We start from the raw sequence: 57,671 nt of genomic DNA, 5'->3' as shown, positions 1-57,671 counted from the left end.
CACAGACTGAATTTATTACTTTGTGGAAACCGAATATCAATGGTACCATCGATAATTCAATCTCTTTTGGCGGTACCGGAACTGATTATACCATTAGCTGGGAAGAAGTTGGATATCCTCAACACAATGGAGTGCTAAGTTCTATCACTTCTAATAGCAGCACTCCAACAATCATATCTTTTGGTCCTTCTCTGCATACAAATCCCATTCAGGCAGTTTACAAATTAAAAGTATCAAATGGTAACGGATTATTTTATGGTTTTAGAGCGAGTACAAATTATATTGATCCTAATGCTAATCCTGAACTCGTCGAAATCAGTCAATGGGGAGAAACTATTTGGCTTCAGCAATTCAATCAGGGGTTTGCAGGATGTCCTAACCTAAATGTAACGGCTACAGATGCACCTAATCTTACCCAGATAAACAATTTATCACAAATGTTTTTTAATTGTTCATCTTTAATTGGCAATAATTCATTTTCAAATTGGAATACCAGTACAATTATTACGATGAATGGTATGTTTAGCCGAGCAACTTTATTTAATCAAAATATAGGAACCTGGAATACAGCAAAGGTAAAAGATTTTAGCGGGATGTTTTCTTTTGCATCTTCATTTAATCAAAATATTTCTGGATGGAATACAGCTTCCGGAAATACATTCTCAGCTATGTTTAAAGATGCTGTGGCATTCAACCAGCCTTTGAATTCATGGAATACTTCCAATATTACTGATTTCCGTTATACATTCTCTAATGCAACATCCTTTAACCAACCTCTTAATAATTGGAATACAGGTAAAGCAACATCATTTGAATATATGTTTGAAAATGCTGCAGCATTCAATCAACCGATAGGCAACTGGAATGTAAGTAAAGTTATTAATGGTACCGGCTTTAATATGTTTAACGGTGCTTCGCATTTTGACCAAGATATTTCGACCTGGAATATTCAGCTTCAAAATTTTAATGCAGGCTATATATCTTTTGGATTTAAAAATTCTGGTTTATCATGTCTCAATTACAACAAGTTTCTGATTGCTCTTATTAATAATCCTACCTGGGCAACAACAACAATAATAGGAGGTAACATCGATGCAACAGGACTAAATTATTCTACATCACAAGCAATTATGGCTAGAGCTCAATTGATTAATAAAGGTTTTACTATTATCGGAGATACTTATAATGCCAGTTGCAATGCGAATTTATCTACAGTAGAAACTTCAAAAAAAATGAAAACCCCTGCATATCCCAATCCGACTACAGGAGTGATAACCATAGAATCCAATGAAAACGAAAATGCTTATTTATATGATATTACAGGCAAAATCGTTAAAAATATAACTTTAAATAAAGGAGACAACCGTATTGACCTTACTGAATATCCAGCAGGAAGTTATCTTTTAAAAGGGAATAATATTTTATCTAAAATAATTAAGAAATAGGTTGATTTTTTAAAAGAAGAAATATAACCAATAATAAGTCTCAAAGCTTTTGCTTTGGGACTTTTTTGTCATGAAAAACTCAATCATTAACATCATGGAAAGTCAACAATCTCTAATAGGAGAGTGCCCAATATATTTTAAATTTGAACAAAATTATCTTATAACCTTTAAAAAATTCAACAATGATAGAACCCATTATAGAATATACGGATACCGACTTTCAAGTTAATCTTCAAGATTATTACACTTGTATTTACTATAAAGGGGAACCTTTTACAGGAACATTAGTGGATGGAAACGTAATAACTCAATTTAAAAATGGCAATGCTCATGGAAGATCTGTAGAATATTATGATAATGGACAATTAGCTGTAGAAAATTATTTTGATGATGGGAACTATATAAGTTATAAAACATGGTATTTAAACGGAAAAATACAATCAGATTGGTTGGGCGGAAAAAATGATAGCCATAAATACGACATTGATGGAAATATTACTCTTACAAATAATGATTTTTTTTACAAGAATGGAAATTTCCGAAAACGGAATATTCCCTATAAAACAGAGTTTTATAATGATAAAGGAGAAATAATTGTAATTATCCAAAAAAATTTAATAGAATATGGAAGAGAGATTTTCCATATTAATAAAGAAAAATTTACTGAATGTTATGAGGATCTTTATTTTGAGCTATATCCTTATATTTCAAGTTATAAAGATAATTTAGGGAATGGTATTGTTGGATGGTTTTGGTATTTATTATCTCAGAGTGAAAATGATAAAAAGTTCGTTATAATGGCAATAAATAAATTATTAAATGATAAGAGAAACCATAGCAAGTATGATTTGGAATATATATTAGAAAGCATAGACAAAGTAGACTTAAGAAGTGAATGGAAAAAATATTACTCTGAAATCATTGAATTCAAATGAGTTAAATTGATTATCAATAAGAGAATGATAAAGAAGGACTAATTTTAATATCCTGAAACAAATTCAATTTAACATAATATAAATTATAGGAAAAATAATATTTTATCAGAATGGAGTATTAAATGTCTCATATTCCTTTATTTACCGACCTTTATTTACCGATTTTTCCTTCTAAATATTCTACAACCGTTTCTCGGAACCCTTCTTTTGTCATAAAGCGATCCAGAAACTCTTCAAAGCTTCCTTCATTTTCAAGTTCATCAAAATATACTTCATGGTCTGTACTGTAAACCCTCGGGTTAGATTGATCAGAATCATCTGTACAGATAAAAAAATGATCCGGATATCCGTAAGAATAAAATATGCAAAGAAAATCCGGCTGAGAAATCCCTACAACTTGCTGAACATTCTTTTCATCTATAAGTCCATCAAATTCATCCTGGTCTTCTGTACCTTCCTTAAATGGCGTAAAATTCCATTTTTTCACAAAATATTGTCCATAAGGCAACTCGTGGTCTGAAAAATAATGTTCTAACAGATGCTCATAAAATTTATCCTGATGATTAAAATATAGTTCTTTATTTTCCTCATAAAACTGATCAATTCCATAAACATCCCAATCCTTATCATACAAATGATGATTAAAAATGATACTTTGCCAGTTTTCAGCAAAACTTTTTCCAGCCATAACAGCATCTGTAATACCTCCTAAAGCATTGATTTTATGTATAATATTTGTATTCATTATGTGAGTTATCAATTTATACGTTTAGCTATATATTATGTTAAATTCATCTTTGGAAAAACTTTTAAATACCGTTTTATCCCCATCACTCTCCTGTTAATTGGTTTAAAAATACAAAATCTTGCCACATGACAACCTTTTATCACTTGAAAGAAACTAACTTTATTCAATCAAAATATAAAAATATGAAACCTAAAATGATCTGGGCAAATCTTGCAGTTTCTGATCTGGAACGTACACAGAAGTTTTATACAGAACTAGGATTTAAACCAAACAATCCGCACTCTTCTAACGAGTTAGTAAGCTTTTTCTTTGGAGAAAATGATTTTGTAATCCACTTTTTCCTTAAAAATATATTAGAAACCAATGTAAAAGGAGTTTCTTTCGGTGATTCCCAGACTTCGAATGAAATTATATTTACCGTTTCTGCAGAAAATAACGATCAGGTAGATCAATGGGCAGCCGAAATTAAAAAAGCTGGTGGAACCATTGTATCAGAGCCTGAAAGTTTTGGAAACAATTATTATGGTTTTGTTTTTGCTGATCCGGACGGACATAAATTTAATGTCTTTAAGATGTAGATTCTAAAATATAATAAAAATCCATTTTCGCCCATAAATCCTCTTTATTTTCAAGCAGATAGCATAGGTTGAGGATAGAAAAACATGACTAATTTGGGCTTATTTGAATTTTTCTTTATTGAAGGGATATTTCTATGATTTTGCACAAATTTTATTGAAAAATAAGCCTTTAGCCAAAACTTATTACTAACAATATGTTAAAACAAACCGGACTCTTGAGCTGGCTAAAAGTCCGGTTTGTTATAAATAGACTGTAAAAACATTACTTATTCATTTCCAAACTGTTATATAACTGCACCTGCCATATTCCCACTACCTCTTTAAGCATAATAAACGTAAAAGCAGCATTATAACTATTTGGAAATAAGGTTATTTCAGTATCAATAAAATCGGATGTCTGTGGGATTGGTTTTAATCCAAATGTCTCAAACAAAGCAACAGACCTTTTCATATGAAAACCTGAAGTCACCAGATACAGATTGTAAGTACCCATCTTGCTTAATATATCGTTAGAAAATTTTGCATTCTGATAGGTATTCATACTTTGATCTTCCTTAATGATGTCAGCATCTGCCACTCCCATCTTCTTAAAATTTTCACTGAAAAGCTCTGCTTCACTTTTATGTCCTCTTCCTTTTCCAGAGATTAATATTTTACAAGGCTGGTTATTTTTCTTAAATTCATGATACAATTGATAAGCGATCACCATTCTGGAATAAGATAGGGTATGCAATTTCTCTATATGATTAATTTCTACCACACCGCCACCCAATACTACAATAACAGGGTTCTGAACAGTTGAAGTATTTATTTCAGGAGTATGGAGATAGCTTTTTTGAAGATATCCTGAAGTTAATTTTCCCAAAAAACCATTACCTATAAAGATGATTAATACCATCACAGACACAAAAATTCCTATTCTCAGTTTTTTATATTTATTCTTCCTTCTCAGCAGAGCGATAATGACTACTGCAAGAAATATTAAAAAGTAAAGTTCTGTAAAAAGCTGAAAAACACGAAATAAAAGGTCTAGTAAAAATTTCATCTATGATACTATTGATTAATGCAAAGAAAACATTGGATTTTCAAAGATAAGGTTATTTCACCACTACTTTTTCACGATATATCTCGGAACTATTTAAGAATATACTATCATGAAATTTTACGTCTAAAATCTCCTTAAGATCACACAGATCATACGAATTTGCCACGAATGCACTAATAAAATCATTTGTGCATTCGTGGCAAAAATAAGGTGTACTCAATATCTGCTATAAAGGAGAGATATACACTTCTATTTTAGTTCCGTCATAGTTGAAAGTGCCATCGGAATTCTTTTTTCCAAGTACCCATTTCATATCTACGGGAACGGACCATGTAGAACCTAATGAAAATCCGTTAACGGATCTGATCTCGTTTCCGTTTCCTGTTGTAATCGCTGAATGAAACCATGTTTTGTCTATAAGTCTGTAGAATCCAATAGCTTTTCCTTTTGGAATTGGAGAATACCCATTCCATTTTTCTCCTGCGGGATAGTTAAATTTGTTTAACCATTTTTGTCCTGAAGATCCTGCAAGTTCATCCGGGCTGATACTGGCACCTCGCATATATAAGGCATAAGCAACAACATCGTGACAGACTCCAGTGTTGTATTTTGAAATGTTTTCTGCCCCTGAAAGAACGGCATGTGCAACCGGTGCTCTTTCAGATAGGGATAACTGAGCCTTCCTGGCTCCTTCTGGTGTTACTGACATAATATAATATTTTGTTTGGTGAATGGTAAAGATAGCTTTTTTAAAATAAATCAAATTAAATATTGAAAATGAATGATTTATCTTGTTTTTTACCAATAAATATGTCTTAAACCTGTAGTTGGAAAAGTGCCATTGTTGCATTATGATAATGATCGGGACGTCCTTCAGTATCAGTCATTTTCTTCTCCCCCAGATAAGAAAAACCACATTTTACATAATAATCAATCAGTCTTTGATTTCCGGCTGTAGTATCCATCCTTACATATAATTTATGATTGGCTTCTGCAAATTGTTTCGCCCATTCAACGATTTGTTCTACAAATTTTTGTCCGCGGAAATTTGGGTTGGTAGCAATTCTGTGAATATATATAGACGGATCTTCGTTCTGCTCACCCCAAACCTGTAGGTCTTCATAAGTAATACTCCAGACACATGCCACTTCTTCTTCCACTACGATGCTAAAATGACGGCGTTCTTCAATTTCCGCTTCTATCATGCTACGTTCAAATTCCGGCCATTGTACACCGGATACAGTTTTCTTAAAATCGGAAGCCATTTTATATAAACCAAGGACTGCTTCAATATCCTTTAGAGATGTATTCACTACCATTATTCCTGTTATGAACACAAAAATACTGAAAATTGGATAAGTAGCTTTGTTATTGTTATTCAGAATGGGTATAAATACCGTCCTATTACCATTGTCGCGTTGGGAAAAGTAAATAAAAATACTAATTTTATCGCCCGATTAAAGATAAAGACACATTATGCCGACTGATGCTTCTCACAAGCTGATTCCGATGACTACCTTTGTGCTTGAATATTATGCACATGAAGGATATGCAGATCTTCAAACACTAAGTTTGATGAATAACTATGCCAATTTTTTAAAACAGACTTTAGTTCTTGGAATGTTTGTTCCTGTAGATTCTCAAGGAAATATATTGAAAGAACCTAAAAATTATGCATCATGGAAATCGCTTGAGCATAATGACGGTGAAAGAACTGATATGACTGGTTTTGAAGAATATGGTGAATATCAGAAAGCGGAACGAAAGTGTTTGTTTGAAGGTTTCAGGGTAGATTATAACGGGTATTCTAAGGTAAGAATTGTCGCATCTTATGATCCGTCTATCGAATTATCATTTAATAAAAGTGAACTGGTACCTACAGGCTTCAATGATGTGGAATCACTGACTGTTTTTAATGATATATTTTTAACATCCAATGCTTTGAAATTCATAGGAATAAAGGACAGAAAATAGAAACTTGCTGATTTCAAAAATGAAATTCAGATTCTAAGATAAAATCCCTTTACAGAAAAATGTAAAGGGATTTCAATTTCAATGCAAATAGTGTTTATCGAACACATTCACCGGAACGGCATAAGTATCCTGAAGGACATAATCCATTAATACACGGACCTGCAACATCGGGATAACATTTTTCATCTGCACGGCAATGAGAATTTGGCGGACACAGACTAATCAGATTTCCGATACAGATTCCTACCGGAAGCGGCAGATTCAGCTCTATACCAATTTCTCCGGCAATGTTCTTTAATGTTTTTCTGTTTAACTTTTTCATAGTTTTTAGTTTTAATCAATTGTTGTTTTGAAAGTATTCACATCGGATGGTAACCAATGAACAGATCAAAGGTAATCATACTGGGAAATGAATCATTCAGTACTTTTACTTAATTTCAGATTAGTCTAAAAACATTTATGATAAAAATGATTTCACTATGGTAACCAGACTCATGATGATGACTACTACTCCAACAACGACAAACATTTTCTTTGTCGGCAACTTAGAGGTAAGCATAGCTGAAAACGGAGCTGTAAAAACACCGCCAAGTAATAATCCTAACACAATATTCCAATGATGGATGCCAATGGTAAAAATAAATGTAACGGCACTTGTGACCGTCAATAAAAATTTGGCTACGGTTGAGCTACCGACAACGTAACGGGGAATTCTTCCTTCCTTGATCAATGTTCCTGTTACCAATGGTCCCCATCCACCTCCCGCAAAAGAATCTATGAAACCTCCTACTAAGCCTAACACCCTGAGATTGGTTCTTCTCTTGGTTTTATTACGGCTTTTATTCTTATCCTTAAAGGCATTTTTCAGAATATTTAATCCCAAATATAAAGTATAGCAGGCAATGATAGGCTTTACAATATGAGCATAATGTTCGCCATAATGAGATAAGGTTAAAGCACCAATGATGGATCCTACAATTGCAAGAGGAAATAATACCCAAACCATTTTTTTATTGACATTCCCTAGCTTATAATGACTAAAACCTCCTGCTGCGGTTGTAAAAGACTCTGCAGAATGAATACTTGCACTTACTACAGGCGGCGGAACATTCAGTAATAACAGAATGGTAGTACAGATCACGCCATATCCCATTCCCATAGATCCGGCAACAATTTCAGCCATAAAGCCGGCAAACAGCATCCAGTAAAAAATATGACCGTCTTTATTAAGAAAATTCTGAATATCTTGGGTCAGATTGAATTGATGAATTACCAGCCCAAATACTCCGAAAAGAAGCATTACTCCTATGATCGCAAGATAAATATTGGCTTTTCTCTGAGCCGTTTTGGTAATATGGATCAGTTTTTCAATTTCAAGATCTGATTTCTTTTCCGGAATGGCTCCTTCAGACAGATATTGTGTCGTTATTTTGTTGAGTTCCGTTACTTTATGATTAAAATCTCCCTGTAGCTGATTGCGGATATTTTGCATGTTATCCAGCACAAGATCCATTTCGTCTGGAATCATTTCGGTGAATGTTTCTCTGAGCCTTTTCGCAATAGTTGGCGATTTTCCATTGGTTGAAATAGCAATTTTAAGGCTTCCTTTTTTGACAATGGAGCCTAAATAAAAATCACACAGATCAGGTTTGTCTGCGATATTGACCAGTACATTTTTTTGTTGTGCCTGTTTACGGATCTGCTCAGCCAAAGTAATATCATTTACAGCAATAATAGCAAGGTCCGAATTATCAAAATCATCAATATGATAGGACCTTTCATGCAATGTAATATTTGGAAAACGATTCTGCAATGTTATGACTTCGGGAATGATTTCTTTTGCAACCAATGTTATAGATGTTTCAGGTGAATTTCCCAGTACGGATTCCAGTTTCTCGAGGGCAATTTTTCCGCCTCCGATGATCAGTAATGATAATTGTTCAAGCTTTAAAAATACGGGATATAAAGAATTACTCATCTTGATTACAATTTTAAGTCATACGTAAATGCGAGATAATATAAACCTCCGATCTCAGGACCTGCTGCATATTGAAAGTAGCGTCTGTTCAGTAAATTGGTCGCTCCAATTTTTACATTAGCATGAATTTCAGGTAGTTTCCATGTCGCTTGTGCATCTACGGTATAATAGGCAGGGATTTTTCCTGATGCTAAAGGACTTTCCCACATAAAACTGTTCTGCCACCTTGCGACAAGCGTAAATCCAATATTTTTGATGATCTCTCTGTTTCCCACACTTACATTGACCATCCATTTTGGAGTGTTGAATGCTGTAATAAACAGATCTGATGCATTATTGGAAGCAAGATCATTATAAGATACGTTGGCATTGACGTTATAATTTCCGGTAATGTTATAACGAATGCCGAGTGAGGTTCCATAGCTTTTATAAGTGGTGTTGCTATTGGTGTAGACTCTGTAACGATCCTGCTTGCTTCGGTCAAGCATGGCAAGAACAGCAGTATTGCTTCCGACCTGACTGTTTTTGGGTACAGCTACTTCTACCTGTCCCAGGAATCCTTCATAGATATTATAGTAAAAATCCCAGTCAAGAACCAGTTTATTATTAAAGAACACAGATTTATAGCCTACTTCAAATGAATTGATCTTTTCAGGCTGTAGTTTTTGAAGGTTAGCAACGGCTAAGAGATGCTTGTTGTCCTGAGCAGCCTGGCTTTGGCTCTTGCCACCATCTATATCTGCGTTTACAGCAGAGGTAAACCTGTCGATAGAAGCTAAGGTGTAAGAATTTTCCAGATAACCCAATCCGTCGTTTACTTTTGAAAGACCTCCTACTCTTCTTACATTTCCGTTATTAACGAAAGAAAGTGCTTCAAATAAAGATGGAAACCGGTATCCGTTTTGAAAAGAGGCTCTGAAATTATGCTGATTTACAGGGGAATAAACAACGCTTATTCTTGGATTTAATTTAGCTTCAAATTCCGGATTTCTATCTATACGTAAAGCGGCATTAAGCTTTAGTTTGTCATTAAAGAATACTTTGGTAATCTGTGCAAATGCTCCATATTTCTGATAAATAACGTCTTTCCCGAAGGTTCCATCAGATAAAGGAATATTTCTTTCAGTGACAGGTCTGTCAAAATCTACAAAATTATTCCCGTCCGGTGTTATGCTGTATAAACGGTAATCTATTCCTGCAAGAAGATTGAATATTTTTACAAATCGGGTAAAATCATAGGTTAATTCTCCCTGATAAAAGCGGGATTTCTGTTCAAGCTTTGCGCCACCTGTTGCCGGAGCACCCACAATTCCTGCATTGGCAGAATCCCAGTTATTAATTCCGATGATGGTATTTTTCAACTGTTCAAAGGCTGCAGTTCCGGGTACTGCTCTATTTTTATCCGCTGCTTGCCTTGCCAGATTGAAAGCTTCATTAAGATTTATTCCTGCATTTAAATTATTCTGAAGTGACGTCTGAAATACATTTTTCCAGTTGTTATTAGAAAGATTGGTAAGATCTAAGTTATCTGCCAAAGGTTTTAAATTATAGGAATCTCCCGTATTTTCAATAGATACATAGGCTCTGAAAGTAAGTTCTTTACCTGTAAGTTCTACTTTATGATTCTGAACGGTGGCATTCTGAAGACGGATTTTATTTCCTCGCTGAAAAGTTCCGTCCAATAGCCCATATCGATAAACGTAGGATGCTTTCCATTGATCTCCAAAGCGGTAATATAATCCTGCATCCAATTTTATGTTATTTACCTCCGGGCTTACAAGGTCTTTTTCAAGATATCCTGTTCTCGAAACATTGAAAGTGGTTGGTTTACCATTATAATCTACCTTTACGGCTACCCTGTTGTTCCTTTCGTCGCCATATTTATTCCAAAGGTCTTCAGCAGGATTATTTGCCAAAGAAAAATTAGGATTGGCTGTAACCAAAGAACCCGGATTCTGATCTGTCTGATTATTTGAAATCCAGTCTGTTCCGGTAAAGTAAGAAGCATTCACTTTAATGGCAAGATTATTATTGAATGCTTTGGCAAATCTGATGGCACTTTCTCCCAGAGAACTTATTTTATGATTAAAATTATCTACATGATTGACACCGCCACGGAAGTAGACACTTAACCCCTGTGATGTAAACGGATCTTTGGTTTGAAGACTCGCAAGACCATTAATGGCATTCATTCCATATAAAGCTGAAGCCGCTCCCGGAGTAACTTCCATAGATTGAATATCGAGTTCTGTAGGACCAATTGCGTTGCCAAGAGGGACACCCAAAGTTGCAGACTGCACGTCTACTCCATCTACCAGCTGCATAAATCTGAAGTTATTTGGTGAATTAAAACCTCTTGAATTCGGAATTTTCAACGTAAGGCTGGAAGTAAGAAGCTGTAAGCCTTTTACATTTTCCAAAGTTTCGTAAAAAGAAGCTGCCGGACTTTCCCTGATGGTTTTGATATCAATTTTTTCAATGGCTATCGGAGATTTTAATATCTTTTCGGGAGTTCTTGATGCTGAAATAACGACTGCATCGATAATTGTATTCTGAGGATTAAGCCCGATGGTTATTTTATTGGATGATGAAAGGACTTCAACGGTTTGGCTGCTAAAGCCGTCTTTATTGATGACCAGTCGAAAAGGAATGGTAACTCTTGTTCTGATCTTAAAATTTCCGGATTCATCTGTAAATGTGTTATCTTCCGAATTTTCGATTTGTACTTTTACAGAATCAAGACCTTTGCGGGTTCCTGTATTTTTTATGGTTCCGCTTAATTCAATAAGTTGCTGCTGTGCTTCTGCCAGGTTAAAAAATAGAAAGGTGAATGCAATAATACCAGCTTTGGGCAGAAAATTTCCATGTTTTTTGTTTTTCATTTTTTCTTCATTTTTAGGGTGAGAATGAAGCTGTCTGAACTTTTACATTGATTATTTTTAACTAAAAAGACACAAGAATTGTAAACACTTAAGTTTTTTAAGAGTTAAATTTTATAAGTACACTTAAGTATTTTGAAAATCTTTGATTTTAAACTTACTTATTTGAACTAAAGTGTTTAAAAATGAAAGCTTTTGTGCCTTTTGTAGTTGTACAAAGTTCAGACAACTTTGTTTGTATTGTTATTTGAGAATCAACAACACATGCACATTCGTCTCCCTGAAAGAAGAGGTTGATTGTTTTTGGTTTTAGTCAGATCATATTGAAAATTAGTCATATATTCAATTTAAGGTTTGTAAGTAACGGTATGAAAAATCACCAAATGTTTCTTTTGTAAGTCTTTGCTGTACATAAATCCCGAACAGTTCATCCAAAGTGGTAAGAATTTCTTCTTCACCAATATTTTCTTTAAATTTTGTATTCAGTCTCAGTCCCAATCGGTCTCCTCCGATGTGCAGGTTATATTTACCATAAGCGGTTCCTACAAATCCTATTTCGGCATTGGGAGAACGTCCGCAGCCATTAGGACAACCCGTCATTCTGATGGTAATATCATCCTGTAAAAGACCATATTTTTCAAGAATGGGTTCTATTTTGGTGACTAAAGACGGTAAATATCTTTGTGCTTCTGCTAGTGCTAAAGAACATGTGTTTAAAGCAACACAGGCAACGGAGTTTTTACGCAAAGCACTTGCATTTTCTGTATATTCTGAAATACCATATTCCTGTAAAAGGTTTTCTACTAATACTTTATCCTGATCATTAATATCTGAAATAATCAGGTTTTGATTACAGGTAAATCTGAAATTAACGCTTGCTGTCTGGGCAATTTTTAATAATCCGGATTTTAAAGGATAATCTTCCGTATCCAGTACTCTTCCGTGTTCTACAAATACTGTATAGAACCATTTTCCTTCATGATTCTGTGTCCAGCCATAGCGGTCTTTTCTTTGCTCAAACTTAAATTCTCTTGCCGGCTCAAAACTGAATCCCGTTCTTTTTTCCACTTCAGTTCTGTACTGGTCTATTCCCAGTTTATCAATAGTGTATTTTAGCCTTGAAAGTTTTCTGTCACTTCTGTTTCCAAAGTCACGCTGCACCGTGATGATTTCGTAAACAGCCTTTAGAGCCTTTTCTTCTGAGTCTACAAACCCAAGCACGGAAGCAAGACGTGCGTAGGTGGCTTCATTTCCGTGTGTAGCGCCTAAGCCTCCGCCTGCTGCAATATTGTAACCTACAATCTCATTGTTCTCAATAATAGCGATAAGCGCTATATCATTGATAAAGACATCTACATCATTATTAGGAGGAACCGCAATTCCGATTTTTAATTTTCTTGGAAGGTATCTGTCCTGATACAAAGGATCTTCTTCGGTTTTTCTGTCAATTATAAGTTCATCATCAATCCAGACATCATAATAAGACTTTGTTTTCGGAAGACACATTTCACTTATTTTACCTGCCAGTTCATACGTTTGCTGATGTAAAGGCGATTCTGAAGGGTTTGCCGTACAGGTCACATTTCTGTTGACATCACCACATGCTGCAATGGAATCCAGATGATTGATATTAAAGCTTTGAATGGTGGGTTTTAAATGTGATTTTAAAATACCGTGCAACTGAAGAGTTTGTCTTGTCGTTATTTTGATGGTTCCTGTGGAATGTTCTTTAGCAATATCATTTACGCCGATCCATTGATCTGAGGTTAGAAAACCGCCGGGAAGCCTAAGTCTGATCATGTAGGAATACAGCCATTCCAGTTTTTTGGCAACACGTTCTTCCCTTCTGTCTCTGTCGTCCTGCTGGTACATTCCGTGGAATTTGATCAGCGTTTGGTCATCTTCTCTTATTGCGCCAGTAAAATCATCGGCAAGGCTTTCTTTTAATGTTCCTCTGAGCCCGTTACTTTGGGTTTTGATTCTTTCTACCGGTGAAAGATTATCTTTATTGCTCATAATTGTCTTCTTTTAATAATTGTGATTCTTTAATAAACGTCTTTTGCATATCTTCCGCTAAGCTCCATCTCTTCCAGATAGTGAAGGGCTTCTTCTTTGCTGCGTTTTCCCTGCTGCTGAATAATATTCAAAAGGGTGTCTTCCACATCCTTGCTCATAGGGTCTTTTGTACCACATACATACACTGATGCTCCTCCTTCCAGCCAGTAAAAAACTTCCTGCGCTTTTTGTTCAAGCCTGTGCTGTACATATATTTTTTCTGCGGTGTCTCTGGAAAAAGCAAGATCCAGATGGGTAAGGCTTCCGGTTTTAAGGAAATCCTGAATTTCTACCTGATAAATAAAATCTGAAACGAAATTTCGGTCTCCGAAAAACAGCCAGTTTTTACCTTCTCCTCCTATGGCATCACGCTCCCAAAGGAATGATCTGAACGGGGCAATTCCTGTTCCCGGTCCTATCATAATAATATCTTTATCCGGTTCTGGAAGCTTAAAGTGTCCTGCATCCTGAATGTAAAATTCCACTTCTTCTCCTTCATTGAATTCACTTAAGAATCCGCTGCACAATCCTTTATGTTTTTCATGGTCAATAAAGAATTCGGATTTGGCAACAGTGATATGTATTTCATTTTCACCATGTGCTTCCGGTGATGAAGATATGGAGTACAGACGCGGTGCCTGACCTGTTAATATCTGAATCACTTCTTCAAATTCCTCTGCATTTTTTACAGGATAAATTCTCAGAAGATCAAGAAGGCTCAAACGAACTTCTGGAATGGAATGTCCTGTTATCTTTGCATATTGAGCGACAACAGATTTAAGCAGATAACTGATATTTAAATGTTTGTGTAAAAGCTCTTCAATGGTATCTGTTAACTTTGGAGTCGAAATCTGTTTTTTAGGATCAATTCCTGTTAACGTAATAATTTCTTCAACAATTGCTCTTGAGTTGAATGGAAGAACGCCTAATGCTGCACCTGGCTGGTATACTAACGCTTCTTCGGTTTCTATTTCAATATGATAGGTTTCCTTTTCAGAAGTAATATCATTGAGATTAAGAATTGCCGAAACTTTTCCCCGATATTTTTTTCTTCCTGTTGAAACCTTTTGAACAGCTGTATTTTTACTACTGATTCCTGAGGTTTTATGAACGGCTTCAAATAGGTGCTCGATCCAGTTTTGGGCGTCCTGTTCGTAATCAATGTCACATTTTTTTAATGGAATAATACGTTGTCCGCCAAGGTTTTCAAAACGCGAATCTACATCTTCTCCTGTCTTACAGAACAGAGGATAGCTGATGTCTCCCAATGCCAGCACTCCAAATTTAAGATTGCTGAGATTGATTTCATTCTCGTAGATATAATCATAGAATTTCTTGGCAAGAACCGGAGGATCACCTTCTCCCTGGGTACTGATGACTACAAAAAAGAATTCCTCTTTGCTAAGGTCTTTCGCTTTGTATTGTGACAGGTCTGTTAATTTAACCTGAATACCTTTTTTCTTAATGATTCCTGCCAATGTGGTAGCAAGTTTCTTACTGTTTCCGGTTTCTGTGCCGTAAGCAAGGGTGATTTTCTTTACTGCATTCTGTATTGAATGATCAATTTGCTGTGGAGGTAAGGCGGCTGTTAATGTAGTTCCTCCGGCAAGCCCTGCTAGATATCCGCTTGCCCAAATGGCTTCATCCCGGGATAAATCTACAGATATTTGTTTTAATACGTTAAGTTTCGTTTCAGACAGCATATTCAAAGAAATTTTGATTGTTTGGGATTACACTTCCATTCTCTACCGATTTGAAATAAAGACCTTCTTTTCCGGTATTTTCCAGCCATGAAAATTCTTCATGGAGATTTACTATTTTTCCTACGATTACCAATGAAGGTGAAGCAAATACGGTATCGCCAAAAGTCTTGTTGAAATCATTAAATGATGAGGTATAGACTTTCTGGTAAGGGGTTGTAGCCTGTTCAATGACTGCAATTTTCTTCTCGTCAGAAATTTCAAGCTGCCTGAATTTATCCACAAGGCTGGTAAGATTTCCTTTAGACATATAGAAAACAAGGGTATCACTGGTCATGGCAAGCTCTTTCCAATATTCATCATTCAGAATATCTGCTTTATAATACGTCAGAAAACGTACAGATGTAGAATATCCTCTTGCTGTCAAAGGCATCCCTGCAAATGCTGCGGCTCCAAGCGCTGCTGTGATTCCCGGAATGATTTCGTAAGGAATGTAATTTTGTTTTAAAGCCTGCAATTCATCCAGAATATTAGAGAAGATAGAAACATCACCTCCTTTAAGTCTTACGATGGTTTTATTCTGACGGGCATACTCCACCATTAAGGTATTGATATGAGATTGGGGAGTAGAGGCATTTTTGCTGCATTCTTTACCTACATAAATTACTTCTGTCCCTTCATTTACGTACATTTCCAGAATTTCAGGGCTTACAAGACGGTCACATAAAATGACGTCTGCTTTTGCAATGGCATTTACAGCTTTTACAGTGATCAGTTCAGGGTTGCCGGGTCCTGCACCGATAAGGTAAACCTTTGGTGATTTTATATTTGTTTTCATTGAAGTCAGTTAATTAAGGTGTTAGAAGAGTCCTTCTACAGACAGATACCTTTCTCCGGTATCGTAATTGATGGTAAGGATTTTAGCGTTAGATTGTATTTCCGGTAAATGTTTTGCGATGGCTGCCAGCGCTGCTCCTGTAGAAACTCCTACGAAAAGACCTTCTTTTTTGGCTGCATTAATGGCATATTCATATGCTTCATCTTTGCCTACTGTAATAACTCCGTCAAGCAATGTCACATCTAAGATAGAAGGTACAAATCCTGCTCCAAGTCCCTGTAATGGATGTGGTGCCGGGCTTCCACCGCTTAATACGGGAGATAATTCCGGTTCTACGGCAATTACTTTTACATTGGGATATTTCTCTTTTACAGTTTTTGCAATTCCGGTGATATGCCCTCCGGTTCCTACTCCTGTAATGATATAATCCAGCCCATCAGGGAAGTCTTTTAAAATTTCCTGGGCAGTTGTTTCTGTATGTACTTTTACGTTCGCAGGATTATCAAACTGTCTTGGAATCCATGAATTTGGGGTTTCTTCTGCCAGTTCATTTGCTTTTTCGATGGCGCCCTTCATTCCTTTTTCTCTTGGAGTCAATACGAATTCTGCTCCGTAAGCTTCCATAATCTTGCGGCGTTCGATACTCATACTTTCAGGCATTACCAGAATAAGTTTATATCCTTTTACAGCAGCCACCAGGGCAAGTCCTATTCCTGTATTTCCGCTTGTAGGTTCTATAATTGTGCTGTCTTTGCTTAATAATCCTTTAGCTTCGGCATCTTCTATCATTGCCAATGCAATTCTGTCTTTAATGCTTCCGCCGGGGTTGCTTTTTTCCAGTTTGATCCAGATTTCGTGATCTGTATTAAAAAGATTATTGATTTTTACAACGGGTGTATTCCCTATTGTTTCTAATGCATTCTGAAATTTCATATCAATATATTTTTATTTTTTCTGTTTTTAAATTACAAAAGTTAAAGATTCCGGTAAAGAACTATTGTCTTTTATTTTGATCTCACTTTTATGGTAAACCAGAGAATGAGGTGATACGTCCTGGGTAACCCAAACATTTCCACCAATGATACTTTCTCTGCCTATGGTTGTATTTCCTCCTAAAATAGTTGCTCCGGAATAGATAATGACGTGATCTTCAATATTAGGATGTCTTTTCTGATTGGCTTTTTCTTTGGAAACATTTAATGCTCCGAGCGTTACCCCCTGATAGATTTTAACATGATCTCCTATAATTGTGGTTTCCCCGATAACAATTCCGGTCCCGTGATCTATGAAAAATGATTTGCCGATCACTGCTCCCGGATGAATATCTATTCCTGTTTTACTGTGGGCATATTCTGAAATGACACGTGGTAATATCTTTACTTCCTGACTCCACAGCTGATGCGAAATACGATAAACATACGTTGCAAAAAAGCCGGGATACGCAAGATATACTTCTTCAAGTGAATCTGCTGCAGGATCAAATTCCAGAATAGATTTTGCATCCAAAACAAGCTGATCATACAATTTCGGTAGGGTATCAAAGAACTGTTGAGTATGTACTTCTGCAATTTCTTTGTCTCCTGTTATAATGTAGATCAAATCAAAAAGCGTTTTCTGTAATTCTTCAAAACTTTTTTTCAACTGATCTTCACTATTGTCATTTTGAGGAAGGAAAAGTACTTCGTACAGGTCTTTAACCCATTTTTTTGTCTTTATCTTATCAAAGAATCCATGAATGTTATTTTGCTTGGTTTCATGAATTTTTGCAATTAAATTTGTTGGAATAGCCATTTTCTATTGAATTATACAGGCTGCAACAGTAGAATTTGAGGTTTCATCCACTAAAATTGCAGATCCTGTTGTTTTATTACTTATAAAACTATCATAGACCAAAGGTTGTGCCGTTCGAAGGGTAACTTTCACAATTTCGTTAAGTTTGATTTCGCTTTCAATATGCTCATGCTGAAGGGTATTGACATTGATCTTATAATCCACCTCCTTCACAATAGCTTTCACCACTCTGCTGTTTTGCTGAAGCAGGTATTTGTTGCCTTGTTGTAAAGGTTTTTGATCCAGCCAGCATAAAAGTATTTCAAGATCTTTTTCTACTGTGGGAAGCTCTTCTGTTGTTGCAAAAATGTCTCCTCTGCTGATATCCACATCGTGTGTAATATGAATAACAGCCGGCTGTCCTTCCACTACTTCTTCTTTTTCGATTCCATTAACTTCAATTCTGGATATTTCACTGGTTAAACCTGCCGGAAGAATATGTACGGAATCTCCTTTTTTGAATGTTCCGCTTAATATCTGCCCTGCATACCCTCTGTAATCATGCAATTCTTCAGTCTGAGGACGAATAACATATTGTACCTGAAAACGGTTTCCTTTATTCTGTTCCTCATTCAAAGTTACCTGTTCCAGATATTCTAAAAGAGAATTTCCTTTATACCAGTCAGTTCTGGGTGAAGTGGAAACAATATTATCTCCTTTCAATGCGGAAATCGGAAAATAACTAACGTCATTTAGACCCAGATTTTCTGCAATTTTTGAATAGTTTGCTTTAATGGTTTCAAAAACATCCTCCGAATAATCCACCATATCCATTTTATTAATTGCCACAGCTACTTTTTTCAGTTTTAAAAGAGAAGCAATAATGGAATGTCTTCTGGTTTGTTCAATAACACCTTTGCGGGCATCAATAAGAATAACCATCAGATCGGAATTGGAGGCTCCGGTGATCATATTACGGGTATACTGTACATGTCCCGGAGCATCAGCAATGATAAATTTCCTTTTTGGGGTTGAGAAATAGCGGTAGGCAACATCAATAGTTATTCCCTGCTCTCTTTCTGCTCTCAGCCCATCAGTTAAAAGGGCTAAGTCTACCCCGTCTTCATTTTTGTTTTTAGAATGTTTTTCAAGTACTTCCAGCTGATCTTGTAAAATACTTTTGCTATCGTAAAGCAGTCTTCCGATAAGGGTACTTTTCCCGTCATCTACACTTCCTGCTGTTATAAATCTTAATATGTCCATCCGGTTTTGATTATAAGTAATGAATAATAAGCAATGGGTAATTTTTTGAAGATGTCAATAATCAGATATTGACTTCGTTATATCTTACTCATTGTTAGTTAATTATTTAGAAATAGCCTCCTTTTTTTCTGTCTTCCATTGCTGCTTCTGTCACTCTGTCGTCTATTCTGGTTTCTCCACGTTCTGAAATTCTTGTTGCCACAATTTCTTCAATAACGGCATCAATGGTTTCTGCATGAGATTCTACAGCAGCCGTACACGTCATATCACCTACTGTTCGGTAACGAATTTTCTTTGTGGTGATAACATCTTCAGGCTCTAAAAATACATGCTCTGAATTCGCAAGCCATTGTCCGTTAAAATCTACCACTTCTCTTTCGTGCGAAAAATAAATGGAAGGTAAAGCTATTTTTTCTCTGCGGATATAGTTCCAGATATCAAGCTCTGTCCAGTTGCTGATCGGGAAAACTCTTACATTTTCACCTTTGTGAATCTTTCCGTTAAAGATATTCCAAAGCTCGGGGCGTTGAAGCTTCGGATCCCATTGCCCGAATTCATCACGTACCGAAAATATTCTTTCTTTAGCACGGGCTTTTTCTTCGTCTCTTCTGGCTCCTCCGATGCAGGCATCAAATTCAAATTCTTCAATCGTATCTAATAAAGTATAAGTCTGCAGCCAGTTTCTGCTTGGGAATTTACCTTTTGCTTCAGTAAGTTTTTTACTCTTGATGGTATCTTCTACTTTTCTGGCTACTAAATCTACGTCCAGTTTCTCAACCAGTTGATCCCGGAATTCCAGAACCTCCGGAAAATTATGTCCCGTGTCTACATGAACAAACTTGAAAGGAATTTTACCATGAAAGAATGCTTTTTTTGCCAGATGAGCCAGCACAATACTGTCTTTCCCGCCACTGAATAATAAAGCGGGACGTTCAAACTGTCCGGCAACTTCTCTTAATATGTATATAGATTCGGCTTCCAGCTGATCTAAATAGTTTAATTGTTGTATTGACATTTTTATCTTTTTTATTGATGAATATGCAGACCGCACTCTTTTTTATTGGCATCTTCCCACCACCAGCGTCCAGCTCTGAAATCTTCTCCCTCTTTTATTGCTCTGGTGCAGGGTTCACATCCGATGCTCACAAAGCCTTTTTTATGTAACTGATTATACGGTAAATGATGATTTTTCACATAATCTGTCACCTGTTCTGTTGTCCAGTGAAGGATTGGATGAAATTTGATGATTTTATTATCCGGATCCCATTCCAGTTGTGGCATGTCATGTCGGTTCGCAGAATGCTCTGCTCTTAATCCGGTGATCCAGACGCTGTATCCTTTCAAAGCTTTTTTCAGAGGATGTACTTTACGGATTGTGCAGCATGCTTTTCTTTTTTCTACAGACTGATAGAATGAATCCGGTCCGTTTTCTGAAATGAACGACTGCAGTTCTTCAGTATCAGGATAATAAGCCTTGATATTCTTTTTGAAAAAAGCTTTTGTATTCGTCCATGTTTCATAGGTCTGTTCGAAAAGCCTTCCGGTATCCAATGTTAAAATATCAACTTCCAAATTTTTTATCAGATGAGTGATTACCTGATCCTCATAGCTGAAGCTGGTGGAAAAAACCACTTCATTTGGAAATCTTTCTACCAATACCTGCAAGAAATCGCCTTGAAAAGACTCTTCTGCAAGCTCTTTATGAAGTTTTTCGAATTCGTTTTTCAGATTGTTTTCCATTTTCATTTGAAATTTATTGATGCAAATATATATAAAATTCTATAACTCCTATCAAAATAGTAGAATTTAAATTAAAAAAAATTTAATCTTTGTTTATAAACTTAGTGAGAGTAGCCTCCATCATGCTTTTTCTGGTCTTTTCACGAACGATCATCAATTCTTTTCTAAGGTAGCAAACAGCTTCATCTACACAGTCATCACAAGCTTCATAGAAGTTTAAGGAAACACAGGGTGTAAGAGCAATGGGACCATCAAAAATACGGTAAATGTCTGCTAGAGAGACATCATCAGGAGATTTCAGAATATAATATCCTCCTACTTTACCTTGCTTACTGTTTACAAGTTTAGCTCTTTTAAGCTCCAGAAGAATCTGTTCTAAGAATTTTTTTGGAATGTTTTCATCTTGTGCAATAACGGAAGTGGGCAGATAGCCTTGATTGTAATTTCTTGCTAATCTGACCATTGCTTTTAGGGCGTATTTGCAACGTTTAGACATCATAATCTACGCAAGGTATGACAAATTATCTGATAAATGAAATGTTTTAAAGCTAATACTGAATTTCTGATATAACCACAAAAGACAAAAGTTTTTAACACATAAGCAGATTTTAAGTGACAACTCGCTGTATAGGAGTTCATTTAATTTCAAAGATTTTTATACGCATTTGCTTTTGTCTGGTAAATAGGTGAGCAATATATTATGTGTAAAACCTTTGTATATCAGTAGATTACAATACAAAATAAGCAAGTTCTTCCTTATCTCTTATCAGATTTTCATTTCTTTTAAAACCAGCTTTCGTAAGAACTTTCTGTGAACCTATATTCTCAAGATCTGTTAAAGCCACAATACCCTTATTTTCAAGGGAAAGACAATAATTGGCAAGCGCTTTACAAATTTGGGTTCCGATTCCTTTTCCCCAATAATTATCTCCGATCATATACCCTATTTCTATTTGATCAGTATTTTCAGAGAATATTCTGGCGAGGCATACTCCCACGAAATCATCATTCTGAGAGTTGAATATTCCCCATCTGCTGAGTGGTCCTGTTTTATAATCAGTGAGAGCTTTTTCAAACATCTCTTTAAACTCTTCGGGAGATTTATAAGGAAGATAACGGGTAACGTTTTCATTGTTAAACAGACCAAGAAATAGATTAAGTTCCTGAGGTTTAAATTCTCTTATAATGATTGTTTCATTTTCATAGTACATAGAAATAAGTGTAATTTTAAATTAATAAATAAAAGTAAAGAAATAAATTCATAATCATGCTCAAATTCATACAGATTCTCTGGCTAAAAATTTATTGGTTCTGTAAAAAAAATATTTTGCTTTTAAATGTTTATTATTTTAATGAATAAAGGGCTTCAAATACTACAAAATCGTAACTTTAAACCTTTAAAATAAAAAATATTCATAATATATGTTTTCAGCACAAACCTATCAGGACAGACGGTCAGTATTGCAAACCAATGTAGCTGGCGGAGTCTTATTATTTTTAGGAAATATAGAAAATCCCGTAAATTTTGAGCACAATCCTTATTATTTCCGTCAGGATAGTACATATCTGTATTATTTCGGAATTCAGGAGCCTCGAATAGCAGCCATTATTGATATTGATGAAGACAAAACCATTGTTTTCGGTGATGAATTAAGCATAGATGATATTGTCTGGATGGGAAGACAGGAAACTTTGAAAGAAAAATGTCTGAAATCCGGGGTGCAGGAAACGCTGCCTTATGCTGAGCTATCTCAGTATTTGTCAAAAGTACAGGCTTCAGGCAGAAAAGTACATTATCTGCCCCCATATCAGTCTTCGAATAAAATTCTCCTGTCTGATGTTTTAGGAATTAAAATCGCAGAATTACAACATTCAGTGGAAATGATCAAAGCAATCGTAAAGCAGCGTTCTGTAAAGGAAGCGCAGGAAATTGTACAGATCGAGCAGGCTGTAAACGTATCCAATGAAATGCATTTATTAGCAATGCGTATGGCAAGACCCGGCATTAAAGAGTATGAAGTAGCCAATGCTATTCAATATCTTGCGGCAAATAAAGAGTGCCAGATGTCTTACCCGCCTATTGTTACCATAAACGGAGGAATACTTCATAATCATTACCGTCTCAATACTTTGAAGGAGGGAGATCTTTTCCTTAATGATTCAGGTGCTGAAACTTCAATGGGATATGCAGGTGATTTAACCAGAACATTCCCTGTGAGCGCAACTTTCACCACTCAGCAAAAAGAAATGTATGAAGTGGTTCTGAACGCTTTTAATAACGCACAACGTCTTCTGAAACCAGGAGTTCGCTTTAAAGATATCCACCTGAAAGCCGCCCAGCATCTTGTAGAAGGTCTTACTGATCTTGGGCTAATGAAAGGAAATCCGGAAGAAGCGGTTAAAAACCACGCCCATACCCTATTTTTCCAATGTGGACTTGGACATATGATGGGACTTGACGTACATGATATGGAAGATCTTGGCGAGCAATATATTGGATATACTGAAGAAGATCCTAAAGACACCAAAACTTTCGGGCTTAAATCCTTACGTTTAGGAAAAGCTTTAGAATCTGGATTTGTAGTGACCGTGGAACCGGGAATTTATATGATTCCTGAACTGATCGATATTTGGCAGGCTGAAAATAAAAATGCAGACTTTATTAATTATGATAAAGTAAATGAATACAGAAATTTCGGAGGAATACGTGTAGAAGATGATTTCCTGATCACAGATGACAGCTATAGGCTTCTTGGAAACGGTCTTATCAAAACAGTTGAAGAAATTGAAAATTACAGAGCTGAACATTTAGCCTAATTCAAATATTAAATATGAAGAAGATAAAAAAACTAACAATCATTGCCTTATACTTCCTGAGTCTGTCACCATTGGCTGCACAAAAAAAGATGCAATGGACACCGGACGGGAATGCATATTATTCATTTACTAAAAAAGGTGTTGAAGTCGTGGATGTATTAAATCCCGCGAAGGAGCAGACTTTTTTAGATAGTAATGAACTGATTCCTTCCGGAAGTTCTACTCCTTTAAATGTACAGAATTTTAAAGTTTCTCCTGATGGAAAAAGCTTGTTATTGTACACGAATAGCCAAAAAGTATGGCGCGATAATACCCGTGGAGATTACTGGATCTTTGATAAAAACAGTAAAAAGCTTACGCAGCTTGGAAAAGGCTTGCCGGCAGCATCTTTAATGTTTGCAAAGTTTTCACCGGATGGAAAAAAAGTTGCTTATGTATCAAAGCATAATATTTATATTGAAGATCTTGCTAACAATCAGCTTACTAAAATCACTGATGACGGTACGGATAAGATGATTAATGGAACTTTTGACTGGGCATATGAGGAAGAATTTGGTGCTCAGGATGGTTTCAGATGGTCACCGGACGGGAGCAGAATTGCTTACTGGAAGCTTGATGCGCGTGGTACGAAAGATTTTCTGATGATTAATAATACGGATAGCCTGTATTCTTTTACCGTTCCTGTAGAATATCCGAAAGTGGGCGAAAATCCCTCAGGATGCAGTATCTGGTTCTATGATCTGGCAGCTAAAACGACGAAGAAAGCTGACATAGCAGGTGATGAAGTACAACATTATATCCCAAGAATGGAATGGGTATTAGACTCTAAATCCATTATTTTGCAGCAATTAAACCGAAAACAAAATCAGAGTAAAATTATCGTTGCTGATGCCGGTTCGGGAAGCAGTAAAACCATTCATACCGAAACAGATCCTGCATGGATTGATATAAAATCCCGTTGGAGCGATAACGATCCGAGCGGTTGGGACTGGATTGATAATGGTAAAGAATTTCTATGGCTTTCTGAAAAGGATGGCTGGAGACATATCTACAAAATAGACCTGAACGGAAAGGAAACATTAATTACAAAAGATGCTTTCGATGTTATAAAACCAGAATTTTTTGATGTTCCGAATAAACAGATCTACTTTTTGGCTTCCCCGAATAATGCTACACAAAAATATCTGTATAAAGTAAGCATGAAAGGCGGAAAAGCGCAAAGAGTAACACCTGATGCCTATCCAGGATCTAATCAATATACAATTTCACCCAACGGAAAAATAGCCTTGTTTAATAATAGCAATGTCAGCGCACAATCCATCGGAGCTGTTGTATCTCTTCCCGAACATAAAGAGCTTGTAGCTGCAAAAAATGTAACAAAAGCAAGTCCTGAAAGTTCCAAAACAGAATTTTTCCAGGTTACAACGGAAGATGGTGTTACTCTTGACGGATGGATGGTGAAACCGAAAAACTTTGACCCTGCAAAAAAATATCCAGTTGTTTTCATGGTATATGGTGAACCTGCATTGCAAACTGTAACAGATGATTACTATGCAAGCTGGAGTTTATATGCAGGAGATATGGCTCAGGACGGGTATGTGTATGTATCTCTTGAAAACCGTGGAACACCCGCTCCGAAAGGACGTGAATGGAGAAAATCTATTTATCGTAAAATAGGTAAAATGAATATTCGTGATCAGGCAATGGGAGCCAAAGCTTTATTTGCAAAATCACCTTATATAGATACTTCCAGAGTCGCTGTATGGGGCTGGAGCGGCGGAGGTTCTTCCACCCTGAACCTATTAGGACAATATCCGGATATTTACCAGACAGGAATTGCCATTGCTCCGGTAGCTAACCAGTTGTTTTACGATAATATTTATCAGGAAAGATACATGGGACTTCCACAGGAGAACAGAGAAGATTTTGTAAATGGCTCTCCTTTGGCTTATGCTAAAAATCTGAAAGGAAATCTCTTATTGATACACGGAACAGGTGATGATAACGTTCATTATCAAAATACAGAAGTATATATCAATGAATTGGTAAAATACAACAAACAGTTTCAGCTGATGTCTTACCCGAACCGAACTCATTCTATCAATGAAGGCGAAGGAACATCTCTGCACCTCTCTACTCTATTTACCAACTATTTAAAAGAACACTGTCCTCCGGGAGGAAGATAAATGATAAAAGTCTCACAGGAATGTGGGACTTTTTTTGAAGCTGGACGCTGCATAAACGAGAATGCTATTTCTATTAATAAGATTTTTAAGAAGCTAAAAAATTCTTCGTTTGATATCTGACTGATAACTTCCATCCTCCAGCTCCCATCCTCCATCCTCTTATCTAACAAATTATCCTTAATTTTGAGTACAAATCACCAAACACGACCAATTTGAAGCTGCCACTCTCCTATTATTCTAACCAAGACGTCCTTTTTCTGGCGAAAGACCTTCTGGGGAATGTACTTTTCACAGAGATCAATGGAAATATCACCGCGGGAATCATTGTAGAAACAGAAGCCTATTTTGGGATTCAGGACAAAGCTTCACATGCCTACGGAGGAAGACGTACAGACAGAACCGAAACATTATACAGCCATGGCGGAATATCCTATGTTTATTTATGCTATGGAATTCATCATCTTTTCAATGTAGTGACCTCTGTGGAAAATGACCCTCATGCCGTTCTCATCAGAGCAATAGAACCTTTAATTGGAAAAGAAATCATGGAATCAAGGCGAAATATGCCTGCCTCGAAAGCTGCAATCTCTTCAGGTCCCGGTTCTGCTGCAAAAGCTTTAGGAATTGACCGTACTTTCAACCAAAAAGAACTTTCCGGAACAGAAATATGGATTGAGAATCACCACATTCAATATTCTTCAGATGAAATAGAATCCGGACCACGCGTAGGCGTTGCGTACGCAGGTGAAGATGCATTACTGCCCTGAAGATTTTGGGTGAAGGGAAATAAATATGTGAGTAAATATAAGCCTTAAGAATTAAAAGGATATATAAAATTCCTGATCATGTTGAATAAAAAAGAACAGTAAAATCAATTACTGCTCTTTTACATTAAAATATTGTTTGATGATGATCCTAATTCTGGCTTAAGCTTTTCTTTAAAAACTCTTCTAACTCCTTTTCGTGAAGATTTTTAGCGATAATGGTTCCTTCACCGTCAATGATAACGTTGAAAGGCAGTTCATCTATTTCATAAGCTTTTGCTACAGGGCTTTTCCAGAATTTTAAATCACTGATCTGTATCCAATTGATATTAAATCGGTCTATAGCTTTTTGCCAGCTTTCCTTGTTTTTATCCAAAGAAACACCAAGGATTTCAAATTTGTTATTTTTTACCTGCTCTGTATAAGTTTCATACAGCTTTTTCAATTCCGGCTGTTCACCTACGCAGGGAGCGCACCATGTTGCCCAAAAATCAATAAGGACTAATTTTCCTTTTAATGCAGAAAGCGAAAACGGGGTTCCATCAGCTTTAGACATTGTAATTTCAGGAGTTTTCTTTCCTATTTCAATTTGAGTTTGGGCAGATGTAAATCCTGAGAAAATGATTAAAAATAATATAGTAATTCCGACTCTCATATTAATCATTTGTAGGGTAATCTTTATCCAGCCAATCCGTCTTGATATTCTTCGGTAGATTTAAAAGTTTAGTATTTTTAAAGCCCATTTCCATTAATAGATTAAATGCCGGACGAATATTCGGACATTTTACAAAAGGACAGCAACCACAATAAATAACAACTTCCCTATTTTTAGGAATATCTTTAAGGTAATTTCTTAATTTTTCCAGATTCTCAGGCTCATGAGTTGGTCCGATATCTACAGAACCTTTAATAATGGCTTCAGGACCTACGGAAATGATTAATAAATCCTTGGTCTTGTTCTGTACAATTCTTGATGCCAATAATGCCGGATCCATCAACTGACTGTCTTTCCATGGATCTTTTGTCTGCTGTGCCTTTCCAAAAATGGAACAGACAAAGCATACCATAACAAATAAATACTTCATACTTCTATTTTTCACAAATATATAAATGATTTATTGAACCGGAAAAGGCTGTATAAGCCTATTTTTGAATGATTTTAAACCATGATAAAGCGGCGGATGAATTCCCTTTTTGTATATTTAACCTTTAAACAAACCATAGTCTATGATTTATGGTACTTTAAAAGTATTTTTCCTTATGAAAATCAATCTTCCTGAACATTGGTCAAACTTTATAAAAATTTTTACTAAAAAGCATAAAGAAACTGTCATTTATGAGGTGATACGTGTTTTCCGGGATGAAGAAGAGATTCAGGAACGTTATGATACCTATGAATTTGAAGAATATTTACCTGAGTATATTCCAGTTGCAGACGATTCCGGAGGGCAGGTTGCTGTGATTTCAAAAAATAATAAGGATACAAAGGTATATTTAAGTTCGTACGGAGTATTACATGAAGAAGATCTTGAAGTGTTAGACCGTGATCTATTACATTGGATGCAGCGTAAATTTCCTTTTGAGAATCAAAAAAATGTATTGTCAGAGGCTGATATTGAGAAACGAAAAAGTGAAAATATTAATTTGCTTGAGCAAATATCCTCCTTTCCGGATATTACAGAATTCTTAAAAAAAGCTATTGCGATTGAAGGCATTGCATTGCCGGAATATTACGCTCCTAGGGAACATATTTATTATTTTCAAGATGGCTATCATTATAATTCGGTGGAAAGCCAGGATCTGACAAGTGATGAACCCGGACATTTTAAATCCAGCTGGATTGTGCTGGCAACCAATTATTTTTCAGATCCTTTTTTTATAGATTTAAAAGAAGCAGAAAGTGGATTTTCTGTATATTTTGCTTATCATGGACAAGGACATTGGGAGCCTTTAAAAATTGCTGATAGCCTTGGAATCTTTCAAAAAATACTGGAGGATATTCAAAATATTAGATACGATAAGACAGCATTAATCAATTACTTTGATGAAAATATAGATCTTGAAAATCCTTTTTGGAAGGATGTTTATCTAACGATTGAGGACGAAAGTGTTTTAGACTTGGAAAATATAGAAGAGGAATGTTATAATTCAAGCGGCTCAAAAGTAAATTTATACATCACAGATACCGGACCTAATAAAATGAAGATCATTGCACTTTTGAAAAAAGAACTTGGTCTTTCCGGACCTGAAGCTCTTAAACTGAGTAAATCACCTCGTATATTTTTCAGAACTGGATATAGCAAATGGTTACAAAAAACTTCCAAAGAACTGAAAGATCTCGGAGCTGTTGTTGAATTTGAAATATTGGATTAAAATATTAACTTATTAATCTATTTCTATTAATATTGTTTATTTTCTGTTTTAAATGCTGTTTTATTGAGTTTGTTATGGATATTTTGTATTTTTATATAAAGTATTGAAATAAAAAAACGGCTTTGTTATGGATGAGAAATTCCAGCCTGATGTTATTATTATAGGAACCGGACTGGCGGGGCTTACTGCTGCGATGGAGATTACCAACGTCGGAAAAAAAGTACTCCTGCTGGATCAGGAAACTGAACAGAATATCGGAGGACAGGCATTTTGGTCTTTTGGAGGTCTTTTTCTGATCAATTCTCCCCAACAACGTAGAATGGGAATTAAAGACTCTTATGATTTGGCATTGCAAGATTGGAAAGGAACGGCAGGCTTTGATCGTGAAGAAGATTATTGGCCCAGAAAATGGGCAGAAGCCTATTTGAAATTTGCAGCAGGAGAAAAATACAACTACATTTCCAGATTAGGGATCAAGCTGATGTTTATGGTGGGATGGGCAGAGCGCGGTGATGGATCAGCTAGCGGTCATGGGAATTCTGTACCCCGCTTTCATGTAAGTTGGGGAACAGGAACCGGTGTTATAAAACCTTTTGTAGAAAAGGCATATCAAGCCAGAGACCAAGGGCTGTTACAGATGAAATTCAGACATAGAGTAACTGAATTCATCACAGAAAATGGAAAGATAACAGGTCTTAAAGGAGATGTTCTTGAGAATGATGCTAAAGAAAGAGGTGCTGCTACCAATCGAAATATCATCGCTCAGTTTGAATATTCTGCACCTCACATTATTATTGCATCAGGAGGAATAGGTGCCAATCATGAATTGGTAAGAAAAAACTGGCCCGAAAGATTAGGAAAAGCACCCGAAAATATGGTTTGCGGAGTTCCTGATTATGTAGATGGAAAAATGATCGGAATAGCTGAAAATGCAGGAGCAGACATCATCAACCGGGATCGGATGTGGCATTATACAGAAGGTATTCAAAACTGGAATCCTGTCTGGTCTAATCACGGGATTAGAATACTTCCCGGACCGTCTTCTTTATGGTTTGATGCAAAGGGTAACCGTCTACCATCCCCTTTCCTGCCGGGATTTGATACATTAGGTACTTTAAAATACATACAGGACACGGGATATTCTTATTCCTGGTTTATCCTTACTCAAAAGATCATTAAAAAAGAATTTGCTCTCTCCGGTTCAGAACAGAATCCGGATATTACCAATAAAGATTATACTCTTTTTCTGAAAAGAATCTTTGGCAAAAAAGCTCCGGGACCTGTAGAAGCCTTTAAGGAACATGGAAAAGACTTTATTGTTTCGGATAATCTGAAAGATTTGGTGGAAAAAATGAATTTGCTGTCTGGTGATCATCTGTTGAATTATGAAAAAATAAAATCCCAGATTGAAGCGAGAGACAGAGAACTGGATAATAAATTTTCAAAAGACACTCAAATCAATTATATCAGAAGCACCAGAAGCTATTTAGGAGATAAACTTGGAAGAGTGGCAGCTCCGCATAAGATCCTTTCACCGGAAAATGGACCTTTAATTGCCATACGTCTTAATATTTTAACCAGAAAAACGCTGGGCGGAATAAAAACAAATCTTAACGGACAGGTTCTAAGAAAGGATGAAACGATCATTGAAGGGCTCTATGCAGCAGGTGAAGCCGCAGGCTTTGGCGGTGGCGGAATGCACGGTTACCGTGCGCTGGAAGGAACATTTCTGGGTGGCTGCATCTTCTCCGGAATGAAAGCAGGAAAATATATTGCAGGATTAAAAAAAGAAAACACAAACATATAATTTTTGCTGATGAATAATTATTATAACGACAAAGTAGTCTGGATTACGGGAGCATCATCAGGAATCGGAGAAGCTTTGGTAAGGGAGCTGGTAAAAAACAGTAATGCTAAAATTATTCTTTCTTCAAGAAATGAGGAACAGCTATATGAAGTAGCAGAAAGTGCCGGACTTACCGTAAACCAATACGCAGTAATACCTTTAGATTTAAAAAATTATAAAGAAATGCCCGATATTGCAGCACTGGCAATAGAAAAGTTTGGGAAAATTGATATTCTTATTAATAATGCGGGATTATCACAGCGCTCACTGGCAATAGAAACAGATATAGAAGTTGATAAACGTTTAATGGATATTGATTTTATCGGAACTGTGGCATTGACAAAGGCTGTGGTTCCTTATATGATTAAAAAAGGAGGCGGACAGATTGCTGTAGTTTCAAGCCTGATGGGCGTTTTCGGAGCTCCGATGCGTAGTGGTTACGCGGCTGCTAAACATGCTCTTCACGGTTTCTTTGATGCTTTACGTGCAGAATTATATGCTCAACATATTTTGATAACAATCATCTGTCCCGGATTTATACAAACCAATGTTTCCATAAATGCTGTTGTAGGTGATGGTTCTACGCAGGGAACAATGGATGATGCCACCATGAAAGGAATGCCTGTAGAGGTTTTTGCCAGAAAAATGTTATCTGCTATTGAAAAAAAGAAATATCAAAAAGCTATTGGAGGTAAAGAAGTATTAGGTATTTATCTGAAAAGATTCTTTCCAAATCTGCTGGCAAAGATCATCCGTAAAGCAAAAGTAGTCTGAATGCATTTTATAATACAAAAAACCACACAAACAGTGTGGTTTTTTCGGTTTACTATTTTTAGTATCCTTATTCTATAATGAATTTCTTCGCTATTTTTTGTGTACCTCCAACTATATTCAGAAAATAAACCCCTTTTTCAAGGTGATTTGTATTAATCGTTGTTTTTAATCCTTCCAGTTTCTGCTGATGAACTTTTTTACCCAACATATCTGTAATGGTAGCTTCCATAGAAGGGGTGAAATAATCAAGCTTTACCATAATGTGATCTTTTGCCGGATTAGGGAAAACATTAGCTGTAACGGCAGCATCTTTTGAAACTTCGTTAGTTGCCAGATTCTCAGGGGCAAGTTTTACAACCCAAACATCATAATTTCCATGATTCCCGGTTACATCACCATTGTTAGATGTAGAACTTCCTGCAATTGCATATCCGCCATCCGTGGTTTGGATTACAGAGCTAGCCTCATCCGTTCCAGATCCTCCTAAACACTTTTGCCACTGAATATTTCCTGTAGCACTGAGTTTTACAGCCCAATAATCAAAAGAAAGAGGCGCTTCTCCAGGACCTGTAACTTCTGGAGGATGATATCCTGTTACATCACCATCAGTTGAAAGAGTATTTCCTACTACCATATACCCACCATCAGAGGATTGGATAATAGAAAATGCTTGGTCTATTTTTGTCCCACCCAACGCTTTTTGCCATTGAAGATTTCCTGCTTCATTTATTTTTACAACCCAGGCATCCGTTCCACCGTGATTTCCCGTTACATCTCCATCAGTAGAAGATGATTGACCTGCTATAATATATCCACCATCTGAAGTTGCGACCATAGAATATGCTAAATCTGGATATAATCCTCCAAAAGATTTTTTCCAAAAAACAACACCACCATCAGAATTTAATCTTAAGATCCAAAAATCTGCGTTGCCATGATTTCCTGTTATATCACCGGTATTTCCTTCAGCAAATCCGGAAACTGCATAACCACCATCGCTGGTCTGAACAATGGAAGTCGCTCTGTCATCTGCTGTTCCACCGAAAGATTTTTTCCACTGGATATTCCCATCAGAATTTATTTTTACGATCCAGTAATCGATGTAACCTTTATTTCCCCCTACATCTCCATTATTTGACTTAGAATGTCCTGCAAATACATATCCGCCATCTGTAGTGGGAACTATTTTATCGATCCAGTCATCATCTGTTCCACCGAAAGTTTTTTTCCAGTGAATAACTCCTGCGTCAGAATTTAATTTTAAAACCCATCCATCATCAAACCCATGATTTCCTGATACGTCACCGTTGTTTGAACCTGTAGCTCCTGCAACCACATATCCCCCATCTGCAGTCTGAATGATGGAACATGCAAAGTCATTTTCTGTTCCGCCTAAAGATTTTTGCCATTGAAGATTTCCTGTTGGATTTAATTTTACAAGCCAGTAGTCATAATTTCCGTGATTTCCCGTTACATTACCATTGGTTGAACTGGAACTACCAGCTATCATATAGCCACCATCAGCAGTTTGAATAATAGAATTTGCATAGTCTGTACTTGTTCCTCCTAAGGACTTTTGCCATTCTATAGCTGGAGCTTGTGCCATACTAAAGCCTGAAAAAAACAGACCTGCCAAAACAGGAATAGTTTTTTTATAATTGAATTTCATAGTTTTTAGCTTTTTAGTTTAGAACAGCAAAAATATAACTTATAATAGAATAAATATTAATATTTTATATTTTTTTCATTCATTTAGTGTATTCTATTTTATGCTTATGGAATTATATTGTCATTTAACAATTAATATTACAGTTCTTCATCAGTAAAATGTATCCGTTTTCAGGTAATATGTCTACCTCCTTTGAAAGTTGCCAACTGTACATTTGTATCATAAAATAAATAGAGTAATCAATCACTAAAAAAAGTATTATGATTCAGTCAGTAACATTTAAAAATCTTCATTGGAACGTATCAGCAGATTTATATTTGCCTCCAAATTTTGATAAAGACAAAAAATATGCAGCCATTATCAGTGCGCATCCTATAGGAAGCTGTAAAGAACAGACCTCTGGAAATATTTATGGGCAGGCGTTGGCAGATGCAGGATTTGTTGTATTAGCATTTGATGCCTCTTTTCAGGGAGCAAGCGGTGGAGATATCCGTTTCATTGAAGATCCTGCATGGAGAGTAGAAGATTTTCGTTGTGCCTGTGATTATCTTGTAACCCTTCCATATGTAGACGAAAAACGTATTGGGGTATTAGGCATTTGTGGCGGTGGCGGCTATGCCATCAATGCAGCAATGACCGAACGTCGTATTAAAGCGGTAGGAAGTGTAACAGGAGTCAATTATGGGAGACTTTGGAGAGAAGCTTTTGGAAACTGGAACCCTATTGAAACCCTAGAAAAGATTGCAGAACAACGTACTGCTGAAGCAAGAGGCACAGAACCTCAAATCAATCTTTTTTTACCTCCTTCTGTAGAAGCAGCAAAAGTTGCAGGAATTAAAGATATTGATGTATTGGAAGCTACAGAATACTACAAAACTGCAAGAGGAGAAAAGCCAAACGGAGCAACCAGCTATTTATATTCCAGAAGCAGCGCTGCTGTGGGTTGGGATGCTTTTTATTTGGCAGAAGTATTGTTAACTCAGCCATTAATGGTGATAATTGGTGATAGACCGGGAGGATTTGGAGCGTATAGAGACGGGCTGGAAATCATGAGAAGAGCCAGATCAGAGAAAAAAGAACTGGTGATTGCAGAAGGATGGTCACATTATGAACTTTATGATCAGCCAGAACCTGTAAAAATTGCTTTAGACCAACTGATTCCTTTCTATCAGGAAAACCTGTAATATCATCAAGATAAAAAAGCACCGTTCATTATTTGAACGGTGCTTTTTCATAGAATTGGTCGTAATCATTATTCATATATTTACCACTTTCAAAAACTGAGGGATAATAATATTGTATGTATGCAATTTAATTTAACGCAAAGATTTCTATGTTAATATGCAAGAATTTTTTTCTCTATTTGATAGAAATTCTTTTTGGGGTAAAAAATGTTCATTTCTGTTAATTATAGCAATAATTCGATGGACAAGTTTATTCTTAACTGCATTTAAAACGTTCATTTTATTTTTCCCTTCGCTGACTTTTCTATGGAAGTAAGCTTTTAATTCCTGATCTGATCTTATAGCAGCCATTGCAGCCATATGAAGTAATTTTTTTATTTTAGTATTGGCCATTTTTGATACTCTTTCTTTTTTTACAACCTTTCCTGACTCATTTTTAAAGGGAACCACTCCAATGTAGCATGCCAGATGCTTAGGATTTTTAAAGGATTGAAAGTTATTAGTGGTCACTATTAAATTAACAGCACATATATTACCAATCCCTGGGATAGAAGTTAAGAGTTCTTTATTACGACTTATCTCATTATCACCACTCGTTATTAATTCAATCTTTTCCTCTATTTCCTTAATAGAGGTCTCAATAATTTTCAATGTCTTTTTATAGGAGTGATTGAGAATTTTATATTCAAAAATATCATGACTCATCGCTTCTCTCAATTGATTGGTGATAGCTACCTTTTGAGCCAGCAATGTTTCTCTACACTTAATCAGGGTATTGATTTCTTTTACTCTATCTAAAGGCTCACTATAAGTAGTAATTCTATCATTATACCTTACTGCATATTCCGCAATCCGAAAGGCATCTTTACGATCACTTTTACCACGCATATCAGTACTGGCACGTTTAATCTTTAATGCATGTTCGACCCATAAACTTATATCTAATTTTATACATACCCTCTCTAAGGGACGGTTATAAATACCTGTATTTTCGCAACAAACAAGAAGATCTTCGCTGTTTATTTTGAGGGTTTGAAGCATTTCTTTCAGATAAGATCTTATGCCTTTTTCGGTATTCTCGATAACACTGTGGCTTTGGAGATTCAAACTTGTATTGATTACACTACAATCCAATTTTGATTTGGAGACATCAATTCCTATTACGTACTTTTGTTTCATATGAAAAATATTTTTTTCCACATGGAGAGTTTTGTCTAAGCCCTTGATAATAGGTCTGGAACCTTAATTTCTATTATGACCTTACTCTCTAAGAAACAGGGTTCATAATCTTTGCATAGGTCTGGGAACCTTTTTTTAGTAATGATTCACCCTGTTTCTTGTGGAAGATTAATAACTGAAAAGCTAAGAATCTTTATTGGTTTATTAATAATTACAAACTAAAGGTTTTAGCCTCTTATCTCATATTTTCAGGGGGCAAAGGATGGAATCAATTTCATTGATTCTTTCTAAGCAAATGTATATCCACTAAGCTTCTTCAGCGAGAAAGCGTACTTTTAGCTTCCTAAAATAAGAACATTTGAATCATCTTTCTTTGTGATTAGAAAATGACCTATTGGTTCAGTAAAAGGTTAGACTTTGTACTAGTTCCTAATCTTTGCTCCTGATCCTTTAAAAACTTTTTACCAACCCTATTCCAACTATTTTATTCTGATAAAAAGGCATAATCATGGTAGAAGCAGATAATTTTTTATCTTTATTTTTCCCACGCAGCATACTGTCAATTTTTGGAAAAAGCCAATACGCAAGTTCTGTAGAAAGAATCCCGAATCCTGCCCCCGCAGCTACATCTCCCAGCCAGTGTTTATCATTCAACATTCTGTAAACTCCGGTAAACACAGCAAAAGGATATCCGGAGAGGCTCAGCCAAAAATTAGTGTCTTTATACTCCCTAAACATAAACTGAGCGGAGGAAAATGCTGCTGCAGAATGCCCTGAAGGAAATGATAAGGTATTGGATTGATCAGGTCTCTCTTCTTTGACAAGATATTTCAATGGCATTGTAAAAGCTGCGACAATTAACTGAGACGAAGCATAAATGATGGTACGGTCTCTGAGGTTATGTTTTCCTTTTATTCCCATTGCATTAAGCCCATATACCATTACAGCAGGTGCATACTGGGTATAATTGTCGAGATTGATACGTGCCGGCTGATGTTCATTGATTTCCGTACGAGTAGAAACGTTGAGCTGTTTTATATTATTCATAGTTAAACCAGCCACACCATAGGCAATTAATGCTCCGGGAATGATGAGACTTTTATAATTAAGTGTATTCCTTACGATACTGATGCTATCCTGTTGAGGTTCCTGTACCGTGGTGCTGTCATTTGTGCTCTGTGCATTGATGTTACCATAAAATGAATTAACAACGATAATACAGATCAGTGTTTTTTGAAGAAGTTTGACCATTATAATTAGAATAAAGAAGAAATTTAAAAAGATGTTTCACGATGTTTCCTTTGAGAAATAAAAATCATGATTGCTATTAAGCCGAGTGATACAAGGGATGCATTCATAGTTCCCAGATCCAGCCCTCCTTTTGCCAGAGGTTTTGTCAACAGATCTCCAAACGTTGCCCCAAACGGGCGGGTAAAAACAAATGCGATCCAAAATAAAAGCACATGATTGATTCTGGTAAAATAATGAAGCAAAACCACTATCAGAATGATTAATCCGGTAATACATGCTCCTGTCATATAACCCAATCTTAAATTATCACTCAGAAAGTCCCCAAAAGCTGTTCCCAGGCTGTTGGAAAATAATATGGCTATCCAATAATAAAACTCTTTGCTTCTCTCAGAAATAGGATAAACTTCAAGATTACCATACCTTTTGTTCCATAGAAAAAGCGAGATCAGCAGTCCGAAAAGAAGGATTAAACTTCCCACAAGATATCCGGCATGGAGTGTTCTGTCTATAAAATCAGAAATTTCTGTTCCTAAGGTTGTAGTTCCGATAATCACCATCCAATAGACCGGCGGACTATATTTTTTAAGAGTAAGCTGCACAGATAATATGAGAATGAAGAATGCCAATGTGATGATAATTCCCATAGTGTACCCTAAGTTTAAAGTCATGGAAATAAAATCACCCAGCGTTTCTCCTAATGTAGTCGCTACAATTTTCATCAGCCAGAAAAGTATGGTAACGGCTGCTACTTTGTTTGCTGTTCTCATTATATTATTTTTTTATTCGATTGAAATTATTCTTGTTCAAAACTTTAAGCTTTAAATAGAATATTTTAAGACATCTTCACTAGCAATTCAATACTTCCAATCCAGTGACATCAAAATCACTGAAAGAATCTGTGAACTACTATTTCCTCTCCATTATTAATATCATTACGCCTTAAATTTTGTAAGTACGTTGTCTTTGTAACAGTAGAATTCGTGACTTGTTTTTTTCCCCAGTGCATACACCTTTTCTATATGCACTTCATCATAATGTTCTATGAGACGATGATATTTTGCTTTCAGATCTCCTGACAGCTCTTCCGGGCGGATACTTTTCTCAATTTCTACCCCTTCATGTGCCTTGTATTCCAATACCAGACGGGTATCTTTCCAGGACATTGTATAAATATTCTTTTTTGCTGTAGATGAGCTCTTGAAAGTAATTTGATCCTGTTGAATAATTTTATTTGAAGTACTTGTCATTAAAGTGATTCCTGATACAACCATTGCTGCGTATCCTATCTTCTTAAATAGATTTTCACTAAGGTGAGGAAGAATATATTTTACAGTATATGAAGAAACAATTGCAGCCATCGCAATAGCAATACCTAACCATAAAGCCGTATTGGAATATAATCCCAACGAAATATAAATGATCAGTTTAATAAGATGAAGAAAAACCTCATTGGCAGCACGTGTTGCTACAATTTCTTCCTTTTTAAGTCCGAATTTCAGATAAAAACGGTTGAAAAGAAGCCCTACAGCTCCTGTAATACCAGAAATAAAACCCGCCAGGAAACCAATCACAGCCAATGTAGATTTAGGATATTCTTTTTCTGCTTTTTCTGTTTTATTTTTTGAACTGAAAAGCTGAGGAAGATTGGCAATCAGAAAGAAAGCAACCATCAGCTGAAGATAATTGGGATTGACATATTTGATCAGATAAGCCCCCAATAAAACTGCCGGAATAGAAAACGGAACAAACCACAGGAATATTTTCCAGTTGATATGCTGCTTAAATACAGCAATTCGTGAAGCTGAACTCGTAAAAGTTCCGATTGTAAGGGAAAAAGGAACCAGAGAAGTGGGAAGCAGCAGATTCAATATAGGAATAAGAATAAGACTGGCACCACCGCCGCAAATAGCACTGATCCAAAAGGCAACAATAGTTCCTGCAAATAAAAGGATAATTTTTAAAATCATTTCTAAATAAAATTTACACTTCAGTATGTAAATATTTTCACTACAAAAGTGCAATCTGATTTAGAAGAAATTTTGAATTTTGATTTTAGAGGTGTTAAAGAAATTATAAATTAACAGAAAAAATATGTTTCCCGTTTTGAAATCTGTAATGTGCTGTCCAATGATGAAACTTACAGATCTCCTGAATAATAGAGAGTCCTAATCCACTACCATTATTATTGGCAGATAACTTTGAAAACCTCTTAAATAATAGATTGGTATTCAGTTCTTCATCTCCTGAGTTGGATACTTCAAAAACAGAATCTGTAAGTCGAATAGAAATACAACCTCCCGGATAAGTATGACGAATAGCATTGATGATGAGGTTATTGATCAAAACTTCTGCCAGACCATTGTTCCCGTTTACTGTGATATTGCCGGCTATTTCCTGTTCTAATTTTATATTTTTCTGTTCAAAATGTTCCTGAAGGATATCAATAATTTGATGCAATATCTCATCCAGTAGAATTACCTCAGAATTATCGAACTGATGATTCTCTATTTTTGCCAGTAATAAAAGGTTTTTATTAATTCTGGAACTTCTGGTGAGCGCTTTATTCATATCTTCCACAATCTGATATTGCCTTTCTGTAAGATCTTTATCCTGTAGCAAAAGATCAAGCTTGTTTTTAAGAATCGCCAGTGGAGTCTGTAGCTCGTGAGAAGCATTCTCAGTAAATTCCTTTTGGGTTTTATAAACAGAAATATTACGTTCTATAAGCTTTTGAAGAGATTGATTCAGCTCCTCAAACTCTGTAGTATCTGAAGAGGGAAATTCAATTTTACTCTGGCTGTTTAAGTTAAAAGTTTTTAACCGGCTCAATGTATCTCTGAAAGGTTTCCAGATAGAAGCTGAAAGTTTTCTGTTCAGATATAAAAGTCCCAGGACAATCATTACAAAGAAAAACACGGTAATCATGGCAATTACCCCAATGGTTTCATGAGATTCTTCAATATTGGTCTCTATTGTAAACAAATACGGGTTTCCCTGAATATAAATTACTTTTTTCAGGCATCTATATCGTTCCTTTTTATTTTCTGCAGTAAATGAAATAGGTTTTTCACTGATATAAACACTGTCTTTCTTTACTTGTTCTGCAGAAATCTTTTCGATATCTGTTTCTGGCTGAATACGGTTCCATAAGGCAATACTTTGGTCCAGCTCTTCATCTGAAAGCTTTAAATGATTGAATTTATAAGCAGTTTTTTCTACAATAATCTGATTATGCTCATCCAGCTCCCCCTGCCAGATTGTATCTACCACAAAATAATATACAGGAATACTTATCATCAATACAATAAGCACATAGATGATAAAAGGTTTTGTGGTTTGCGTTAAAAGAGGTTTCAAAATACTGCTAGATTATAAATTGTTCAATAGACATATTATTCCGTTTCTGTCCACTTATAGCCTGTTCCATACACCGTTTTTAAATAATGACCGGAACCTGCATCATAAAGTTTTTTCTTAAGATTTTTCACATGGGCATAAACAAAATCATGATTATCAAACATATCGGCAAAATCTCCGGAAAGATGCTCAGCAAGTGTACTTTTGGAGATAACCTTATTTTTGTTTCCTATAAAATAAATCAGAAGATCAAACTCCTTTTTCGTTAAAGAAATAGGTTCATTATTAACAACCACGGACTTAGCCAGAAGATCAATCTGAAGCTCATTCTGTCTAATCACATTAGAACTGTGGAATTGTTTTCTTCTGATAACAGAATATACCCTTGCCATAAGTTCCGATAAGTGAAAAGGTTTGGTAAGGTAATCATCAGCACCCAATTTTAATCCTTCAATCTTGTCATCCAGCGCATTTTTTGCTGAGATGATAATGACGCCATCCTCTTTTTGCTGTTTTTTTAATTCCTCTAAAATAGTAAGTCCATTCCCATCAGGAAGCATAATATCCAGCAAGATACAGTCATAATCAAATGCTTCTATCTTGCTCATGGCTTCATGATAAGTACCTGCATTCTCACAGAGATAATGCTCTCCGGATAAATATTCGGAAATACTTTTGGCAAGTTCAGCTTCATCTTCAACGATTAGAATTTTCATGGGATAAATCTATAACTAAATTTTGAAGAAATTTTGAAGCTTTATTAAATACTGACAAAATCAGGTAATTCTATTGCGGAACCTGAGCTTTTCCATAGATCAATCCTTCTGCTTTGAGTTCTTGCCAGAAACCAAGAGGAATATCTGCATGCAATGCTTTCAGATTATCCTGTACCTGACCCGGCTTACTCGCTCCGGGGATAATAGAGGCAAACTCGTCCGATGCCAGTACAAAATGAAGCGCTGCATCTATAATATTGATATGATATTTCTCTGCAATAGCCATTATTCTTGCTCGCTTTTGTTCCATTCCTTTCGGAATGACATCTTTGTAATTATATCTTTCCCTTCCTGCAATATATCCGGAATTATATCCCGCTCCGGAAACCAGTTTTACCCCAGCTTTTTTAACGGCTGGAAGAAGTCTGTCAACAGCATCTTCATGTTCCAGAATAGAATATTGAGTGGCAGAAAGACAAATGTCAGGATCTGCAGATTCAATACAATCGAGAATAGGCTCAATTTTATTGACTCCCATACCCCATGCTTTAATAACCCCTTGACTTCTAAGCTCTGAAAGAATTTTAAATGCCCCTTCCCTTGCCTGCTTCAGAAAATAAGGATAGCGGTCTCCTACCTGATCCTCAGAAAGATCATGAATATAAACAATATCAATGTGATCTAATCCGGTTCTTTGCAGACTGTCTTCAATAGACTTTTTTATAGCATCAGCAGTATAATCATGCCTGAAATCATAATTAAGCGGATTTTTCCACATCGTAGGAGGTACTTCAGATTCAGGAACTTCCCGGAAAAGCCTTCCTACTTTTGTTGAAAATATAAAATCATCATGGTTTTTATCCTTAAGAAAATGACCAAACCTTCTTTCGCTTTTGGTAAGCCCATACCATGGTGAGGTATCATAATATCTTATTCCGGCATTCCATGCTGTCTGAAGTATCTCATAAGATTCCTCATCTGTAATATTTTCAAAAGCAGTACCTATGGCTACTCCTCCTATTCCCAGTCTGTGTTTTTCTGTTAAAAGCTGCGTTATCATATTAATATATTTTGGTGTTTTATATACGCAGCAAACATCATGCAGACTTAAACCATACATAATATGTGTAATGTTAATTTAGCTGTCTAGGTCACGTTAATAGCTTATTATGACCAGTCTTTGCACTTTCTTATAGTATGTTAAATATTTGTTTTTGGGCTGCTTTGGTCCTGTTATTGAATAAAATATCTTACACCATTTCAATATTCACATCATATGAAAAAGCACGTTCTAATCGTAGGAGGAGGATTTGCCGGAATAAATCTTATCAAATCTCTCCAGAATGACAAAAGATTCAAAATTACTCTGGTAGATAAAAATAATTATCACTTTTTTCCGCCATTAATTTATCAGGTAGCAACTTCATTTATAGAAGCCTCCAATATCAGCTACCCTTTCCGAAAACTATTCTCTAATAATAAAAATGTAAAATTCCATATGGGAAACCTGATCAAGGTGCATCCTGAAAAAAAATCTATTGAAACAGATACAGGAATTTTAAGTTATGATTACCTCATTCTTGCACTCGGAACAGAATCCAATTTTTTCGGAATGGAAAATGTGAAAAATTGCGCTCTTCCTATGAAAAATATTGAAGAAGCCCTTTATCTGAGAAACCACATTCTGTTAACTCTTGAAGAAGCTGCACGCAATAAAGAGATTACAGAAGCTGAAAAGCTGCAAAACATTGTGATTGCAGGTGGAGGTCCTACCGGTGTAGAGTTGGCAGGAATGCTTGCCGAAATGGGAACTTATATTGCACAGAAAGAATATCCTGAGATCAAATTAAAGCTTTCAAGCATTTATCTGATTGATGCATTACCTTCCCTTCTTTCACCCATGAGTAAGCTTGCCCAGCAAACAGCTTATGAAAAATTAAAAGAATTAGGAGTGAAAATCCTTTTGAATGTTTCCGTAAAAGATTATGTGGATTCCAAAGTTATTTTGAGTGACGGAACATCAATAGAAACGGAAACCCTGATCTGGACTTCAGGAGTAATAGGTCGCGAAATAAATGGCTTACCCGAACAAAGCATTGGCAAAGGAAGAAGAATTCTGGTAGATGCCTATAATAAAGTGGAAAACACTGAAGATATCTATGCCTTAGGAGACATTAGCCTTATGCTTTCAGAAGAAAAATATCCCAAAGGGCATCCTCAGCTTGCTCAGGTTGCTATTCAGCAGGGTAAAAATCTTGCTGCCAATTTTAAGCGCATAGAAGACGAAAAAGTATTGGAACCATTCCGCTATAATGATAAAGGAAGCATGGCAATTATTTCAAAGTATAATGCAGTAGTAGATCTTCCAAAGCATTCCTTTAAAGGTTTTATTGCCTGGCTCACATGGCTTTTTATCCACATCATTCCTTTGGTGGGATTTGGAAACAAAATTCAGCTGGCAATAGATTGGTTCCGATTATTTATTACTAATAATCCGTCCATAAGGCTGATCCTTTATCCTAAAAGAAATACAGAAAACGGATCTTCCTGAAGTAAAATATCAATTCACACTCAAATCCATTTATATGAAAAATACTAGAAAACCTCCTTTTTTTGGAGAAACAGTGGTCATTACAGGAGCTTCCAGCGGGATAGGAAAAGCTACAGCAGAAGCCTTTGCCAGACAAGGTGCAGATCTTGTACTTGCAGCACGTAATGAACAAGCATTGAATGAAACGGCTGACATGTGCCGAAATTTAGGAGTAATGGTTCTGGCAGTTCCTACCGATGTATCTGTTGCAGAAGAAGTGGCTCATCTTGTGAATGAAACGATACAGTTTACAGGTAAAATTGATTATTGGGTAAATAATGCCGGAGTATTGGCGTTTGGAAAATTTGAAGAAATCCCTGTAGAAATTACAGATCAGATTATTAAAACCAATTTATTAGGATATTTACATTCTGCTCATGCTGTATTGCCTGTTTTTAAGAGACAGAAAAGAGGTGTTTTACTTAACAATATTTCTATCGGAGGATGGATGCCTGCACCCTACGGAGCTGCTTATACGGCTTCCAAATTTGGCATCCGGGGAATGGTGGAAACCCTACAGGGAGAAGTTTCGGATTATCCTGATATTCATATCTGTGCACTTTATCCTGGCTTTCAGAAATCATCAGGAATTGAGCATGCTGCCAATTATTCAGGGATAAAACTGACTACGCCACCACCATCATTTGATCCACGAAAATTAGCAGAATCAATAGTGAAAACTGCGAAAAACCCTACAGAAAGCTCTTATCCAGATTGGTCCGCAGTAGTTTTTAAAAGCTTATATGAGGTCTTTCCGGGAACCATTAGATATGTTTCATCGGCAGCTATGAGGATGATCATGAAGAAAGCAAATAAAGATGAAAAATCAGGTGGAAATGTATTGCAGCCTTCAAAAGGAAATATGGGAATTGATGGAAAAGCCTTACTGGATATCAATCCCAGACCTTTTATCTGGACTGCTGTTGGAGTATTGGGATTAGTGGCTGCTAATTTTATATTTTCAGGTATTTCCAAAAGAGTTAATGGTGCCCAATAATAAAATAATCAGGAGTAAACATTGTTACATAAATTGAATTTTGAACTAATACTTAATTTTATTCGTTCGAAAAATGTATTTAATCATTATATAACTAATCATATTGTTTTTCAATTAAAAATTTAAAAAGGGGTTTAAAGAAAGTTTTTATTAGATATTTCATAAATTTACACTGCTGCAAACTATAAGATCAGTATTAAAATTCTTCCCGGTGAAAATTCACAACAAAAAAAAGTACCTTAGTTTTCTAAAGTTTAAAAGAGATTTCCAGAAATATGGATTGGAGAAAGCTCGTAGCTATGAGCTTATTCTGCATTGGCTGAACAACAGATTAAGCAGGAATCAGTTTCTTGTGCTTTCCGGAATTCTGGTAGGCTGTACAGCCGGGCTGGCTGGAGTAATCCTGAAAACACTGGTGCATAATATTCATTATTTTATCACCAATAAGGTACACTTTGAATATCAGATTCTATTTTACATCGTTTTTCCTTTTCTGGGCATTGTTTTGACAACGATGATCGTCCTTACTTTGTTTAAAGGACAGGACAGAAAAGGGATTGGTGCCATTCTTTACGAAATTGCACAAAACTCAAGTATTGTAGCCTCTGTAAAAATGTATTCGCAGGTGATTCAAAGTGCTGTTACTGTCGGATTGGGAGGATCTGCGGGATTGGAAAGCCCGATTGCTGTTACCGGTGCGGCTATAGGTTCAAATTATGCACAAACTTATAGGCTAAACTATAAAGAACGTACATTATTACTGGCTGCCGGTGCTACTGCCGGGATTGCATCAGCTTTCAACGCTCCTATTGCCGGAATTATGTTTGCTTTTGAAATTTTGCTTACGGGAGTCGTTTTTACTGATTTTATTCCTCTGGTTGTGGCGGCTGTATGTGGAAGCCTTCTTTCAAGGATTCTGCTTCAGGAAGATGTTCTTTTCAGATTTTATACCAGAGATGCTTTTAATTATAAGAATGTTCCCTATTATTTGATTTTAGGAATTGTAACAGGTTTATATGCAAGATATTTTGTAATTATTTCTCAAAAAGTAGAACATTTTATCAAAGGACTTCAGCTTTCAAAAATGCGTAAAGCGATGTTTGGAGGAGCGGTTTTATCACTTTTGTGCGTCCTTTTTCCTCCTTTATTCGGAGAAGGATATGAAACGGTAAAAGCCTTTACCAATGGAGATACTCATTCTATCATTGAGAACAGCTTTTTCAGATATTTTGAAATCGGTGAATGGACGATTATTATATTTCTGGTACTGATATTATTATTAAAAGCTTTTGCAACTTCTTTTACTATATTCAGTGGGGGAAATGGTGGAAATTTTGCACCTTCCCTTTTTGCAGGTGGTACGCTGGGGTATTTATTTGCACTGATTTGTCAGCATATAGGATTTGAGGATGTTCCGGTAACCAATCTTGTACTGGTAGGAATGGCTGGAGCAATGAGTGGTGTTTTATATGCTCCTCTTACCGCCATATTCCTGATTGCAGAATCAAGTTTTGGGTACGATTTGTTTATTCCTCTGATGATTGTTTCTGTAATCTCCTATCTTATTGCAAAATGGTTCTCTCCTATCTCTCCAGAATTAAAATCTCTTGCAGATGAAGGCAAAATATTTACCAACAAGCATGATAAAAACCTTCTTTTTGCTTTAAGAACTGAGGATTTTATAGATAAATATTCACAGACTATTCCTGAAGAGGCTTCTGTTTCAGAGCTTTTTGAACTTGTAAAAAACGGGAATAAAAATATTTTTGCCATTATAGATGAAAACCGCAAGCTGAAAGGGGTTTTAACTTTGGATGATATACGACCTTATCTTTTTAATAAGGAATTTGATGCTTCACAAACAGTTCTTCAGATTATGAAAGCTCCTCCGGCTGTGCTTCATCCTGAAAACCGTCCATTAGATATTCTTCAGACTTTTGATGATACGGGAGTCTGGAATCTTCCTGTTGTAAATGAAAGCAATGATTTTATTGGATTTATCTCGAAGTCTTCTATTTTGATGAGTTACAGACAATTGCTAAAAGAATATTCGGATTAAAAGACTCATTTAAAGACTACTTTGTCAGAAATTCTTTGAATTTTCACCATGATTTCAAAAGGCTTTACATGCTCTTTTCAAACATTTGATATAAAATAGCTTAGCGGTTAGAAACCTTTGGATTTAAAAATAAATCCGTTCAATGAAACACTGAACGGATTTTTAATCTAATAATGATAATTGGAAATTAATATTGGCTTGCTTTGTTTAGCAAATCAATGTCTTCCGGGTCTAAAATAAGTTGAGGAGCATTGAACAGTGTTTCAAGTTGCGAACTACTTGTAGCACTTACAATAGGAGCTGTTACCAATGGATTTGATAATAACCATGCTAAAGCAACTGTTCCCTGATTACTATGATGCTTTTCACTTACCGTATCCAATGCCTGTAAAACTTCCAGCCCTTTAGGATTTAAATATTTTCTTACGCCTTCTCCTCTTGCGCTTTTTATAAGATCTTCTTCAGTACGGTATTTCCCTGTTAAGAAACCGGCAGCCAAAGACCAATACGGGAATACACTCAGATCAAACTGTTCTACCAAAGGAGCATAGTTTTTTTCAAAGCCTTCTCTTTCTAGTAAATTATAGTGTGGCTGTAATGCGACATACTTTGGAAGGTTGTATTTTTCTGAAGCTTCAAAGGATGCTTTTAAACGTTCAGGAGAAAGATTAGATGCTGCGATATAACGTACTTTTCCAGCTTTAATAATTTCATCGTAAGCGGAAAGCGTTTCTTCCACCGGAGTTATATGATCGTCAAAATGGGTGTAATAAAGATCGATATGATCTGTCTGAAGTCTTTGAAGGGATTCATCTACTGATTTAAGGATATGCTTTTTACTGATATCATAGCCATGTTCCTTTGTTTCAGAACCTACTTTGGTTGCCAATACGATATCTTTACGGTTATTGCGGCTTTTCATCCACTTTCCGATAATCTCTTCGGATTGTCCGCCTTTTCCATTTACCCACCATGAATAGGTATCTGCTGTATCTACAAAATTGAATCCGGCATCTGTAAACTGATCCAGAATATCAAATGACTTCTTTTCATCCAGCGTCCATCCAAAAACATTTCCTCCGAAGTTGATAGGAGCAATTTCCAAATCAGTATTTTTGATCGTTCTTTTTTTCATAAAAATAATTTTACTAACTGACCTCTAAGGTATGGAATATTCAGTGTTTATAGGCATTTAAAATACCCATCTGCATTATAGTTATAATAAATATAATGGCTGTATTATTATAATGTAATATATCAATAAAAAAGCAAGACTATTAGCCTTGCTAGAAATAAAACCGATTCATAATCACTTTATTTTTCGGGAGAATCCAGTTCTTCTCCAAATCGATAACTTGCAAATCTCCCTGTTTCCTTAGGATTAACAAGGTCCATTTCTGTGTTTCCCCAAGGCCAGCCACCAAATTGAGTTCTCCGATATTCTGCATAAGAATCGTTCAGCTCCTGTTCTGTATTCATTACAAATGGTCCTCTTGCCGCAACAAGTTCTCCGATAGGTTCACCTTCAAGAATAATAATCTGTGCCTTTCCGTTGCCGTTCTTGAACTTTATTTCTTCTCCTCCATTCAGGTCTGCAAAAAAGCCTTTCTGGAGAGTATTTCCGTCTATATCGAGAATAGAATTTCCATCATAGAAAAACGCAAAACGATTTAGGGTAGCATTTATAGCCGGGAGAGTGAATTCTGTTTCGGGATCCATATCTACAAGTGCAATTCCAACATGGTGTGCAGGATCTTTTGCCCATGAATTTTCAAGCGGATCAAGAGATTTTATTCCGTTGTATTCTCCTAAGATCACTTTGGTTTTTACATTTCCACCGTTTTCATTTTTAATGTTTGATTCTGGAATTTTCTCTGCCCAGAGCATTTTATAGTCAGGTTCGGTCATTTTACTTTTTGACGGTAAATTAAGCCAGATTTGAAATAACTCAAACGGATTGGGGGCATCATCATTTAAAAGAGGAAACATCTCACCATGTAAGACTCCTGACCCTGCACTCATAAGCTGTACATCACCTTGTCCGTAACGTCCTTTTGACCCTTTTGAATCAAAATGATCTGCATAGCCTTTAGTAATAATGGTTACAATCTCAAAACCACGATGTGGATGGTGTGGAAATCCGGGTATTTTTTCTCCATAATACATTTTCCAATCTGCATCTCTGTTGAAATCATTTCCAATCACTCTTCCTTCCAAAGATGCATCTGGTCCCATATTTCCATTGGCTTTTGGATAATTGTCTTTGTGATAGGCTCCGATGATAAATGGATCACGAACTGGCATTGGTCCCACCAGTTTAGATAGATTTTTAACTTTCATTGTATACGTGTTTTTTTATTGTTTGATACTTTATCTGCACAAATTCAGAACCAATTGTATACTTTGTCAGCATTTATGATTGATGGAAATAGTTACCTCGAGGTTACCGTCTGTGTTTATTATGGCTGGCAGAAATACGTGTATTGCATCAAAAAAATAAGGGTGCAAATAATTGTCAAATTGTCTGGAATAAAAGGCTGGAATTGTGACAGTATGTTTATTTACGACTAATGCACCCATGGTTTTATGAGTGCATTAGTGGTATAAAATAATATCTTCATCTGCGTAAACAGTAGAATCTATGTGGGTTCTTATACTTATTTTTCAGGATGAGGGATTTCTACAGCATTGAGTATCAGCTTATATTCCTTTAGTTGATGATTGATCATTTGCAATTCCTGCCTGAAGAATGTAGATGTATTGAAAAGCTGATGGTAATACTCTATTCCTTCCAGTATATTTTTTTTGAAAGTATTCCATTTTTTAGCTTGTGATGCGGTAACTTGTATTGATGAGTCTTTAATTTCTTTTTTCAGATAATCAATGTACATTTTCAATTCATTTATAAACATATTGGGGCGCTCATTACCAGGGAGAACATTATTATTACCATAAATATGCTTTACCATTTCCGAAAGTGAAACTTCTTTATTGAAAAAGGCAATATTGGGTCCGGGACAAATGACAACTCCTTGTTTTTCTCCTTTAATTTCTATTCCCTGCTCCATGTATGCAGAATTTACTAGCCCAACACACAGGCATGCTTTGTCTGTAATTTCAGCTTTTTTCTTCTCAAATTCTTCTCCAGAAATTGTTTCTTTTTGGGAGTTAAGTTCATTCAGTTTGATATCCTGATATTTCTTAGATGCTGTACAGGTTCCTTCCTTTGAATATTCTTTACTTAATGCCAGTAATTTCTTTGGGCATGAGCTTCCGTATCTTCCGCTGGCTGCTTTCTGTTGTTTTAATAATTCATTAGAGGTTCCTCTTATCGTATTGAAGGGAACGCCAAGCGGTGAGATTTTACTTAAATAAAAGTCCTGTTCTGTAGATTGTAAAAGTAAATTTCGGGTTTCAGAATCTACAGAAGTGGCTTCCGGAACTAATAAAAACGGAGATCCCCATCCTACGCTGTCTACCTGATAAGTATTGAGTAAAAAGTCATGTTCCTCGGAGGTTCCTACTCCGCCCTGTACGGTAATTTTCATTTCTAAAGGTTGAGAAACAATGAATTTCCCCTTCTGTTCCAATGCAGTGATCATTAGCGAATGGGCAGACTGGATCAGGTCATCTTTTTTCTGCCTGAATTCTTCCATGATAGGTCCTAAAAGCATTCCTTCAGTAGCAAAAGCGTGTCCACCGCAGTTCAACCCGGATTCTATTCGGTATTCTGAAACCCATAGTCCTTTTTTTGCCAGAAAATTTCCCTGGATCATGGCAGACCGAAAATCACTTACTTTAAGGATGATTTTCTTTTTCAAAACTCCGTTTTCATCAGGAAAAAAGTCATTAAATTCCTCCATATAACTGTACAATCTGGGATTCATGCCGGCAGAAAGAACCATAGAAGAAGTTAATTTGCTATTGGCAAAACCCCGAAGCGAAGCATGAGCATCGTTATACATGACTGGAAGTTGTTCGTCCTTTATGTAGTTGTCTTTATCAACTTTTGTCATGATATTAACATCAATGCTTCCAGGTACCAAGTTGGTTTCAATAAAATTTTTGATGCTTTCTCCCCAGCTGTCCGTTTGAGAGATAAGGTACTGAAGGTTATTTTTAAGGTCCGAAGTATTGGGCAGCATTGCCATAAAATCTTTCAAAGCCTCTTTATTTTTACTGATTTCCTGTTTGAAGGATTCGAATTTTTCATTCACGATATCATCTACCATGTCCAGATAAGCAGTAATTCTTTTGGCTCTGTAATCCTCTGTTTTGGTTGAAATTCCTAAATAATTCAGATTAAACTTTTGATTATAAAAGTTTTTCATTTTTTCCAAAATTTCATCATCAATGATGGAAATCACAGAAGAAATTCCATATTGTGCGACACGGATCGGGCTGTCTATAGTATAAGCCAATCCCATTACCGGAATATGGAAATTGTGTAACGGTTTAGTTGTCATTATATTTCAATAAAAGTTCTCTATTAATGCAACTAAAAATTCTTTCAACTAATTCACTGCTTAAAAGTATTGTTTTTTGAATTAATTATGCTGTAAATAACATCTGAAATGTTTGAAATATGTTAAAAGTCATCTTATAAAGTTATTCTATTTGTCGGAGCTTTGTTGCAATTTTTTTATTATAAATTTTCTCATTACTTCTCAACAAATTCTAAAATAAAATCTTTTTTATGTTAACATCCTATTTTTAAAATGAAAACCACTGCTATCAATAATTTGTTCATCTTATTTGGTTTTAAAATTTAAACTATTGATCAGTTTAGCGCTGACCAGCTCCGTATTCTCAAGTTGAACTTTTTGATGCCGTCCTCCATTTCTTTCCAGTACTTCAATTTCTAACACCTGATCTTTTAACAAGGTAACTCTTTTCCATGCTTCTCTGCATCTTTACAAAATCGTAACTGAGGGTACCAGGATATGCACTATATATTACATCGAAGCTGTAGAATTTTCCATCTTCAGTGATCACCGAAAAATTGGTTTCCGCTTCAAAATCTCGTACAGCCGACTTGACACGAAGCACATTTCCGATGGGCTCTGCCTTATTGGCAACCAAAAGATCACTTCCAAGATCACCATATCGTATTGATGAAGGAAATATCAGATGGGTCGTTTTATTATAAGTAACCTGCATCCTGAAAGGTTCCAGCTTTGCCTGTTCCAATGAAACATAGGTCGTTATAGAGTCCTGACCAAATACTCTATTGACCAGTAATAGGAATAGAATAATAAGAATATAATGGCTCTTTTGTGAATTCATTTTTTAATTTTTTAATTCGTTATTTTAGGCACAAGCAGGACCCGGTGCCCTGCTTTTATAATTACTTTTGGCTGTCTGACTCTTTTTTGAATATAGCCCGACAATCCCTGCACTATGCCTCTGCTCAGATCAGCTGCAACCTGCTGTTCCGCCGACTGGGTCATCATAATATTAGTCCCAGAAGTCTGACTCATATTAGCAACAATATCATTTACTACATTTTGTTCCGGCGAATAAGGCATATATAAGCCCAATTGCCCGTCATTATCATGAATATTGATTTCCACAGGATATACATTGCCCTTGTATTGAATGGAAGATATTGTTAACTGAAGTCTTCCACCCTGAAATTTACCTACCGCAATAAGCAAGCTTCCCGGAGGAATTTCAGATTATCCAAGTTGCATCGGTTCTGAAAGCCTTATGGATAATGTACTTTAGTTTACCAAAGTCTTCGTTTCATAAACCACACCTCTTATTGCATTTTTGGATGCAACTGAATTGTTTGAACCATTTTGACTGTTGTAAAATCTATTTTGATTCAAACCTGCAATTAAGGCACTATCTGATAGCTCCCTGTATAATGATGAAACAATATTGGAATATGCTGGTTTAGCTGCAGTCAGCTTAACCTTCTTTTCAGTTAGTTTTTCGGTCTCTTCTTTTGGTGACGATTGTTCTTGCTTTGCCGCAGTTGGAAGATACTTGGCAGCCATCTGATACGATTTTTCCATGAGTTCTAACTGATCATTTATTCTTAACCCAGCAGGAACAGCATTATTTTGCATCGCTTCACTCTTCAACCTTGAAATTTCCTTCTTCAGAGTATTGACTTCCTGGTCATCCCTGGTATAGAACGAGCTCAAGGTCTGCTGCGCGTTACGGTAGCTGTTTACTGCATTCTGATCGGATTGCTGAAGATTGGTGGTGGCAGCCGTTAAACTTGATGGACTTTTATTAGAATTTGAATCGTTTTGGTCAATCCAATAGTCGGATAAGGTAGTTATCGCATTTCTTTTCTCCTCATTCTTTTGCTCCAACAACTGCTGTTCGTAAGCTTTTTGTTTGTCCGACTGCAACTTTCCGTCCTTTGCCTGTGGAATATCAGCATTAAATCCAGCCTTTTCAATTAGAGTATTATTGGATTTTGGTTTGAAAATGAGGTAAGAGCAAATCGCACAGATGACAGTCATTAAGAAATAAATAACCGGCTTCTTCAACCTCTCCCATTGGACTTTACGATGATCATTCAACTCGTTAGAATTTTGAGGAAGATCATTTTATGTGATCTTAATTGTCTCTGAATCTTTCATATTCTATTCTTTTGACGGTAGCTTTACGATATCATGATGTTCTGAAACCTTTTCAATTGATTTCTTAGAAAGTCCTTCAATATGATGAATAGACATCTTATTACTTCTTTGAATTGTAGAAACAAATACATTGATAATAACAATGGCTGTTAACAGAACATAACCACTAAAGAAAACCTTGGTAAGGAATCTTTGTTTTGCTGCAGGAAGAACTCTCCAGCGATTCGCCACCTCTAAAATATAATGTTCGATTGTATCTCTTAATTTTTTCATTATAGTCATGTTAGCGTTCAACAGTTTCAACATCTTTATTTTCGATTACATTGAATTTTTCAATTGTAAATCCCTACGGATTGCTGTCAGACCGTACAGAGTTCACCAGTGAGCAGTTCGTAATCAAATTTCTGATGGTAAGATTGCTGGATCTGATGATGAACTGTCTGCCATACGTTTTTACATCATAAGGATAACTGTCGAAGTTGGCAACAACACTGTCCACTTCAATCCTCTGCTGGATATTACCGGAAATCATCCTGTTATAGTATCCTTTTTCCTGAAGGTCCTTATAGTAGTTGAATGCAGATTGATCAGCCAGATTGAAAGCCCTTTTTACATTACTTTCAATGGCATTTTTATCCGGTGCAATTGTGAAGAATAACTCATGAAATCTTCTCACATGCTCCCTAGCTTCAACCGGTCTATTGATTGACATATCCTGTGAAAGGGCTACCATCAAAGATTTACCGTTATCCAATACATAAATCTTCTGACGCTGCTGTTCAGCAAACTGGTAGGATTTGAATACGACGACACTTACCACTCCAAAAAATAACACCGCAAATACAAACGTAAACAAGCTAATCTGCTTAAAACTGTTCTCAATATTTCTTAAGGTTTTAAATTCCATAGAACTGTACTTTTTATTTTAATAATCTTCCTGAAATATTACCCGTTGCAGAACCGGCTACGGCTCCCACAACGTTGCTAGACTTCGAGGCAGTCTGGTTCACATTGCGCATGAAATTTCCTGCACCTCCTGCCTGAATGATCCAGCCAATAACCGTTGGTACTGTAAAATAACCTATGATACCGATCACCATATAGATGATGTACACCGTATTGGAAGTATCGGGTATGAAATCAGGATCTGCCAGCATCTCAATATTCCTTTCTAAAATCAAGGTCTGTATCTTGGCCAGAATAGCACTGAATATATCAGCAACCGGAAGCCATAAGTAAACACTGACATACCTCGTGAGCCACTGCGTTAGTGGTCTGGAAACCATCCCAGACAGAAATGGCAAAGGCAATAGGGTTAGATTATATGTCAATGGTAACCAAGGATCCACATTTGAATGTCTAGCACATATCCCTTATTTATGCGATCGTTCAGCTTGCCTATCGACAAAATGAGAAGGAAATAATAAGAGTCAGACGCAGTAAATTAATGAAACTATCTCATATAGCAACTTTTCCGACCTATCACAAATATTTTTATCAATTGCAGGATATGGGCTATATTACTTATTAGTCTTCGTACCATCCGGGATTTCGTAGCATAATGAATTATTAAATTCAAAATTGATTGAACATAGAAGCCTCAATACCAACATATTGAGGTTTACTATATTGATTTTTTTATTAAACTGCAAGTTTATTCTGTCAAGAACAGATTGAATCTTTACCAAGTTACTTTGAAAACATGTATCATTGCTGAAAGCCTCCATCTTTACTAATGTATAGAGTGACAACATGAATAGGGACACCATTATTAAGCGTGACAGTACTTGCAAAAGTTCTACGTTCCTTGTGTGTATTAAGATTTGCTGAAATCTCACAAACATCAGCAATTTCCTTTAAGTATGTGTTCATCTTTTGATTAGAACGAACAGGTAGAACACTCTTTCGCTGTATACATATTGCATCGTTTTTATATTTTGCCATGATTTCAACAGCCTTGGGTAGCAGCGGAATATCGGTTTCTGATTTCGATTTTATTCAATCCCAATATTATCTGAGGATTGTCCCGTTAAATCAGCGCAAACACAGATATTGCCGGTACAGATATGATACCAACCACAAAAACAAAGGCCTTCTATGGCTTTTCTTCATTCCCTTTTATGCTGAACTTAAATAGAAGTCGTAGCACTAAATAAAATAGGTAGTAGGCTCCGCGGGCAACAAAAACGATCAGGAACATCATAGTAATGATAGCAATAGTCCCGAGCCCGATGAGCACATCCTGAAAGATGGGACTGCCCGGCCATGCTCTGAAAAGAGTCTCGGACCCAGCAAAAACGGCTTCAGGATTATGCACTAAAAAAATCGCGACTATCCCAGATAAAATAAATAACAATACATATTTTAAAAGATCTCTTCTGTTAAAATTTCCCAGTACAAGAATCATAAGCATAATAGTGCTATAAAGAATTGTTGGATTTTTAAGTGGATTTTTTATCGAATCGGGGCCAAATATTTTCACACTGATAAGGTCGATAATGGCCAATCCGATAAAAAGTCCGCATGCCCAGCGCATGGTTTTCTTCTTTGTCTCACTATAAGGTTCAGTAATAATTAATTCCATCTCAACTTTTACTCTTGAATGGAAATGATTGACTTTTGCAATAACTATAGGGTTAGTTATTGCACTCTCTACACGCGTTAGGATTAGGATTAATACACCTAAAACTGCTAAAATTAATTCTCCCATAATGTAATATTTTATTGCGTAAAAGATAAAACAAAAATTAAAACGACCAAAAAAATTATCACATTAAAGTGAATACAAATTACTATTATTCCAAAATATTCCTTTGATAAAAGCGGTTACGACCCCCATCAGGCTTTACAATTACTGAAACGTGTCAAAAAAGAACCAGTCCTGTTTCACTATCGGTGATAAGGCATTTTACAACAATTTCACTCCTTCACTGTTATTTACTACTGCTGGGACTCAGTATCCATGTATAATAGTTATTGATCAGAACCAAAGAGGAGATTCTTTCCTATTAAAAAGCAAAATCTCCGTACTAGCCGGAGATAATTAACTATTAAAAATTATTAGAATACCACTTCGGGCAATAGTACTTATAGATCTGTAAAGTTAAGATTATATTCAGCAGTTAGAATCAATCCGAATACACCGATGATTCGAGAGTATTTTTTTGAACAGGCAAAGATCGAAATAACTGCTTCACGTAACCAAGAGCTATATATATTTAGATCTAGTTTTTGCCATTATTACTACCCGGATAATACAAGTTTTTTTCAATACATCGTTAAAACTGTAATTAACCTGATAAAAGAGCCTTCCATTTTAGAGAATAATGACCCATGCGGAATCAAAGTTTATTAGCTAATGAAAATAATACCACCCATTTTACAATCCAGAATCTCCCCTCTAAATACTTCGAATTTCCCTTCCTTTTCTTAATATTAAGGGAATTTTTTGTCTTCCTATGCTGACTAAGCGGTAGCACTTTGGAATCAAACGATGATAAACTTGGACCAGCCTTATAAAGACATCTTTATCACCAGATCATTCATCCTGCCAATAGAAACATCAAATACAGCTTTATAACAAGGTTTTTCTGACTATTCTTATAAGTGTTTTCTTGTAGCAGCTTACAAAACACTCATGAGCCATCCACAACCTATTACTGCTACTGAATGACAGATTCATTCGTATGTTAAGTAAATATATAGCTTAATAATTCAAAATTGAATTATGGAATTTATACTTATAGAAAAGAACGCCTACGAAGCCCTAAATAAAGAAATTGAGTGGCTTAACGAATTTCTTTCAGAGCTCGCTACACGATACCAATCCAATTATAGTAGAAACAAGTGGCTGGATAATCAGGAAGTGTGTCAACTTTTGAACATTAGTAAAAGAAGCCTCCAAAAGTATAAGCAAAAAGGCTTATTGCCATGCACTTATATCAGCAGGAAAAATTATTTTAAATATAATGATGTAATCGCATTACTTCAATTAAAAGGTTAAACCTATGCAATATATAAAAAACGCTACCGAAGAGATTTTATCTCGGCTTAAAGATATAAGTTCTATAAAAAAATACCTTGAGCAGATCAGCAGATATTTACGACCGTCCCATCATGAAGAAAAATATTTAACCGGTGATGAAATATGTCGCTTGCTTCATATCAGCAGGCGCACACTTCAACAATACCGAGATGATCGCCTGCTACCCTTCATAAAAATTCAGGGAAAAATATTGTATAAGGAATCAGATATTTTGAACCTGCTAGAAAATAATTACAAAGGAAAATGATATACAGTAAAAATCTTATGATTTAAAAGCGATTTCTAGCTCCTTAAATTTATGAGATACTTCTTCCATG

53 protein-coding genes and 3 pseudogenes (1 of these 56 running past the window's edge) are annotated in these 57,671 nt (G+C 35.9%); 17 read left to right on the top strand and 39 right to left on the bottom strand.

What is annotated here, in order from left to right:
- Positions 1 to 1,445, top strand: partial view of a BspA family leucine-rich repeat surface protein gene (locus tag AC5YGG_RS19480; protein ID WP_496146092.1) — the 3' portion only. Its footprint begins 55 nt before the window's first position; the window shows 1,445 of its 1,500 coding nt (coding positions 56-1,500); its start codon lies beyond the left edge, outside the window; its stop codon occupies positions 1,443 to 1,445.
- Positions 1,446 to 1,627: 182 nt separating this feature from the next.
- Entirely contained in the window at positions 1,628 to 2,380 is a 753-nt protein-coding gene (locus tag AC5YGG_RS19475; protein ID WP_496146091.1) for a hypothetical protein, read from the top strand.
- Positions 2,381 to 2,531: 151 nt separating this feature from the next.
- Here the strand turns inward: AC5YGG_RS19475 and AC5YGG_RS19470 are convergent, their stop codons facing one another.
- A complete protein-coding gene (locus AC5YGG_RS19470) occupies positions 2,532 to 3,125 on the bottom strand; it encodes a hypothetical protein (protein ID WP_496146090.1) in 594 nt (197 codons plus the stop codon).
- A gap of 128 nt (positions 3,126 to 3,253) precedes the next feature.
- On the opposite strand from AC5YGG_RS19470, the gene AC5YGG_RS19465 reads away from it, so the two are divergent.
- Complete coding sequence (locus AC5YGG_RS19465; protein WP_496146089.1) at positions 3,254 to 3,706, top strand: VOC family protein; 453 nt, start codon at positions 3,254 to 3,256, stop codon at positions 3,704 to 3,706.
- A gap of 262 nt (positions 3,707 to 3,968) precedes the next feature.
- Here AC5YGG_RS19465 and AC5YGG_RS19460 read toward each other — a convergent pair whose 3' ends face one another.
- From AC5YGG_RS19460 to AC5YGG_RS19450, 3 genes are all read right to left on the bottom strand, one after another.
- A complete protein-coding gene (locus AC5YGG_RS19460; RefSeq protein ID WP_496146088.1) occupies positions 3,969 to 4,751 on the bottom strand; it encodes a YdcF family protein in 783 nt (260 codons plus the stop codon).
- Positions 4,752 to 4,977: 226 nt separating this feature from the next.
- Positions 4,978 to 5,460: a hypothetical protein gene (locus AC5YGG_RS19455; RefSeq protein WP_496146087.1), complete on the bottom strand. Its 483-nt coding sequence runs from the start codon at positions 5,458 to 5,460 to the stop codon at positions 4,978 to 4,980.
- A 106-nt stretch (positions 5,461 to 5,566) separates the two neighbouring features.
- Positions 5,567 to 6,070, bottom strand: coding sequence for a GNAT family N-acetyltransferase (locus AC5YGG_RS19450; RefSeq protein ID WP_496146086.1), 504 nt, complete (start codon positions 6,068 to 6,070; stop codon positions 5,567 to 5,569).
- Positions 6,071 to 6,227: 157 nt separating this feature from the next.
- Here AC5YGG_RS19450 and AC5YGG_RS19445 point away from each other — a divergent pair, with 157 nt between their 5' ends.
- Positions 6,228 to 6,725, top strand: a complete 498-nt coding sequence (locus tag AC5YGG_RS19445; RefSeq protein WP_496146085.1) for a hypothetical protein — start codon at positions 6,228 to 6,230, stop codon at positions 6,723 to 6,725.
- A 94-nt stretch (positions 6,726 to 6,819) separates the two neighbouring features.
- Here the strand turns inward: AC5YGG_RS19445 and AC5YGG_RS19440 are convergent, their stop codons facing one another.
- The 13 genes from AC5YGG_RS19440 to AC5YGG_RS19380 form a co-directional block, all read right to left on the bottom strand.
- Positions 6,820 to 7,047 (bottom strand): hypothetical protein, encoded by a 228-nt coding sequence (locus AC5YGG_RS19440; RefSeq protein ID WP_496146084.1) that lies wholly within the window; start codon positions 7,045 to 7,047, stop codon positions 6,820 to 6,822.
- 135 nt (positions 7,048 to 7,182) lie between these two features.
- A complete protein-coding gene (locus tag AC5YGG_RS19435; RefSeq protein WP_496146083.1) occupies positions 7,183 to 8,703 on the bottom strand; it encodes a TSUP family transporter in 1,521 nt (506 codons plus the stop codon).
- 5 nt (positions 8,704 to 8,708) lie between these two features.
- Positions 8,709 to 11,585 carry a TonB-dependent receptor gene (locus tag AC5YGG_RS19430; protein WP_496146082.1) on the bottom strand — a complete coding sequence of 959 codons (2,877 nt, stop codon included), beginning with the start codon at positions 11,583 to 11,585 and terminating at the stop codon, positions 8,709 to 8,711.
- Between the two features lie 339 nt (positions 11,586 to 11,924).
- Complete coding sequence (locus AC5YGG_RS19425) at positions 11,925 to 13,598, bottom strand: NADPH-dependent assimilatory sulfite reductase hemoprotein subunit (RefSeq protein ID WP_496146081.1); 1,674 nt, start codon at positions 13,596 to 13,598, stop codon at positions 11,925 to 11,927.
- Between the two features lie 29 nt (positions 13,599 to 13,627).
- Entirely contained in the window at positions 13,628 to 15,340 is a 1,713-nt protein-coding gene (locus tag AC5YGG_RS19420; protein WP_496146080.1) for a diflavin oxidoreductase, read from the bottom strand.
- Positions 15,330 to 16,175, bottom strand: a complete 846-nt coding sequence (cobA, locus tag AC5YGG_RS19415; RefSeq protein ID WP_496146079.1) for a uroporphyrinogen-III C-methyltransferase — start codon at positions 16,173 to 16,175, stop codon at positions 15,330 to 15,332. The genes AC5YGG_RS19420 and cobA overlap by 11 nt, the downstream gene beginning before the upstream one ends.
- Positions 16,176 to 16,196: 21 nt before the next feature.
- Complete coding sequence (gene cysK / locus AC5YGG_RS19410; protein ID WP_496146078.1) at positions 16,197 to 17,108, bottom strand: cysteine synthase A; 912 nt, start codon at positions 17,106 to 17,108, stop codon at positions 16,197 to 16,199.
- A 27-nt stretch (positions 17,109 to 17,135) separates the two neighbouring features.
- Positions 17,136 to 17,966 carry a serine O-acetyltransferase EpsC gene (epsC, locus tag AC5YGG_RS19405; protein WP_496146077.1) on the bottom strand — a complete coding sequence of 277 codons (831 nt, stop codon included), beginning with the start codon at positions 17,964 to 17,966 and terminating at the stop codon, positions 17,136 to 17,138.
- 3 nt (positions 17,967 to 17,969) lie between these two features.
- A complete protein-coding gene (locus AC5YGG_RS19400) occupies positions 17,970 to 19,208 on the bottom strand; it encodes a sulfate adenylyltransferase subunit 1 (protein WP_496146076.1) in 1,239 nt (412 codons plus the stop codon).
- A 106-nt stretch (positions 19,209 to 19,314) separates the two neighbouring features.
- Complete coding sequence (cysD, locus tag AC5YGG_RS19395; RefSeq protein ID WP_496146075.1) at positions 19,315 to 20,223, bottom strand: sulfate adenylyltransferase subunit CysD; 909 nt, start codon at positions 20,221 to 20,223, stop codon at positions 19,315 to 19,317.
- A gap of 11 nt (positions 20,224 to 20,234) precedes the next feature.
- Positions 20,235 to 20,948, bottom strand: a complete 714-nt coding sequence (locus AC5YGG_RS19390; RefSeq protein ID WP_496146122.1) for a phosphoadenylyl-sulfate reductase — start codon at positions 20,946 to 20,948, stop codon at positions 20,235 to 20,237.
- A gap of 82 nt (positions 20,949 to 21,030) precedes the next feature.
- Positions 21,031 to 21,447, bottom strand: coding sequence for an RrF2 family transcriptional regulator (locus AC5YGG_RS19385; protein ID WP_496146074.1), 417 nt, complete (start codon positions 21,445 to 21,447; stop codon positions 21,031 to 21,033).
- A gap of 229 nt (positions 21,448 to 21,676) precedes the next feature.
- Positions 21,677 to 22,159 (bottom strand): GNAT family N-acetyltransferase, encoded by a 483-nt coding sequence (locus tag AC5YGG_RS19380; protein WP_496146073.1) that lies wholly within the window; start codon positions 22,157 to 22,159, stop codon positions 21,677 to 21,679.
- Positions 22,160 to 22,370: 211 nt separating this feature from the next.
- Here AC5YGG_RS19380 and AC5YGG_RS19375 point away from each other — a divergent pair, with 211 nt between their 5' ends.
- The 3 genes from AC5YGG_RS19375 to AC5YGG_RS19365 all read left to right on the top strand — a co-directional run bounded on the left by AC5YGG_RS19375 (position 22,371) and on the right by AC5YGG_RS19365 (position 26,718).
- A complete protein-coding gene (locus AC5YGG_RS19375; protein WP_496146072.1) occupies positions 22,371 to 23,765 on the top strand; it encodes an aminopeptidase P family protein in 1,395 nt (464 codons plus the stop codon).
- Positions 23,766 to 23,779: 14 nt separating this feature from the next.
- The gene (locus AC5YGG_RS19370; RefSeq protein WP_496146071.1) at positions 23,780 to 25,951 is read left to right on the top strand and encodes a S9 family peptidase; all 2,172 of its coding nucleotides are present in this window, start codon (positions 23,780 to 23,782) and stop codon (positions 25,949 to 25,951) included.
- Between the two features lie 212 nt (positions 25,952 to 26,163).
- Complete coding sequence (locus AC5YGG_RS19365; RefSeq protein ID WP_496146070.1) at positions 26,164 to 26,718, top strand: DNA-3-methyladenine glycosylase; 555 nt, start codon at positions 26,164 to 26,166, stop codon at positions 26,716 to 26,718.
- A 148-nt stretch (positions 26,719 to 26,866) separates the two neighbouring features.
- On the opposite strand, the gene AC5YGG_RS19360 is transcribed toward AC5YGG_RS19365, so the two are convergent.
- Positions 26,867 to 27,370: a TlpA family protein disulfide reductase gene (locus AC5YGG_RS19360; protein WP_496146069.1), complete on the bottom strand. Its 504-nt coding sequence runs from the start codon at positions 27,368 to 27,370 to the stop codon at positions 26,867 to 26,869.
- 1 nt (position 27,371) lies between these two features.
- The gene (locus tag AC5YGG_RS19355) at positions 27,372 to 27,800 is read right to left on the bottom strand and encodes a rhodanese-like domain-containing protein (protein ID WP_496146068.1); all 429 of its coding nucleotides are present in this window, start codon (positions 27,798 to 27,800) and stop codon (positions 27,372 to 27,374) included.
- Positions 27,801 to 27,975: 175 nt separating this feature from the next.
- Here AC5YGG_RS19355 and AC5YGG_RS19350 point away from each other — a divergent pair, with 175 nt between their 5' ends.
- The 3 genes from AC5YGG_RS19350 to AC5YGG_RS19340 all read left to right on the top strand — a co-directional run bounded on the left by AC5YGG_RS19350 (position 27,976) and on the right by AC5YGG_RS19340 (position 31,708).
- Entirely contained in the window at positions 27,976 to 29,088 is a 1,113-nt protein-coding gene (locus tag AC5YGG_RS19350; RefSeq protein WP_496146067.1) for a hypothetical protein, read from the top strand.
- 127 nt (positions 29,089 to 29,215) lie between these two features.
- Positions 29,216 to 30,895: an FAD-binding dehydrogenase gene (locus tag AC5YGG_RS19345; protein ID WP_496146066.1), complete on the top strand. Its 1,680-nt coding sequence runs from the start codon at positions 29,216 to 29,218 to the stop codon at positions 30,893 to 30,895.
- A gap of 9 nt (positions 30,896 to 30,904) precedes the next feature.
- Positions 30,905 to 31,708 (top strand): SDR family oxidoreductase, encoded by an 804-nt coding sequence (locus tag AC5YGG_RS19340; protein WP_496146065.1) that lies wholly within the window; start codon positions 30,905 to 30,907, stop codon positions 31,706 to 31,708.
- Between the two features lie 67 nt (positions 31,709 to 31,775).
- On the opposite strand, the gene AC5YGG_RS19335 is transcribed toward AC5YGG_RS19340, so the two are convergent.
- Positions 31,776 to 33,377, bottom strand: a complete 1,602-nt coding sequence (locus AC5YGG_RS19335) for a T9SS type A sorting domain-containing protein (protein WP_496146064.1) — start codon at positions 33,375 to 33,377, stop codon at positions 31,776 to 31,778.
- 260 nt (positions 33,378 to 33,637) lie between these two features.
- On the opposite strand from AC5YGG_RS19335, the gene AC5YGG_RS19330 reads away from it, so the two are divergent.
- Positions 33,638 to 34,561 (top strand): alpha/beta hydrolase, encoded by a 924-nt coding sequence (locus AC5YGG_RS19330; protein ID WP_496146063.1) that lies wholly within the window; start codon positions 33,638 to 33,640, stop codon positions 34,559 to 34,561.
- 147 nt (positions 34,562 to 34,708) lie between these two features.
- Here the strand turns inward: AC5YGG_RS19330 and AC5YGG_RS19325 are convergent, their stop codons facing one another.
- From AC5YGG_RS19325 to AC5YGG_RS19295, 7 genes are all read right to left on the bottom strand, one after another.
- Positions 34,709 to 35,740: an IS110 family RNA-guided transposase gene (locus AC5YGG_RS19325; RefSeq protein WP_496146062.1), complete on the bottom strand. Its 1,032-nt coding sequence runs from the start codon at positions 35,738 to 35,740 to the stop codon at positions 34,709 to 34,711.
- A 450-nt stretch (positions 35,741 to 36,190) separates the two neighbouring features.
- On the bottom strand, positions 36,191 to 36,991 hold the full coding sequence (locus tag AC5YGG_RS19320; RefSeq protein ID WP_496146061.1) for a phosphatase PAP2 family protein: 801 nt from the start codon (positions 36,989 to 36,991) through the stop codon (positions 36,191 to 36,193).
- 23 nt (positions 36,992 to 37,014) lie between these two features.
- The gene (locus tag AC5YGG_RS19315) at positions 37,015 to 37,758 is read right to left on the bottom strand and encodes a COG4705 family protein (RefSeq protein ID WP_496146060.1); all 744 of its coding nucleotides are present in this window, start codon (positions 37,756 to 37,758) and stop codon (positions 37,015 to 37,017) included.
- Between the two features lie 165 nt (positions 37,759 to 37,923).
- Positions 37,924 to 38,958 (bottom strand): sulfite exporter TauE/SafE family protein, encoded by a 1,035-nt coding sequence (locus tag AC5YGG_RS19310; protein ID WP_496146059.1) that lies wholly within the window; start codon positions 38,956 to 38,958, stop codon positions 37,924 to 37,926.
- Between the two features lie 103 nt (positions 38,959 to 39,061).
- Positions 39,062 to 40,348: a PorY family sensor histidine kinase gene (gene porY, locus AC5YGG_RS19305; RefSeq protein ID WP_496146058.1), complete on the bottom strand. Its 1,287-nt coding sequence runs from the start codon at positions 40,346 to 40,348 to the stop codon at positions 39,062 to 39,064.
- A gap of 35 nt (positions 40,349 to 40,383) precedes the next feature.
- Positions 40,384 to 41,064, bottom strand: a complete 681-nt coding sequence (locus tag AC5YGG_RS19300) for a response regulator transcription factor (RefSeq protein WP_496146057.1) — start codon at positions 41,062 to 41,064, stop codon at positions 40,384 to 40,386.
- Between the two features lie 70 nt (positions 41,065 to 41,134).
- Positions 41,135 to 42,124, bottom strand: a complete 990-nt coding sequence (locus tag AC5YGG_RS19295; protein ID WP_496146056.1) for an aldo/keto reductase — start codon at positions 42,122 to 42,124, stop codon at positions 41,135 to 41,137.
- Positions 42,125 to 42,340: 216 nt separating this feature from the next.
- On the opposite strand from AC5YGG_RS19295, the gene AC5YGG_RS19290 reads away from it, so the two are divergent.
- From AC5YGG_RS19290 to AC5YGG_RS19280, 3 genes are all read left to right on the top strand, one after another.
- Complete coding sequence (locus AC5YGG_RS19290) at positions 42,341 to 43,615, top strand: NAD(P)/FAD-dependent oxidoreductase (RefSeq protein WP_496146055.1); 1,275 nt, start codon at positions 42,341 to 42,343, stop codon at positions 43,613 to 43,615.
- Positions 43,616 to 43,649: 34 nt separating this feature from the next.
- Positions 43,650 to 44,651 (top strand): SDR family oxidoreductase, encoded by a 1,002-nt coding sequence (locus AC5YGG_RS19285; RefSeq protein ID WP_496146054.1) that lies wholly within the window; start codon positions 43,650 to 43,652, stop codon positions 44,649 to 44,651.
- A 211-nt stretch (positions 44,652 to 44,862) separates the two neighbouring features.
- The gene (locus AC5YGG_RS19280; RefSeq protein WP_496146053.1) at positions 44,863 to 46,710 is read left to right on the top strand and encodes a chloride channel protein; all 1,848 of its coding nucleotides are present in this window, start codon (positions 44,863 to 44,865) and stop codon (positions 46,708 to 46,710) included.
- A 187-nt stretch (positions 46,711 to 46,897) separates the two neighbouring features.
- Here AC5YGG_RS19280 and AC5YGG_RS19275 read toward each other — a convergent pair whose 3' ends face one another.
- The 12 genes and pseudogenes from AC5YGG_RS19275 to AC5YGG_RS19220 all read right to left on the bottom strand — a co-directional run bounded on the left by AC5YGG_RS19275 (position 46,898) and on the right by AC5YGG_RS19220 (position 56,019).
- Positions 46,898 to 47,845, bottom strand: coding sequence for an aldo/keto reductase (locus AC5YGG_RS19275; RefSeq protein ID WP_496146052.1), 948 nt, complete (start codon positions 47,843 to 47,845; stop codon positions 46,898 to 46,900).
- Between the two features lie 179 nt (positions 47,846 to 48,024).
- Entirely contained in the window at positions 48,025 to 49,050 is a 1,026-nt protein-coding gene (locus AC5YGG_RS19270) for a pirin family protein (RefSeq protein WP_496146051.1), read from the bottom strand.
- 317 nt (positions 49,051 to 49,367) lie between these two features.
- On the bottom strand, positions 49,368 to 51,176 hold the full coding sequence (locus AC5YGG_RS19265) for a hypothetical protein (RefSeq protein ID WP_496146050.1): 1,809 nt from the start codon (positions 51,174 to 51,176) through the stop codon (positions 49,368 to 49,370).
- Positions 51,177 to 51,461: 285 nt separating this feature from the next.
- Complete coding sequence (locus AC5YGG_RS19260; protein ID WP_496146049.1) at positions 51,462 to 51,578, bottom strand: hypothetical protein; 117 nt, start codon at positions 51,576 to 51,578, stop codon at positions 51,462 to 51,464.
- The gene (locus AC5YGG_RS19255; RefSeq protein ID WP_496146048.1) at positions 51,565 to 51,996 is read right to left on the bottom strand and encodes a DUF8473 domain-containing protein; all 432 of its coding nucleotides are present in this window, start codon (positions 51,994 to 51,996) and stop codon (positions 51,565 to 51,567) included. The genes AC5YGG_RS19260 and AC5YGG_RS19255 overlap by 14 nt, the downstream gene beginning before the upstream one ends.
- Before the next feature lie 11 nt (positions 51,997 to 52,007).
- A complete protein-coding gene (gene traM, locus AC5YGG_RS19250; RefSeq protein WP_496146121.1) occupies positions 52,008 to 52,382 on the bottom strand; it encodes a conjugative transposon protein TraM in 375 nt (124 codons plus the stop codon).
- Positions 52,383 to 52,433: 51 nt separating this feature from the next.
- On the bottom strand, positions 52,434 to 53,189 hold the full coding sequence (locus AC5YGG_RS19245; RefSeq protein WP_496146047.1) for a hypothetical protein: 756 nt from the start codon (positions 53,187 to 53,189) through the stop codon (positions 52,434 to 52,436).
- A 123-nt stretch (positions 53,190 to 53,312) separates the two neighbouring features.
- Entirely contained in the window at positions 53,313 to 53,582 is a 270-nt protein-coding gene (locus AC5YGG_RS19240) for a hypothetical protein (protein WP_496146046.1), read from the bottom strand.
- A 10-nt stretch (positions 53,583 to 53,592) separates the two neighbouring features.
- Positions 53,593 to 54,216: pseudogene (traK, locus tag AC5YGG_RS19235) on the bottom strand (conjugative transposon protein TraK).
- A 13-nt stretch (positions 54,217 to 54,229) separates the two neighbouring features.
- Positions 54,230 to 54,623 (bottom strand): annotated as a pseudogene (locus AC5YGG_RS19230) (TraJ family protein); the annotation flags it as partial.
- Between the two features lie 432 nt (positions 54,624 to 55,055).
- A pseudogene (locus AC5YGG_RS19225) lies at positions 55,056 to 55,286 on the bottom strand (site-specific integrase); the annotation flags it as partial.
- 118 nt (positions 55,287 to 55,404) lie between these two features.
- Positions 55,405 to 56,019, bottom strand: coding sequence for a hypothetical protein (locus AC5YGG_RS19220; RefSeq protein ID WP_496146045.1), 615 nt, complete (start codon positions 56,017 to 56,019; stop codon positions 55,405 to 55,407).
- 151 nt (positions 56,020 to 56,170) lie between these two features.
- Between AC5YGG_RS19220 and AC5YGG_RS19215 the strand changes: the two genes are divergently transcribed.
- The 3 genes from AC5YGG_RS19215 (at position 56,171) to AC5YGG_RS19205 (ending at position 57,601) form a co-directional block, all read left to right on the top strand.
- Positions 56,171 to 56,356 carry a hypothetical protein gene (locus tag AC5YGG_RS19215; protein WP_496146043.1) on the top strand — a complete coding sequence of 62 codons (186 nt, stop codon included), beginning with the start codon at positions 56,171 to 56,173 and terminating at the stop codon, positions 56,354 to 56,356.
- A 680-nt stretch (positions 56,357 to 57,036) separates the two neighbouring features.
- Positions 57,037 to 57,312, top strand: a complete 276-nt coding sequence (locus AC5YGG_RS19210; protein WP_496146042.1) for a helix-turn-helix domain-containing protein — start codon at positions 57,037 to 57,039, stop codon at positions 57,310 to 57,312.
- Between the two features lie 4 nt (positions 57,313 to 57,316).
- The gene (locus tag AC5YGG_RS19205) at positions 57,317 to 57,601 is read left to right on the top strand and encodes a helix-turn-helix domain-containing protein (RefSeq protein WP_496146041.1); all 285 of its coding nucleotides are present in this window, start codon (positions 57,317 to 57,319) and stop codon (positions 57,599 to 57,601) included.
- Positions 57,602 to 57,671 lie beyond the last annotated feature (70 nt).

The sequence above is a fragment of the Chryseobacterium sp. CS2K3 genome, assembly GCF_059515185.1.
Note: the sequence above shows the minus strand (reverse complement) of the source record. Positions and strands in the feature narration are given on the sequence as shown.

Excerpts from the sequence above, each read along its gene's own strand:
- AC5YGG_RS19470 (WP_496146090.1), bottom strand. The coding sequence starts at position 3,125 with ATGAATACAAATATTATACATAAAATCAATGCTTTAGGAGGTATTACA.
- AC5YGG_RS19315 (WP_496146060.1), bottom strand. The coding sequence starts at position 37,758 with ATGAGAACAGCAAACAAAGTAGCAGCCGTTACCATACTTTTCTGGCTG.
- cysD (WP_496146075.1), bottom strand. The coding sequence starts at position 20,223 with ATGTCAATACAACAATTAAACTATTTAGATCAGCTGGAAGCCGAATCT.
- AC5YGG_RS19220 (WP_496146045.1), bottom strand. The coding sequence starts at position 56,019 with ATGGGAGAATTAATTTTAGCAGTTTTAGGTGTATTAATCCTAATCCTA.
- AC5YGG_RS19255 (WP_496146048.1), bottom strand. The coding sequence starts at position 51,996 with ATGAATTCACAAAAGAGCCATTATATTCTTATTATTCTATTCCTATTA.
- cysK (WP_496146078.1), bottom strand. The coding sequence starts at position 17,108 with ATGAAATTTCAGAATGCATTAGAAACAATAGGGAATACACCCGTTGTA.
- AC5YGG_RS19340 (WP_496146065.1), top strand. The coding sequence starts at position 30,905 with ATGAATAATTATTATAACGACAAAGTAGTCTGGATTACGGGAGCATCA.
- AC5YGG_RS19355 (WP_496146068.1), bottom strand. The coding sequence starts at position 27,800 with ATGAAGTATTTATTTGTTATGGTATGCTTTGTCTGTTCCATTTTTGGA.
- AC5YGG_RS19240 (WP_496146046.1), bottom strand. The coding sequence starts at position 53,582 with ATGAAAAAATTAAGAGATACAATCGAACATTATATTTTAGAGGTGGCG.
- AC5YGG_RS19245 (WP_496146047.1), bottom strand. The coding sequence starts at position 53,189 with ATGACTGTCATCTGTGCGATTTGCTCTTACCTCATTTTCAAACCAAAA.
- AC5YGG_RS19345 (WP_496146066.1), top strand. The coding sequence starts at position 29,216 with ATGGATGAGAAATTCCAGCCTGATGTTATTATTATAGGAACCGGACTG.
- AC5YGG_RS19335 (WP_496146064.1), bottom strand. The coding sequence starts at position 33,377 with ATGAAATTCAATTATAAAAAAACTATTCCTGTTTTGGCAGGTCTGTTT.
- AC5YGG_RS19325 (WP_496146062.1), bottom strand. The coding sequence starts at position 35,740 with ATGAAACAAAAGTACGTAATAGGAATTGATGTCTCCAAATCAAAATTG.
- AC5YGG_RS19385 (WP_496146074.1), bottom strand. The coding sequence starts at position 21,447 with ATGATGTCTAAACGTTGCAAATACGCCCTAAAAGCAATGGTCAGATTA.
- AC5YGG_RS19465 (WP_496146089.1), top strand. The coding sequence starts at position 3,254 with ATGACAACCTTTTATCACTTGAAAGAAACTAACTTTATTCAATCAAAA.
- AC5YGG_RS19430 (WP_496146082.1), bottom strand. The coding sequence starts at position 11,585 with ATGAAAAACAAAAAACATGGAAATTTTCTGCCCAAAGCTGGTATTATT.
- AC5YGG_RS19270 (WP_496146051.1), bottom strand. The coding sequence starts at position 49,050 with ATGAAAGTTAAAAATCTATCTAAACTGGTGGGACCAATGCCAGTTCGT.
- cobA (WP_496146079.1), bottom strand. The coding sequence starts at position 16,175 with ATGAAAACAAATATAAAATCACCAAAGGTTTACCTTATCGGTGCAGGA.
- AC5YGG_RS19320 (WP_496146061.1), bottom strand. The coding sequence starts at position 36,991 with ATGGTCAAACTTCTTCAAAAAACACTGATCTGTATTATCGTTGTTAAT.
- AC5YGG_RS19460 (WP_496146088.1), bottom strand. The coding sequence starts at position 4,751 with ATGAAATTTTTACTAGACCTTTTATTTCGTGTTTTTCAGCTTTTTACA.
- AC5YGG_RS19210 (WP_496146042.1), top strand. The coding sequence starts at position 57,037 with ATGGAATTTATACTTATAGAAAAGAACGCCTACGAAGCCCTAAATAAA.
- AC5YGG_RS19440 (WP_496146084.1), bottom strand. The coding sequence starts at position 7,047 with ATGAAAAAGTTAAACAGAAAAACATTAAAGAACATTGCCGGAGAAATT.
- AC5YGG_RS19375 (WP_496146072.1), top strand. The coding sequence starts at position 22,371 with ATGTTTTCAGCACAAACCTATCAGGACAGACGGTCAGTATTGCAAACC.
- AC5YGG_RS19425 (WP_496146081.1), bottom strand. The coding sequence starts at position 13,598 with ATGAGCAATAAAGATAATCTTTCACCGGTAGAAAGAATCAAAACCCAA.
- AC5YGG_RS19275 (WP_496146052.1), bottom strand. The coding sequence starts at position 47,845 with ATGAAAAAAAGAACGATCAAAAATACTGATTTGGAAATTGCTCCTATC.
- AC5YGG_RS19265 (WP_496146050.1), bottom strand. The coding sequence starts at position 51,176 with ATGACAACTAAACCGTTACACAATTTCCATATTCCGGTAATGGGATTG.
- AC5YGG_RS19295 (WP_496146056.1), bottom strand. The coding sequence starts at position 42,124 with ATGATAACGCAGCTTTTAACAGAAAAACACAGACTGGGAATAGGAGGA.
- AC5YGG_RS19285 (WP_496146054.1), top strand. The coding sequence starts at position 43,650 with ATGAAAAATACTAGAAAACCTCCTTTTTTTGGAGAAACAGTGGTCATT.
- AC5YGG_RS19420 (WP_496146080.1), bottom strand. The coding sequence starts at position 15,340 with ATGCTGTCTGAAACGAAACTTAACGTATTAAAACAAATATCTGTAGAT.
- AC5YGG_RS19205 (WP_496146041.1), top strand. The coding sequence starts at position 57,317 with ATGCAATATATAAAAAACGCTACCGAAGAGATTTTATCTCGGCTTAAA.
- AC5YGG_RS19475 (WP_496146091.1), top strand. The coding sequence starts at position 1,628 with ATGATAGAACCCATTATAGAATATACGGATACCGACTTTCAAGTTAAT.
- AC5YGG_RS19455 (WP_496146087.1), bottom strand. The coding sequence starts at position 5,460 with ATGTCAGTAACACCAGAAGGAGCCAGGAAGGCTCAGTTATCCCTATCT.
- AC5YGG_RS19400 (WP_496146076.1), bottom strand. The coding sequence starts at position 19,208 with ATGGACATATTAAGATTTATAACAGCAGGAAGTGTAGATGACGGGAAA.
- AC5YGG_RS19290 (WP_496146055.1), top strand. The coding sequence starts at position 42,341 with ATGAAAAAGCACGTTCTAATCGTAGGAGGAGGATTTGCCGGAATAAAT.
- AC5YGG_RS19390 (WP_496146122.1), bottom strand. The coding sequence starts at position 20,948 with ATGGAAAACAATCTGAAAAACGAATTCGAAAAACTTCATAAAGAGCTT.
- AC5YGG_RS19435 (WP_496146083.1), bottom strand. The coding sequence starts at position 8,703 with ATGAGTAATTCTTTATATCCCGTATTTTTAAAGCTTGAACAATTATCA.
- AC5YGG_RS19370 (WP_496146071.1), top strand. The coding sequence starts at position 23,780 with ATGAAGAAGATAAAAAAACTAACAATCATTGCCTTATACTTCCTGAGT.
- AC5YGG_RS19445 (WP_496146085.1), top strand. The coding sequence starts at position 6,228 with ATGCCGACTGATGCTTCTCACAAGCTGATTCCGATGACTACCTTTGTG.
- epsC (WP_496146077.1), bottom strand. The coding sequence starts at position 17,966 with ATGGCTATTCCAACAAATTTAATTGCAAAAATTCATGAAACCAAGCAA.
- AC5YGG_RS19350 (WP_496146067.1), top strand. The coding sequence starts at position 27,976 with ATGAAAATCAATCTTCCTGAACATTGGTCAAACTTTATAAAAATTTTT.
- AC5YGG_RS19330 (WP_496146063.1), top strand. The coding sequence starts at position 33,638 with ATGATTCAGTCAGTAACATTTAAAAATCTTCATTGGAACGTATCAGCA.
- AC5YGG_RS19380 (WP_496146073.1), bottom strand. The coding sequence starts at position 22,159 with ATGTACTATGAAAATGAAACAATCATTATAAGAGAATTTAAACCTCAG.
- AC5YGG_RS19450 (WP_496146086.1), bottom strand. The coding sequence starts at position 6,070 with ATGGTAGTGAATACATCTCTAAAGGATATTGAAGCAGTCCTTGGTTTA.
- AC5YGG_RS19360 (WP_496146069.1), bottom strand. The coding sequence starts at position 27,370 with ATGAGAGTCGGAATTACTATATTATTTTTAATCATTTTCTCAGGATTT.
- AC5YGG_RS19310 (WP_496146059.1), bottom strand. The coding sequence starts at position 38,958 with ATGATTTTAAAAATTATCCTTTTATTTGCAGGAACTATTGTTGCCTTT.
- AC5YGG_RS19300 (WP_496146057.1), bottom strand. The coding sequence starts at position 41,064 with ATGAAAATTCTAATCGTTGAAGATGAAGCTGAACTTGCCAAAAGTATT.